This window comes from Paenibacillus litoralis (genome assembly GCF_046244365.1).
Taxonomy (GTDB): Bacteria; Bacillota; Bacilli; order Paenibacillales; family NBRC-103111; genus Paenibacillus_V.
Genome location: NZ_CP176395.1, coordinates 8,604,831 through 8,660,693 on the forward strand (window position 1 = coordinate 8,604,831; position 55,863 = coordinate 8,660,693).

The 55,863-nt window shown below is 53.7% G+C and carries 59 protein-coding genes and 1 riboswitch (1 of these 60 cut by a window edge); of the genes, 17 read left to right on the forward strand and 42 right to left on the reverse strand.

All coding sequences use genetic code 11. The features are described from left to right. Nucleotides 1–57 precede the first annotated feature (57 nt). From ACKGJP_RS36325 to ACKGJP_RS36345, 5 genes are all read right to left on the reverse strand, one after another. Entirely contained in the window at nt 58–279 is a 222-nt protein-coding gene (locus ACKGJP_RS36325) for a cold-shock protein (protein WP_409343558.1), read from the reverse strand. A 186-nt stretch (nt 280–465) separates the two neighbouring features. Beyond that, a complete protein-coding gene (locus ACKGJP_RS36330) occupies nt 466–666 on the reverse strand; it encodes a cold-shock protein (protein ID WP_040951936.1) in 201 nt (66 codons plus the stop codon). 353 nt (nt 667–1,019) lie between these two features. Next, nucleotides 1,020–1,895, reverse strand: a complete 876-nt coding sequence (gene aguB / locus ACKGJP_RS36335) for an N-carbamoylputrescine amidase (protein ID WP_409343559.1) — start codon at nt 1,893–1,895, stop codon at nt 1,020–1,022. Nucleotides 1,896–1,916: 21 nt separating this feature from the next. Next, nucleotides 1,917–2,945: an agmatine/peptidylarginine deiminase gene (locus tag ACKGJP_RS36340; protein WP_409343560.1), complete on the reverse strand. Its 1,029-nt coding sequence runs from the start codon at nt 2,943–2,945 to the stop codon at nt 1,917–1,919. 188 nt (nt 2,946–3,133) lie between these two features. Next, the gene (locus tag ACKGJP_RS36345; RefSeq protein WP_409343561.1) at nt 3,134–3,781 is read right to left on the reverse strand and encodes a TVP38/TMEM64 family protein; all 648 of its coding nucleotides are present in this window, start codon (nt 3,779–3,781) and stop codon (nt 3,134–3,136) included. A gap of 187 nt (nt 3,782–3,968) precedes the next feature. Here ACKGJP_RS36345 and ACKGJP_RS36350 point away from each other — a divergent pair, with 187 nt between their 5' ends. The 4 genes from ACKGJP_RS36350 (at nt 3,969) to ACKGJP_RS36365 (ending at nt 6,947) form a co-directional block, all read left to right on the forward strand. After that, on the forward strand, nt 3,969–4,328 hold the full coding sequence (locus ACKGJP_RS36350) for a hypothetical protein (protein WP_409343562.1): 360 nt from the start codon (nt 3,969–3,971) through the stop codon (nt 4,326–4,328). Between the two features lie 378 nt (nt 4,329–4,706). Further along, entirely contained in the window at nt 4,707–5,198 is a 492-nt protein-coding gene (locus ACKGJP_RS36355; RefSeq protein WP_409343563.1) for a cation:proton antiporter regulatory subunit, read from the forward strand. A 1-nt stretch (nt 5,199) separates the two neighbouring features. Then, nucleotides 5,200–6,435, forward strand: a complete 1,236-nt coding sequence (locus tag ACKGJP_RS36360) for a cation:proton antiporter (protein ID WP_409343564.1) — start codon at nt 5,200–5,202, stop codon at nt 6,433–6,435. Nucleotides 6,436–6,494: 59 nt separating this feature from the next. Further along, on the forward strand, nt 6,495–6,947 hold the full coding sequence (locus tag ACKGJP_RS36365; protein ID WP_409343565.1) for a hypothetical protein: 453 nt from the start codon (nt 6,495–6,497) through the stop codon (nt 6,945–6,947). Nucleotides 6,948–7,035: 88 nt separating this feature from the next. Here ACKGJP_RS36365 and ACKGJP_RS36370 read toward each other — a convergent pair whose 3' ends face one another. The 3 genes from ACKGJP_RS36370 to ACKGJP_RS36380 all read right to left on the reverse strand — a co-directional run bounded on the left by ACKGJP_RS36370 (nt 7,036) and on the right by ACKGJP_RS36380 (nt 9,644). Beyond that, complete coding sequence (locus tag ACKGJP_RS36370; RefSeq protein ID WP_409343566.1) at nt 7,036–7,818, reverse strand: YheC/YheD family protein; 783 nt, start codon at nt 7,816–7,818, stop codon at nt 7,036–7,038. Nucleotides 7,819–7,988: 170 nt separating this feature from the next. Continuing rightward, nucleotides 7,989–9,167, reverse strand: coding sequence for an NAD(P)/FAD-dependent oxidoreductase (locus ACKGJP_RS36375; protein ID WP_409343567.1), 1,179 nt, complete (start codon nt 9,165–9,167; stop codon nt 7,989–7,991). A 36-nt stretch (nt 9,168–9,203) separates the two neighbouring features. Next, a complete protein-coding gene (locus ACKGJP_RS36380) occupies nt 9,204–9,644 on the reverse strand; it encodes a DUF1641 domain-containing protein (RefSeq protein WP_409343568.1) in 441 nt (146 codons plus the stop codon). Nucleotides 9,645–10,185: 541 nt separating this feature from the next. Here ACKGJP_RS36380 and ACKGJP_RS36385 point away from each other — a divergent pair. Continuing rightward, the gene (locus ACKGJP_RS36385; protein ID WP_409343569.1) at nt 10,186–10,938 is read left to right on the forward strand and encodes an SDR family NAD(P)-dependent oxidoreductase; all 753 of its coding nucleotides are present in this window, start codon (nt 10,186–10,188) and stop codon (nt 10,936–10,938) included. Nucleotides 10,939–11,109: 171 nt separating this feature from the next. Beyond that, nucleotides 11,110–12,024 carry a LysR family transcriptional regulator gene (locus ACKGJP_RS36390; protein ID WP_409343570.1) on the forward strand — a complete coding sequence of 305 codons (915 nt, stop codon included), beginning with the start codon at nt 11,110–11,112 and terminating at the stop codon, nt 12,022–12,024. Nucleotides 12,025–12,500: 476 nt separating this feature from the next. Here the strand turns inward: ACKGJP_RS36390 and ACKGJP_RS36395 are convergent, their stop codons facing one another. From ACKGJP_RS36395 to ACKGJP_RS36440, 10 genes are all read right to left on the reverse strand, one after another. Beyond that, entirely contained in the window at nt 12,501–13,022 is a 522-nt protein-coding gene (locus ACKGJP_RS36395; RefSeq protein ID WP_409343571.1) for a hypothetical protein, read from the reverse strand. Beyond that, nucleotides 13,019–14,080 carry an ABC transporter ATP-binding protein gene (locus ACKGJP_RS36400; protein ID WP_409343572.1) on the reverse strand — a complete coding sequence of 354 codons (1,062 nt, stop codon included), beginning with the start codon at nt 14,078–14,080 and terminating at the stop codon, nt 13,019–13,021. The genes ACKGJP_RS36395 and ACKGJP_RS36400 overlap by 4 nt, the downstream gene beginning before the upstream one ends. After that, nucleotides 14,077–15,120, reverse strand: coding sequence for an ABC transporter ATP-binding protein (locus ACKGJP_RS36405; protein WP_409343573.1), 1,044 nt, complete (start codon nt 15,118–15,120; stop codon nt 14,077–14,079). Before ACKGJP_RS36405 ends, ACKGJP_RS36400 begins: the two co-directional genes overlap by 4 nt. Nucleotides 15,121–15,144: 24 nt before the next feature. Continuing rightward, entirely contained in the window at nt 15,145–15,990 is an 846-nt protein-coding gene (locus ACKGJP_RS36410) for an ABC transporter permease (protein ID WP_409343574.1), read from the reverse strand. A gap of 7 nt (nt 15,991–15,997) precedes the next feature. Continuing rightward, a complete protein-coding gene (locus tag ACKGJP_RS36415; RefSeq protein ID WP_409343575.1) occupies nt 15,998–16,948 on the reverse strand; it encodes an ABC transporter permease in 951 nt (316 codons plus the stop codon). Between the two features lie 46 nt (nt 16,949–16,994). Then, nucleotides 16,995–18,575, reverse strand: coding sequence for an ABC transporter substrate-binding protein (locus ACKGJP_RS36420; RefSeq protein ID WP_409343576.1), 1,581 nt, complete (start codon nt 18,573–18,575; stop codon nt 16,995–16,997). A gap of 145 nt (nt 18,576–18,720) precedes the next feature. Beyond that, the gene (locus ACKGJP_RS36425; protein WP_409343577.1) at nt 18,721–19,173 is read right to left on the reverse strand and encodes a MarR family winged helix-turn-helix transcriptional regulator; all 453 of its coding nucleotides are present in this window, start codon (nt 19,171–19,173) and stop codon (nt 18,721–18,723) included. 212 nt (nt 19,174–19,385) lie between these two features. After that, nucleotides 19,386–20,366, reverse strand: a complete 981-nt coding sequence (locus ACKGJP_RS36430; protein WP_409343578.1) for an ABC transporter permease subunit — start codon at nt 20,364–20,366, stop codon at nt 19,386–19,388. Beyond that, nucleotides 20,359–21,270, reverse strand: a complete 912-nt coding sequence (locus ACKGJP_RS36435; RefSeq protein ID WP_409343579.1) for an ABC transporter ATP-binding protein — start codon at nt 21,268–21,270, stop codon at nt 20,359–20,361. Before ACKGJP_RS36435 ends, ACKGJP_RS36430 begins: the two co-directional genes overlap by 8 nt. A gap of 11 nt (nt 21,271–21,281) precedes the next feature. Beyond that, nucleotides 21,282–22,085, reverse strand: a complete 804-nt coding sequence (locus tag ACKGJP_RS36440; protein WP_409343580.1) for an SGNH/GDSL hydrolase family protein — start codon at nt 22,083–22,085, stop codon at nt 21,282–21,284. Between the two features lie 345 nt (nt 22,086–22,430). On the opposite strand from ACKGJP_RS36440, the gene ACKGJP_RS36445 reads away from it, so the two are divergent. Further along, complete coding sequence (locus tag ACKGJP_RS36445) at nt 22,431–23,471, forward strand: LLM class flavin-dependent oxidoreductase (protein WP_409343581.1); 1,041 nt, start codon at nt 22,431–22,433, stop codon at nt 23,469–23,471. 97 nt (nt 23,472–23,568) lie between these two features. On the opposite strand, the gene ACKGJP_RS36450 is transcribed toward ACKGJP_RS36445, so the two are convergent. The 8 genes from ACKGJP_RS36450 to ACKGJP_RS36485 form a co-directional block, all read right to left on the reverse strand. Next, a complete protein-coding gene (locus ACKGJP_RS36450) occupies nt 23,569–23,760 on the reverse strand; it encodes a hypothetical protein (protein ID WP_409343582.1) in 192 nt (63 codons plus the stop codon). Nucleotides 23,761–23,850: 90 nt separating this feature from the next. Further along, on the reverse strand, nt 23,851–24,309 hold the full coding sequence (locus tag ACKGJP_RS36455) for a hypothetical protein (RefSeq protein ID WP_409343583.1): 459 nt from the start codon (nt 24,307–24,309) through the stop codon (nt 23,851–23,853). A gap of 22 nt (nt 24,310–24,331) precedes the next feature. Beyond that, nucleotides 24,332–24,775: a hypothetical protein gene (locus ACKGJP_RS36460; RefSeq protein ID WP_409343584.1), complete on the reverse strand. Its 444-nt coding sequence runs from the start codon at nt 24,773–24,775 to the stop codon at nt 24,332–24,334. Next, nucleotides 24,772–25,977: a hypothetical protein gene (locus tag ACKGJP_RS36465; RefSeq protein WP_409343585.1), complete on the reverse strand. Its 1,206-nt coding sequence runs from the start codon at nt 25,975–25,977 to the stop codon at nt 24,772–24,774. The genes ACKGJP_RS36460 and ACKGJP_RS36465 overlap by 4 nt, the downstream gene beginning before the upstream one ends. Nucleotides 25,978–26,255: 278 nt before the next feature. Beyond that, the gene (locus tag ACKGJP_RS36470) at nt 26,256–26,933 is read right to left on the reverse strand and encodes an MIP/aquaporin family protein (protein ID WP_409343586.1); all 678 of its coding nucleotides are present in this window, start codon (nt 26,931–26,933) and stop codon (nt 26,256–26,258) included. Between the two features lie 150 nt (nt 26,934–27,083). After that, complete coding sequence (locus ACKGJP_RS36475; protein WP_409343587.1) at nt 27,084–27,395, reverse strand: MGMT family protein; 312 nt, start codon at nt 27,393–27,395, stop codon at nt 27,084–27,086. A 304-nt stretch (nt 27,396–27,699) separates the two neighbouring features. Next, nucleotides 27,700–27,846 carry a transcriptional regulator gene (locus ACKGJP_RS36480; protein ID WP_409343588.1) on the reverse strand — a complete coding sequence of 49 codons (147 nt, stop codon included), beginning with the start codon at nt 27,844–27,846 and terminating at the stop codon, nt 27,700–27,702. Nucleotides 27,847–28,240: 394 nt separating this feature from the next. Next, nucleotides 28,241–28,993, reverse strand: coding sequence for an SDR family NAD(P)-dependent oxidoreductase (locus ACKGJP_RS36485; protein WP_409343589.1), 753 nt, complete (start codon nt 28,991–28,993; stop codon nt 28,241–28,243). A gap of 205 nt (nt 28,994–29,198) precedes the next feature. Between ACKGJP_RS36485 and ACKGJP_RS36490 the strand changes: the two genes are divergently transcribed. Next, nucleotides 29,199–29,849, forward strand: a complete 651-nt coding sequence (locus ACKGJP_RS36490) for a TetR/AcrR family transcriptional regulator (protein WP_409343590.1) — start codon at nt 29,199–29,201, stop codon at nt 29,847–29,849. 387 nt (nt 29,850–30,236) lie between these two features. Here ACKGJP_RS36490 and rlmN read toward each other — a convergent pair whose 3' ends face one another. Together rlmN and ACKGJP_RS36500 are read right to left on the reverse strand one after the other, a co-directional pair. Further along, nucleotides 30,237–31,322: a 23S rRNA (adenine(2503)-C(2))-methyltransferase RlmN gene (rlmN, locus tag ACKGJP_RS36495; protein ID WP_409343591.1), complete on the reverse strand. Its 1,086-nt coding sequence runs from the start codon at nt 31,320–31,322 to the stop codon at nt 30,237–30,239. Between the two features lie 168 nt (nt 31,323–31,490). Further along, nucleotides 31,491–31,856, reverse strand: coding sequence for a winged helix-turn-helix transcriptional regulator (locus ACKGJP_RS36500; protein ID WP_409343592.1), 366 nt, complete (start codon nt 31,854–31,856; stop codon nt 31,491–31,493). Nucleotides 31,857–32,021: 165 nt separating this feature from the next. On the opposite strand from ACKGJP_RS36500, the gene ACKGJP_RS36505 reads away from it, so the two are divergent. Both ACKGJP_RS36505 and ACKGJP_RS36510 read left to right on the forward strand, forming a co-directional pair. Beyond that, nucleotides 32,022–33,236 (forward strand): MFS transporter, encoded by a 1,215-nt coding sequence (locus ACKGJP_RS36505; protein WP_409343593.1) that lies wholly within the window; start codon nt 32,022–32,024, stop codon nt 33,234–33,236. A 52-nt stretch (nt 33,237–33,288) separates the two neighbouring features. Then, nucleotides 33,289–34,134 carry an aldo/keto reductase gene (locus tag ACKGJP_RS36510; protein ID WP_409343594.1) on the forward strand — a complete coding sequence of 282 codons (846 nt, stop codon included), beginning with the start codon at nt 33,289–33,291 and terminating at the stop codon, nt 34,132–34,134. Between the two features lie 124 nt (nt 34,135–34,258). On the opposite strand, the gene ACKGJP_RS36515 is transcribed toward ACKGJP_RS36510, so the two are convergent. The 5 genes from ACKGJP_RS36515 to ACKGJP_RS36535 all read right to left on the reverse strand — a co-directional run bounded on the left by ACKGJP_RS36515 (nt 34,259) and on the right by ACKGJP_RS36535 (nt 39,488). After that, nucleotides 34,259–35,239, reverse strand: coding sequence for an SDR family NAD(P)-dependent oxidoreductase (locus ACKGJP_RS36515; RefSeq protein ID WP_409343595.1), 981 nt, complete (start codon nt 35,237–35,239; stop codon nt 34,259–34,261). A 118-nt stretch (nt 35,240–35,357) separates the two neighbouring features. Continuing rightward, on the reverse strand, nt 35,358–35,915 hold the full coding sequence (locus ACKGJP_RS36520; protein WP_409343596.1) for a TetR/AcrR family transcriptional regulator: 558 nt from the start codon (nt 35,913–35,915) through the stop codon (nt 35,358–35,360). Nucleotides 35,916–36,088: 173 nt separating this feature from the next. Next, on the reverse strand, nt 36,089–36,646 hold the full coding sequence (locus ACKGJP_RS36525; protein WP_409343597.1) for a hypothetical protein: 558 nt from the start codon (nt 36,644–36,646) through the stop codon (nt 36,089–36,091). 148 nt (nt 36,647–36,794) lie between these two features. Continuing rightward, nucleotides 36,795–37,271 (reverse strand): hypothetical protein, encoded by a 477-nt coding sequence (locus tag ACKGJP_RS36530; RefSeq protein ID WP_409343598.1) that lies wholly within the window; start codon nt 37,269–37,271, stop codon nt 36,795–36,797. A 69-nt stretch (nt 37,272–37,340) separates the two neighbouring features. Then, entirely contained in the window at nt 37,341–39,488 is a 2,148-nt protein-coding gene (locus ACKGJP_RS36535) for an ABC transporter transmembrane domain-containing protein (RefSeq protein WP_409343599.1), read from the reverse strand. A 155-nt stretch (nt 39,489–39,643) separates the two neighbouring features. Here ACKGJP_RS36535 and ACKGJP_RS36540 point away from each other — a divergent pair, with 155 nt between their 5' ends. Then, entirely contained in the window at nt 39,644–40,837 is a 1,194-nt protein-coding gene (locus ACKGJP_RS36540; protein WP_409347352.1) for an NAD(P)/FAD-dependent oxidoreductase, read from the forward strand. Nucleotides 40,838–40,893: 56 nt separating this feature from the next. On the opposite strand, the gene ACKGJP_RS36545 is transcribed toward ACKGJP_RS36540, so the two are convergent. From ACKGJP_RS36545 to ACKGJP_RS36555, 3 genes are all read right to left on the reverse strand, one after another. Next, nucleotides 40,894–42,186, reverse strand: a complete 1,293-nt coding sequence (locus tag ACKGJP_RS36545) for a nucleobase:cation symporter-2 family protein (protein WP_409343600.1) — start codon at nt 42,184–42,186, stop codon at nt 40,894–40,896. 1 nt (nt 42,187) lies between these two features. Further along, nucleotides 42,188–42,796: a xanthine phosphoribosyltransferase gene (locus tag ACKGJP_RS36550; RefSeq protein ID WP_409343601.1), complete on the reverse strand. Its 609-nt coding sequence runs from the start codon at nt 42,794–42,796 to the stop codon at nt 42,188–42,190. 143 nt (nt 42,797–42,939) lie between these two features. After that, nucleotides 42,940–43,044: riboswitch (purine riboswitch) on the reverse strand. A gap of 116 nt (nt 43,045–43,160) precedes the next feature. Beyond that, nucleotides 43,161–43,988, reverse strand: a complete 828-nt coding sequence (locus ACKGJP_RS36555; RefSeq protein WP_409343602.1) for an AraC family transcriptional regulator — start codon at nt 43,986–43,988, stop codon at nt 43,161–43,163. A gap of 231 nt (nt 43,989–44,219) precedes the next feature. Between ACKGJP_RS36555 and ACKGJP_RS36560 the strand changes: the two genes are divergently transcribed. Then, entirely contained in the window at nt 44,220–45,413 is a 1,194-nt protein-coding gene (locus tag ACKGJP_RS36560) for an MFS transporter (protein ID WP_409343603.1), read from the forward strand. Nucleotides 45,414–45,548: 135 nt separating this feature from the next. Further along, nucleotides 45,549–46,613, forward strand: coding sequence for an LLM class flavin-dependent oxidoreductase (locus ACKGJP_RS36565; RefSeq protein ID WP_409343604.1), 1,065 nt, complete (start codon nt 45,549–45,551; stop codon nt 46,611–46,613). 70 nt (nt 46,614–46,683) lie between these two features. Here the strand turns inward: ACKGJP_RS36565 and ACKGJP_RS36570 are convergent, their stop codons facing one another. Further along, the gene (locus tag ACKGJP_RS36570; protein ID WP_409343605.1) at nt 46,684–47,232 is read right to left on the reverse strand and encodes a TetR/AcrR family transcriptional regulator; all 549 of its coding nucleotides are present in this window, start codon (nt 47,230–47,232) and stop codon (nt 46,684–46,686) included. A 202-nt stretch (nt 47,233–47,434) separates the two neighbouring features. On the opposite strand from ACKGJP_RS36570, the gene ACKGJP_RS36575 reads away from it, so the two are divergent. Beyond that, nucleotides 47,435–48,322: an ABC transporter ATP-binding protein gene (locus ACKGJP_RS36575; protein ID WP_409343606.1), complete on the forward strand. Its 888-nt coding sequence runs from the start codon at nt 47,435–47,437 to the stop codon at nt 48,320–48,322. Beyond that, complete coding sequence (locus tag ACKGJP_RS36580) at nt 48,319–49,128, forward strand: ABC transporter permease subunit (protein ID WP_409343607.1); 810 nt, start codon at nt 48,319–48,321, stop codon at nt 49,126–49,128. Before ACKGJP_RS36575 ends, ACKGJP_RS36580 begins: the two co-directional genes overlap by 4 nt. A gap of 76 nt (nt 49,129–49,204) precedes the next feature. On the opposite strand, the gene ACKGJP_RS36585 is transcribed toward ACKGJP_RS36580, so the two are convergent. Next, entirely contained in the window at nt 49,205–49,570 is a 366-nt protein-coding gene (locus ACKGJP_RS36585) for a DUF779 domain-containing protein (protein WP_409343608.1), read from the reverse strand. A gap of 12 nt (nt 49,571–49,582) precedes the next feature. Beyond that, the gene (gene adh, locus ACKGJP_RS36590; RefSeq protein WP_409343609.1) at nt 49,583–51,103 is read right to left on the reverse strand and encodes an aldehyde dehydrogenase; all 1,521 of its coding nucleotides are present in this window, start codon (nt 51,101–51,103) and stop codon (nt 49,583–49,585) included. Nucleotides 51,104–51,510: 407 nt separating this feature from the next. Here adh and ACKGJP_RS36595 point away from each other — a divergent pair, with 407 nt between their 5' ends. Then, a complete protein-coding gene (locus ACKGJP_RS36595; protein WP_409343610.1) occupies nt 51,511–53,085 on the forward strand; it encodes a sigma-54-dependent Fis family transcriptional regulator in 1,575 nt (524 codons plus the stop codon). Between the two features lie 141 nt (nt 53,086–53,226). On the opposite strand, the gene ACKGJP_RS36600 is transcribed toward ACKGJP_RS36595, so the two are convergent. The 3 genes from ACKGJP_RS36600 to ACKGJP_RS36610 are packed head-to-tail and all read right to left on the reverse strand — an operon-like array spanning nt 53,227 to nt 54,621. After that, complete coding sequence (locus ACKGJP_RS36600; protein WP_409343611.1) at nt 53,227–53,673, reverse strand: SRPBCC family protein; 447 nt, start codon at nt 53,671–53,673, stop codon at nt 53,227–53,229. A gap of 4 nt (nt 53,674–53,677) precedes the next feature. Beyond that, nucleotides 53,678–54,118 (reverse strand): SRPBCC family protein, encoded by a 441-nt coding sequence (locus ACKGJP_RS36605; protein WP_409343612.1) that lies wholly within the window; start codon nt 54,116–54,118, stop codon nt 53,678–53,680. After that, on the reverse strand, nt 54,115–54,621 hold the full coding sequence (locus ACKGJP_RS36610) for a MerR family transcriptional regulator (RefSeq protein WP_409343613.1): 507 nt from the start codon (nt 54,619–54,621) through the stop codon (nt 54,115–54,117). The genes ACKGJP_RS36605 and ACKGJP_RS36610 overlap by 4 nt, the downstream gene beginning before the upstream one ends. Nucleotides 54,622–54,812: 191 nt before the next feature. Between ACKGJP_RS36610 and ACKGJP_RS36615 the strand changes: the two genes are divergently transcribed. Beyond that, on the forward strand, nt 54,813–55,863 hold the 5' portion of the coding sequence (locus ACKGJP_RS36615) for an ATP-binding protein (RefSeq protein ID WP_409347353.1). It continues 2,087 nt past the right edge of the window; 1,051 of the gene's 3,138 nt are visible here — the first part of the coding sequence; its start codon is at nt 54,813–54,815; its stop codon lies beyond the right edge, outside the window.

Here is a 55,863-nt window from a genome sequence, read left to right on the forward strand (position 1 = left end):
CGCCGTCTTCGCCCGCAGGCCGCGGAAATAATCCCGGCGGTCTACTGCGCGCCTGAATTAAGTCCGAATCTTCGGTTGCTTCATATTGTCGTTCGAGTTGACGATATTGGGCAGCATTTTGGTACCGCTGACCATCGGCGTGTGGCATTGCGGGCAATTTGGGATTTGCTTGAAAGAAAAATTATCCCGCATCCACATGTTGCAGCCATCGTTCGAGCATAACCATACGGCTGTACTTTCCTCGGGAACGATCTCAGTTGATTTTTTGCGATAGTACACAAGTAACGCCTCCTTGGATTCCATCAAGCCTAAACGGCTTGCCTTCCGTAGCCATGAATGACCCGCAAAATGACGTTTGCCGTGAAGCCCGTTCGGAGTATGTTGCCGATTCCCGAAACGGATGCCTGCAAAAAAGAAAACTGCCCTCAACTCACGTTAAGGGCAGTTCTTTTATAAAGCTGAAGCTTACAGCTTTACAACGTTCTCGGCTTGTGGTCCACGGTTGCCTTGAACTACGTTGAATTCAACGCGTTGGCCTTCGTCCAGCGATTTGAAGCCGTCGCCTACGATTGCGCTGAAGTGAACGAATACGTCGTTTCCGCCTTCAACTTCGATAAAGCCAAATCCTTTTTCTGCGTTAAACCATTTTACTGTACCTGTTTGCATGGTATTACCTCCAAAGTTTAAATGTAACATGTTGAGCTTTTTATTCTTCAAGAAAAATAAAAATTCACATATTGGAAAAGGTTCCATCGTTCTAATGATAACCCTTTACATTATGTGAATTAGGTTACGATTATTTTTATTCGATTTAAATATAACATACGTATTTTCAAAAAGCAAGCGTTCTCCGATTAATTCTTTTGACCTATGCGGCCACACGGCCGGGTAAGAACGAATCAAAAACCTTCTGTTATTGTATCCGCAGTCGAGCCCTCCTATACCCTGCTTCTCCAAATAAATGTTTCGTTCTGCCGCGTCTGCGGCAGAACGTCGATTATTATGAATAGAGCAAGCTTCTACACCTGCAGATCGCCGTCGTAGGAAGCGATCGCCTTATACAAATCAGGGCGCCGGTCGCGGAAAATGCCCCATTCGATCCGCTGCTTCTCCAGCAGATCCAGGTCGAATTCGGCGACGAGCACCGTCTCGTCCCCGCGTCCCGCCTCGGCTACCTTATTGCCCTGAGGTCCGGCAATGAACGACGAGCCGTAGAAGGTAATGCTGGAGTCTTCGTCCTCTTCCACGCCAACGCGATTCGAGGCGATGACGGGCATCAAGTTCGATGCGGCATGACCGAGCATGCACATCTGCCAGTGATCCTTCGAATCGATCGAACCGTCCTGCGGCTCCGAGCCGATCGCCGTCGGGTAGAACAGCAGCTCGGCACCCATGAGCGCCATACAGCGCGCGGCTTCCGGGTACCATTGATCCCAGCATACGCCTACGCCGATTTTGCCATAGCGGGTGTTCCATACTTTGAAGCCGGTATCGCCCGGATTGAAATAGAACTTCTCCTCGTAGCCCGGTCCGTCGGGAATATGGCTTTTACGGTATTTCCCAAGCACTTCTCCGTTCGCATCGATAACCGCAAGCGAATTGTACCGGGCGTAATTTTTTTTCTCGTAGAAGCTGATCGGCAGTACGACCTGGAGCTCCTTGGCGACTTTACGGAAATGGTTCACCGCTTTATTATGCTCCAATTCCGTCGCATATACATAGTAATCGGATTTTTCCTTCTGACAAAAATACGGCGTTTCGAACAGCTCCTGCAGCTGGATAATTTGCGCGCCTTGCGCAGCCGCCTTGCGGACTAACGCGTCGGCTTTGCTTATATTCTCATCGATGTTGGCCGAGCAGCTCATCTGCGTCGCCGCCACTTTTACATTACGCAATGTTGTCCCCTCTTTTCCGTATTAATTGCCTGCAGCCATCTGCTGCGTCGTGCAGTGTACGTTGCCGCCCTCGCGGATGATCGCCATCCCGTCCACCGTACGGATCCGTCTGCCCGGAAACGCTTCGCTAAGCACCTTCTCGGCTAACCGGTCGGTTTCCTCCGCCGGACCCCCGAACACCGGTAAAATGATCCCGTCGTTCACGAAATAAAAATTCAAATAGCTCAGCGTCAGCCGGTTGTCCTCGTAGCTGGCATACGGCGGCTGCTGGATCGGAATGACTTCAAGTTTGCGGCCCTGCGCGTCCGTCGCCTCGTTCAAAATGCGAAGGTTCTCCTGCGTGATCGCATAGTTGTCGTCTTCCGGATCGTCGCAAACCTGCATGATGACCTTCCCGGGAGCCGCGAAGCAGGCAATGTTGTCCACATGGCCGTCCGTCTCGTCGCCGCTCAAGCCTTTGTTCAGCCAGATGACTTTGCTTATATTCAGGTAGGTCTTCAGATGCTCTTCGATCTGCTCTCTCGTCATCTCCGGATTCCGGTTCGGGTTGAGCAAGCATTCCTCGGTCGTAAGCAGCGTCCCTTCGCCGTCAACGTGCAGCGATCCGCCCTCCATGACCAAAGGCGCGTCAAAACGCTTTATGCCGTACCGCTCCAAAATCTGCGGCGCCACCTGATCGTCCAGATCCCATGGGGCATACTTGCCTCCCCACGCGTTGAAACGCCAGTTCACGCCCGCTACGTCGCCCGCTTCGTTCACCACGAACGTCGGACCGTTGTCGCGGAACCACGCATCGTTGTGAGGAATCGGGAGAAGCTCCACATTCGGGGCGTCCACCAGCGCCTTCACCCGGTCGATATCTTCGGGGTTGACGATGACCGTTACCGGCTCGAACTCGGCGATGGCGAGAGCGATTTGAGCATAGCCTTGCGAAACGGCTTCATAGTCGTCCGGATAAACCATCGACGCTTGTACCGGCCACGAAATGAACGTGCGTGTATGTTTGGCCCACTCAGGGGGCATGGAATAGTTCAACTCTTTAGGATTCATGGCATTCCTCTCGCTTTATGTTATGATTTGGCGCGGCCGTTATCCGTAAGCCGGATCGCGTTCTCCGCACTGCTCTTGCAAACGGGTATAGGCACGGCGCACAGCGGCAATCCGGCGTTCCCCTTTGAAATTCCTCTATCATCATATACCAAAACGGCACGGGCCTCAATCGCCCCGCCCCTCTTTGCCTACTGCGGCCGATCCCGCTCAGTAAGGTTTGCCGAAGGCTCGTCCGCGACATGCCCCGATCTTGTAAAACGTGCCTCGATCTGCTTGCTGATCAAAAGCGAAATGCCGATGAACAGCACCACATAGACGATCTCGACAGGATTCCGGATAAACCGCTCCAGATCGTGCCCGATATAAGAGACCGAGAAGACCATAATCGCTTTGCCGAACAAGACGGCGATCAGAAACGAACGAATCCGCATGCGCGCAACCCCGGCAGCCATGTTGATGACAACGAACGGCCCCACGGGAAAAATGCTGAGCAGAAACACGTAGCTGAACGCATTCCGGCGCACCCATGTCATGCTCTTCTTTACTTTGGGCTTCTGCGCCCAGCGCTCCAGATAAGGATGTCCGGCAATTTTCCTGACGATCAGGAACGTGGCCATGCAGCCGGCAACCATGCCGATCCAAGAATATAAGAAACCGAGCCATAAGCCGTACACGGCTGCGTTAACCCCGACGATAACGATCGTGGGCAGCGGCGGCACGAACGATTTCATAAAGGTGAGCAAAATGCCGGGGAACGGCCCCAACGACCGGTACTGTTCCAATAATTCCCTAAGCCTTTCTTCCGTTAAGGAAGACAATAAATCGGTCACGCTCATAATGCTCATTTCACCTGCTTAAGCTTAAGGTTGAGTGGATCATTCTCGTACAAGAATACCACATTCGGCGGCAAGAATCAGCAGGTTCCCTTTCCAATCGGGCTCATTTGCAAGCAGAAAGGTTTGAGAAAACAGCCGATTTATGTTATAATTACGTTATTATGAGTGGAATTGGAGGTGAAAGTCCATGATATCTCAAATTATCTCTTATTTTCGTTATTTATCTACGATTTTAATTGCCGTACTGATGGTATTCACGATGCCTACCCCAAGCTTGGAGTCGCAGGTTGGCAGCGAAACGGCCCGCACCGCGTTTGCGCAAGGAATGGAATCCAACGTCAAATGGCTTGTCCGCAAGCAAGGTTCCGCTTCCGAAGGTATCCGTCTGGCCATGCTTTTATCCGCTTCCTTGCTTCTTTTCCTTTCCTGGAAAGCCGCTTCTTTACGTATTTTGCCCGCCACCCGCATCGCCTTTTGTCCTCTGATCGCCCGCCGCTTGACCCGTTTGCGATTGTCGCCCATCAAATTTACGTCCCTCTATGTGTAGTTTCCGCGTTACCCTCCGACTAAATCTTGCTATCCGTCTGCTTATTTATGAAAACAAACAAGGTTACATGCCATCGGCATCTTGATGCCTGACGTTTGTCCAGCAATGAAACAACCAGCGAAGGATGATATCCTTTCCCGCATTTTCAAAAAAACGCCGCGTTTCTCCGGTTTCTTTGTGTTGACCGTATTTCATTACTCGTACCGTTCGTTCACCATACTCCGAAAGCTTGCCTTCAAAAAACGGCATGCCGCGGATCTGTTTGCCGCTGCCTATTTTAGAAAATCAATTGCTTATTTTCATGAAAGCAAGCTGCTAGGAGGGAATACGGGGACATGATTGCGAATCGGGGGAGCGCTCGCAAGAGGAGGCAACCAGATGAACATTCGCGAAACCGATCTGCCCGGCATTGGCCGAAAGTTTCAGATGACCACGCGTGCCGGAGATAAACTGGTCCTGATCGTCCATGATGATGGACGCCGGGAGTGCTACCATTTCGATCAGGACGACCAGGACGAGATGATTTCCATGATTACGCTCGATGACGACGAGGCTAGGCTTGTCGCCGGTATTATCGGCGGTATGGCTTATAAACCGAAGGCTCTGGAAACGATTGAGGTCGTGCTCGACGAGCTTGTCATCGAATGGTACCGGATCGAAGAAGGCACGTTCTTCGTCGGCAAGACCATCGGGGAGCTCGACGTACGAGGACGTACGGGAGCCACGATCATCGCCGTAGCGGAGAAGCGCCAGAACCAAATCAATCCCGGTCCGACTACCACGCTCGCCGCCGAAACGACGCTGATCGTCGCAGGAGACAGACGGCAGCAGAAAGCGTTCAAACACCTTCTCATGAACGGAGGCGGGTAATATGAACGACCTCGTTTTTGAGATCGGTCTGGCGATCGCTCTTCTTGCGCTCGCCGGCCTCCTGTCGGCTAAGCTCCGCTTCTCGGTTATCCCGTTCTATATTCTGATCGGCATGGCTGTAGGGCCGCATTCGATCGCGTGGGGACACTTCGACTTGCGGTTCATCGAAAGCGCCCCATTCATCGAATTTCTAGGCCGGATCGGCATCCTGTTTCTGCTGTTCTATTTGGGCTTGGAGTTTTCCGTCGGGCGGCTGGTCAAATCGGGCCGTTCGATCGCCATCGGCGGAACGATCTATATTCTGATCAACTTTACGCTCGGCTTGCTGTTCGGCTGGCTCGCAGGCCTTCCACTGCTGGAAGTGCTAATCGTAGCCGGTATTACGACGATCTCCTCAAGCGCCATCGTTGCGAAGGTGCTCGTGGATTTGAAACGGACGGCCAATCCCGAAACGGAAATGATTCTCGGCATCATCATGTTCGAGGACGTGTTCCTGGCCATCTATATCTCCATCGTTTCCGGCCTGGTGCTCAGCGGCTCGTCTTCGCTCGGAGGCGTATTGTTATCCGCGCTTGTCGCGCTAGGGTTCATGCTGCTTGTACTGGTCGTAGGCCGCAAGTGCGTGCCCCTGCTCAACCGCATGCTGAATATCCGGTCGAATGAGCTGTTCCTGCTCGTCATTTTCGCCTTGCTCTTCACGATCGCGGGCTTCTCCGAAACGATCCACGTAGCGGAAGCGATCGGAGCGCTGCTCGTCGGCCTGGTGCTGGCGGAGACGGCCCATATGAAACGAATCGAGCATCTCATTTTGCCGTTTCGCGATTTTTTCGGAGCCGTCTTCTTCTTCAGCTTCGGTCTTACGATCGATCCGCTCTCCCTCGGAGGTGCGGTATGGCTGTCCTTGGGAGCGGTCGTGCTTACGCTGATCGGCAATTTCGCCGCAGGCATGTGGGCGGGACGCAGCGCCGGCCTCTCTCCGAAAGCGTCTGTAAATATCGGCATGACGATCGTGTCTCGCGGCGAATTTTCGATCATCATGGCCAATTTGGCCAAAGCCGGCGGCCTGCTGCCGCTCATTCAGCCTTTTGCCGCGCTGTATGTACTCATACTGGCGATTCTCGGACCGCTGCTGACGAAGGAAACGAAGCTGATCTATCGACTTTTCGATCCCTTGTTCAAATTTTCCCGTTCCACCCGAGGCGAGCCGAACGCTAAAGAAGCGGCCCCGGAAAGCTAAGCCGTTACTATCAGTCGCATCATGGTGCTTCTAAACCAACCGGTGAGGAGGAAACACGAATGAGACCATTATTGGAAACGGCCTGGCCCCCGAGTGCACGGCCGTATACACAGCGCCCCGCCGTCATTAGGCGTCTTCCGGAGGCAGCCGCAAACCGGATCGAAGTGATGCGTTCGGCTATCGCCTTCGCCATTTTGCTGGTCATCATGTTCTTGGAGATCAATCTGATGCCGCACAGAACGACTTTAACCCGGGTGATGCGAATTCGCAGCTGCCTTGGCGACGAAATCGGCGAGACCCTCAGGCAGGCTACCGGAAGAGATCCGACTACGCTTGCACGAAGGGAGAACGGAGACGGGACGATCGTTCATACGATGCAAATGACCATTTACCGTCTGGAGGAACAATCGTTGAAGGATGCGGTCTACGCCGTCGACCCGGAAGCCGTCATCGACGTACTGCCGCTATATCTCGTATGGGGCGACCGACGGCCGACGGACCGGCGCCGGTAATTCGCCCCCTTGCGCAGTAAGCCCCAACCGCGATCCGCAATACCGCTCAGGAGGGGAGGCTGTCCTGCGGCAATCCGGCAGCGAGCCTTTACCGGCCATTGTCGTATCTGCCGTAGCCTCGCGCATATGCCGCCATCCGATCGTATGCTTTGCGGTCCAGCTTCTTGAGCGGGTGATATTGCGGATGGTTGGAATTAACCTCGAGTATCCATAAACGCCCTTGGCGATCATAGGCAAAATCGATGCCCATCTCATGCATGCCCGCCCGCTTCGAGCTTAACAAACGCGCAACCTTCAGCGCCCTCTCGGTCAAATATGCGGTAGAAGCACGCCGACGCGCTGCGGAAAACCCTTTTTGCTTAAGCAGACTTGGCAGCATTACGATCTTGCCGCCTTGATAATAGTTGGTCACGATCTTATTCCTGGCGCCGATCTTTGCCATTAATCCGGTACAGGTCCACGAGCCGCCGCGCTTGCGCTGCACCATCGCACGCAAGTCATAGGGACGGCCGTTCACGGAATCAAGCCGGATAGCTCGCTGGACGATCAGCCTGCCGTGACGATTGGCTTTCAAGTGCCGGTAAAGGCCGGTTAACGTACCGAAGTTTCGCCTAAGCTGATGGCGATTCCGGGTGGACAGGAGCTCGTAGCCGCTTGTCCTCCGGTTCAGCTTATGCACGCCGATCCCCAACGAGCCAACATCAGGCTTGATGTACAGCGACCGGTAGAAACCGGCCATGCGCTGGAGATTGGACTTGGTCAGCGACACGGTATGAGGAACATGCCGTTTCAGCGCCCTTTGGGCGGACAAATACCGGCAGACGCGCAGCTTCCCCCGGATGTTCGCGCTAGCGTACCTTTTTTTGTACAAAGCAACCACCTCTAGGTACGTTATATGAAGCTTGCGTGGAAAGGATTGTACGTTTGCGCAACATCCGCCAATATGGGTGATTTGCGGAGCCCGAATCCGTGGAGCTATCAAACAAAAGAGCCGCCCCCAAATCCATCCGGATCCGGAGACAGCTCTTGAATATAGATATTTTAGTGAACCAGGGAGAAAAGTCCGTTGATGTGGGACAAGTAACGCACGTTGCTTGCCTCTTTCATCAGGGACGCCGGCGTACCTTTCAGCTTCAGCTGGCTGCCGCCGATCGTGCCGATCGCATCTTTACGGCCCAAGCTTGCAAGCGTTCCGGAGAATACAGGCTTGAATTCTTTCATCGGCAAGCCCTTCTCGGCTGCGAACAGGTTGTATCCGACCGTTTCGCCCATTTGCCATGCGATTTGCGCGCTTGGCGGGTATGGACGGCCTTCCGGACTCATGACAACCGCGCTGTCGCCGGCCAGGAATACTTCCGGATGCGAAGTCGATTGCAGCGTAGGCGTAACCGTCGCGCGTCCGCGGTTTACTTCGATGCCGCAGTTTGCTACGACCGTATTGCCGGTTACACCGCCCGTCCAAACAAGTGTATTCGTTTCGATCGTCGTGCCGTCCTTCAGCATAACGTTCGTCCCTTGAACTTCCGTAACGGCAACGCCTGTCAACAGCTTCACGCCGCGTTTCTCCAGGCTTGCTTTTGCGCGTTCGATCAGATCGGGAGCAAAGCCGGTCAAAATGTTCGGGCCCGCTTCCACGCAGTAGAGCGAAATATCGTTGAAGTCCACGCCTTTGGAAAGGCAAACTTGAGGAAGCGTGTCGACCATTTCCCCGATCAGCTCGATACCGGAAAGTCCGCCGCCGCCGATAACGAACGTTGTATCCGCTTTGTTCTTCGATTGGCTGTACGCAGCAAGACGGGCTTCGACATGCGCGCGGATTTTGTTCGCGTCGTCTACCGATTTCAGCGTGAAGCTGTTTTCTTCCAAGCCCGGAATGCCGAAGAACGCCGTTTCGCTGCCCAAGGCTACGATCAGCGAGTCATAGCTCAGCATCAGCCCGCCGCTCAGCTGAACCGTTTTTTGCTCCAATTGGATGCTGTCTACCGTATCGATTTTGAGATCGATGTTTTTGCCGCGCAGCAGCTTGTCCAGAGGGAGCGCTACATTTTTCTCGTTCAAGCCGCCGACGGCCAGACGATGAAGCTCGGTGACGATTTGGTGAGATGGCGTACGGTTGACGACCGTAATCGCCGCTTCCTCATCCGTCAAATATTTACGCGCCGTAAGGGCGGTCAACAAACCGCCATATCCGCCGCCAATGATTAAAATTTGCTTAGCCATGCTGATCCTCCATTCAAGTGGACACTTCGTGCCGGATTAACCTTGCTTTTTGTTCTCTGCGAGTACGGTCAAGAATGCTTGCGAGAAACGAAGCATGCTTTGAACTTGCGGATCCTTCAGCATTTTGAGAATGCCGAACAAGCCGATAGTCGCGCTTTCGGATTGAGCGGCGCGGTCGCTTGCTTCTACCGCTGCAGCTGCAATGCCTTTGGCTTTCTCTTGGATCGGCTTCACGAATTCGTCCAAGCCGCCCTTCAAATCCTCGATCAGTACGCGATCGTTCGCTACCGTTGCCGCCACGTCGTATGCTTTGGTCAGCAGCGTTACCAGTTCAGCCAGCTTCGGCAAATTCTCGACCAGCTCGGTAAGCGATTTTTGAATCTCGGGCCTCATCAGTTGATCAAGCACGTCAAGCTCTCCGCGAGCAGCCACTGCTGTGGTTGGTGCGGGCGGTTGTTGCGTCAATGTTTCTGACATGGAAAATCCTCCTTTGCATGCCTATGTGTCTAATTTCGTTACCTTTGGAAGCGATCCCCTTGTACCGTCTTTTCTCGATCCAGTTCTAGTAATTGCCAGCGCTGAAACTTTTTTGTGAACATTTTCACACAATAAAAAGAAACGATCCAAGGCCCATCGACTTCTGACTTTATTTATTCTAATCCTTCACACCCAAAACTACAAAGTAAATTTTTTCATGTTAGCGCATACATTTATATTTTTTTCAAATCTTCGGGTCGAGTCAACTTTATGCAAGGCAAGATATAAAATTATTGTTATAAAAGCGTTGCGAAATGACATTTTTGCATGATTTCCTAATGAAAAAAAAGGAGAGGCGTTCCCGCGCGACAGTTTAGTTATACTTAACTATGATTAAGAATACTTAAATTTACTTAACCATTATCCCTTCCTATAATCAAGGTGTGGACACGGAGAAGCATGACGAACGGACATGAAAAGGGATCCGCTCCATTTTTGTCGGCAGCATATTTAGAAGAACGCACTCATAGGAGGAATGGTCATGACTACAACTACACGCGTAGCGGTCATTACAGGCGGAGCAAGCGGAATCGGCAGGGAAGCGAGCTTGCTGTTCGCGCGAAAAGGAGACCGGGTCGTCGTTGCGGATTACAATGAAGCGGGCGGCCGGGAAACGGTGGAACGGATCAAGCAAGAAGGAGGAGAAGCCCTCTTCGTCCAAGTCGACGTATCCAAGCAGGAAAGCGTGGAAGCCCTAGTGGAGCAGGCGGCCGCCGCTTACGGACGCATCGACGTCATGTTTAACAACGCCGGCATCGGCGGAGCCGGTCCCGTTCTGGACCAAAACATGGATCTCTACCACCGTACGATCAACGTCAACCAGCACGGCGTAGCCTATGGCATTATTGCGGCGGGCCGTAAAATGAAGGAGCTCGGCATAAACGGAGTTATCATCAATACGACATCCGTGTTCGGATTCCTGGCCTCGCCGGGAACATTCGCTTATCACGCGACGAAGGGCGCCGTTATCATGATGTCCAAGTCGGCCGCTCTCGAGCTGGCGCCATACGGCATCCGGGTCGTTGCGATTGCGCCGGGGGCCGTAGACACCCCGATCATTCAAGGGTATAAGGATGCCGGCATGCTGGACAGCATGCGCGCAAAAGTGATGGGCGGCGAGCTGACGAAGCCGGAGGCGGTTGCCAAAACGGTATACCTGGTTTCTCTGGAGGAAGCCGAAGCCATAACCGGAAGCGTCGTAATGGCGGATCAAGGCTACGCATCGTTTAAATAAATAGCATGCCGGAACGGAGGCTCTCTTCTGCGGAAGAGGGCCTCTTTCGGCTGCCTTTTCGGGAAGTCGATGTTCAGCTTGCCCGGGCGCCCGACAAGCGCTATAGTGAGAATCATTCAAGCCTGCCATCGCTAACGGCGGGCTACCGAACGGACCAGGGAGGAATTTCGCATGTATCTGGAGCAGCTGGAATGTATCGTCGAGGTGGCCAAAACGGGTTCTTTAACCGGCGCCGCGCAAAATTCGCATATTACGCTCTCCGCCGTCAGCCAAGCCGTTTCCAGCCTGGAGGCGGAGCTCGGCATCGTTCTGTTTACGCGCTCCCGAACGGGCTCCGTGCCGACAGCCGAGGGCCAGAGGATTATCCGGATCGCATTCGACATCGTAAGCAAGGTTCGCGAGCTCAAGAACGAAGCCGTCGATTATGCCGGCGCTCAATCGGGCCATTTGGCGATGGCTACCATTCCGGGGCCCTTATCGCTAGCCGTCGACGCCATCATGGAATTCAAGAAAGACTATCCCGGCATCGCCTTGGAAATCATTGAGGAAGGCACGGCCGAAATATTGGATCACATTCGGCATAACAGGGTGGACCTCGGGTTAACCGTGGTGAATGGAGAGTATGTCCGCGATTTAAAGGGGCTCACGTTCGGCAAGCTGATGGAAGCGAAAATGGTCGTCGCCGTCTGCCGCCACTCCCCGCTCGCCTTCCGTACGTCGATCAGCCATGCCGACCTGGCCGCACTTCCGCTTGTCCTGTATAAAGACGAAACGGTCAAAGCGTACATGGAGGATGTGCAAGCCCGGTACGGGACGATCAACGTGCTGTTCTCCACCAACAATACGGACACCATCCGCAAGGTCGTCAGCGAAGGCTCGGCTGCGACGATCGGACTCGACTTTTCGTTTATCGGCCTTCCGTCTTACCCCAAGGGCGATATGGTGACGATTCCGCTGGAGCAGCCGGCCGATCAGAAGCCGATTTATCTAGGATGGCTTCGCTCGGAGGAAAAGCACTTCTCCATCGCCTCCAGGCTGTTCATCGACCGTTTGAAGCATGCGCTGGAGAAGAGTAAGCCGCTGTAGGGCGGTTTTTTGGTGCACCCTAGCGTGCGCTGGGAGCCGTATGCCGTACATATCCTACCGGCTTGCGTCGGTCATAACGGATTTTCGCGGCGTTATTTACAGTCAATCGGGCCCATCTGGCTGAATAGCGGATTTTCGCGGTCTTATGCCATTACTTGGATCGATCCCTTGCCGGAAATGACCAGATAACGCCCTCGAAATCCGGTATCGCTCCGAACGAGACCACTAACCGAGTAATAAGCACTCGAAAATCCGCTATCCCGCTCGCTTCGTCCGACCCGATGCCGGCACTGCTGCCACTACCCAGCCAGTCCGCCGGCGGGGTATCCAAGTCCCGCTCTTGCTGTAAAGAGATATTAGAAAGACCGTAGGACCCGCTGCAGCGGGTCCCACGGTCTTTTCTCGTATATAGCTCCAGCCTTCACAAGGGGTCGGGCGACATGTAAACACCCCAGCCTTGTGGCGCAAGGATCACGTCAATGGGCCTCATACAGCGAACCAATGATCAGGGTCACCGCCCGCAGGCCGCTCCCGGATTGGATGCTTGGCGGAGCGGCGGCTTGATCGCCGTCCTTCCGCTCCGCCGCTTCGCCGCCGGCTTCCGCTTCGAGCATGACCCAGTTCACCGCCAGCGTCTCCCTTAGCAGGTCCGCCTGCGCGTTCGAAAGCAGCAAGCCCTCGACTTTGCCGGTAACGGGCGTTTGGAAATCGGCTCCCGCTTCCAAGCCAAGCCGTTCCTTCAGCCACAGCTGCACGCCGCCCGGCGTATTGAACTTCATCCGGTAGCCGCTTCGGATCGCATCCGCAAGCTGCTCCCCGTGCGTCTCCGCATACGTATAAAATTCGTCGTAGCTATAATATTGAGCGGCTGCCGCCTGCAAGGGTCCGGTGTCACCCGAGGAAACGCCGGCGAGCAGAACTTCGTCCGCAATGCCGAACCGGCGCGCGCGTTCAAGCAAAATCGCCGTATTTTGGGAAAGCTTCGCACGGATACTCATCCATTTATCCTCTTTTCATCCAAGCTATAGTTAGCGGCTGCTTCGCCGTGGAGGTGGCAGGCGACGGAATGGCCGGGCGCCACTTCCCGCAGGACCGGCTCTTCCACCCCGCAACGCACCGTGGCGAACGGGCAGCGGGTGCGAAATTTACAGCCGGACGCATTGTCGATCGGACTGGGCAGATCGCCCTGCAGCAGCCACCGGTCGGCGAACGAGACTTTCGGGTCGGGCACCGGGATGGCGGCCAAAAGCGCCTCGGTATAGGGATGCGCCGGACGCCTGTACAATTCCTCGCTGGATGCGACCTCTACGAGCTTGCCCAGGTACATCACGCCGATCCGGTCGGATATATGTCTGACCATCGACAGATCATGGGCGATAAACAAGTAGGTCAAACCGAGCTCGTCCTGAAGATCCTCCAGCATGTTGACCACCTGCGCCTGTACCGACACGTCGAGCGCGGATATCGGCTCGTCGCACAGCACGAATTCCGGATTTGCCGCAAGCGAGCGCGCGATGCTGATCCGCTGCCGCTGGCCGCCGCTAAACTCGTGAGGGTACCGGTCCGCATGCTCCCGCTTCAGGCCGACCTTCTCCAGAAGGTCAAGCACTCTGTCACGGCGCTCCGCGCGGCTGTAGCCGCTGTGGATTTCCATCGGCTCGCCGATCAGCTGCAGGACGTTCATCCCAGGGTTAAGCGACGAATACGGGTCTTGAAAGATCGCCTGAATTTTTTTCCGGTAAGGCATCAGCTGCTTCTCGTTCATCGCGGCGATGTTGCGGCCTTCGTAGTCGATCTCCCCAGCCGTAACATCGTACTGCCGGATCATGCTGCGGCCGGTTGTCGATTTGCCGCAGCCCGATTCCCCGACGAGCCCGAACGTCTCGCCGCGGTGAATCCGGAAGCTGACGCCGTCAACCGCCTTCAACACCTTCGTCGTTCTGCCGAAGAGTGACTTGGCCACCGGAAAATGCTTTTTCAGCCCGCGGACATCGATCAATACGTCCTTGCCCTGCTTTTTCTCCGCATCAGAGGCCGTACGCGGATTGACGCTCATGCCGATTCCCCCTTTCCGCCGGACTGGCCGGGCTTGGCGGATGCGTCGCGGGATGCCGCTGGCTGCCCGCCCCCCACGCCCTTCGTCAGCCAGCACAAAGAACGGTGCCCGGGCTTCGCTTCCGCATAGGGCGGCAGCTGATGGCACTGCTGCATCGCATGCGGACAGCGCTCCATAAAGGGACAGCCCTGCGGCGGATGCAGCAAATTGGGCGGCGTGCCGTCGATCGGAACGAGACGCTCCCGCCTCCCGTCCGCCGTCTTCGGAATCGAGCGCAGCAGGCCTTGCGTATACGGATGCTGAGGAGATTCGAAAATATCCGCCACCGCGCCCTCCTCCATCACAAGCCCGCCGTACATAACGATGACGCGCGTACACACCTGCGCCACGACGCCGAGGTCGTGCGTAATCAAGAGTACGGACGTGCGGGTTGTCCGGCACAAGTCCTTCATCAGCGAGAGAATTTGCGCCTGGATCGTCACGTCGAGCGCGGTCGTCGGCTCGTCGGCGATCAGCAGCTCCGGCTTGCAGGACAGCGCCATCGCGATCATGACGCGCTGCCGCATGCCCCCGCTGAATTCATGCGGATACTGGTCGATTCGCGTCTCCGGGGATGGGATGCCCACCTCCCGCAGAAGCTCCACCGCCCGTTTGCGCGCAGCCGCCTTGCCGAGCTTCTGATGGCGCCGGATGACCTCGATCAGCTGAGCGCCTACCTTAAGCACCGGGTTGAGCGAGGTCATCGGGTCCTGGAAAATCATCGCCACCCGGTTCCCCCGTATCGACCGGAGCTTCTCTTCCGGCAGGCCGAGCATATCCGCCCCGCACAGCAGAACCTCGCCGCCGACAATGCGCCCGGTCGGCGGAATCAGACGGATGAGCGATTTGGCCGTCACGCTTTTGCCGCTGCCCGACTCCCCGACGATGCCGACCATCTCGCCCTCGCCGACCGAGAAGCTGACGCCGCGGACGGCCTGCACCTCGCCCTCGCGGGTAAAGAACGAGGTACGCAAATCACGAACAGACAATAAGCTTTCCATGCGCCTCACTCCGCTCTTTCAGAATTATCGCCGGTTTACCTTCGGCTCGAATGCGGCGCGGAACACGTCGCCCAAATAATTAAAGCAAAGCACGGTCGTCAAAATAAGCAGCCCCGGGAACAAGGCGAGCGTCGGATTCTCGCCGATGTAGCCCTTGGCGTTGTTCAGCATGCTCCCCCAGGACGAATACGGCGGCCTTACGCCGAGGCCGAGGAAGCTGAGCGCCGATTCCATCATGATGACCCCAGCGATGTTGATCGTCGCCGCCACGATAATCGTCGGTACGATGCTCGGGATGATGTGGCGCGTAATGATGCGGAATGTGCTCTGGCCGGATACCCGGGCATACAGCACGTATTCCCGCTCTTTGACCGAGATCGTCTCGGCCCGTACGATTCGCGAAATGTACATCCAGCTCAGCAGCCCGATGATCAGGATGATCGTGGGTATGCTCGGCTTCAAGTAAGCGTTAAGAATCAGCATTAGGAAGAACGACGGGATCGATAGGCAAATGTCGACGCTGCGCATAAGGGCGCTGTCCGTCCTGCCTCCGAAATACCCGCTGACCGTTCCTACCGCCGTACCGATCACGACCGACACGATCATCGCCAGAATGCCGACGCTGAGCGATACTCTGCCGCCATACAGCGCGCGAGCCAAATAATCGCGCCCGTTGTCGTCCGTGCCGAACCAATGCTCCGCGCTCGGCGGCAGAAGGCGCTCCGTCAGGTTGATCGCATTCGGATCGTGCGGTACCAGAAAGGCGAATACTGCAGCCAGCGTATAGAGGCCCAGAACGATCAGGGCGGCGAGAGCCGATTTTTGTTCAAGCAGCTGCGCCTTCAGAAGACGCCATCTCATCCGGTTCATCTCGCTCTCACCTCATCGCCTTGATTCTGGGATCGGCCACGCCGTACAGCAGGTCGGCAAGCAAATTGCCGAAAATAAGCAGGAACGAGGACATCATCGTAATGCCCATGATCATCGGGTAATCGAGCCCGAATACGGCGTTAATGCCGAGCGAGCCCATTCCCGGCCACGAGAAGATGCTTTCGACGATGAACGCCCCCGTTATGATTTCGGGAAGCGACAAGCCCAATATCGTAATAACCGGCAGCAGCACGTTGCGAAGCACGTGACGGAACAGCACCGTCAGCCGCGTCGAGCCGTAGGCGTACTGGATTTGCACGTAGTCCTCCTCCAGTTGGCTGATCGTACTTGATCGGATATAGCGCATGAACACCGAGATGTGCGTGATGCTCAGCACCAGACAAGGCATAATGCCGTGCTTGACGATATCCCATACCGAATGGACGCCGATCGTGCGCATCCCCATGCTGGGCAGCCAGTGAAGCTTGACGGAGAACAAGTAAATCAGGATCATCGCGAACCAGAGACCCGGCAGCGAAATGCCGATGTACGAAAGCAGACTGAGCACCCGGTCGATCATCTTGTTTTTGTTCAAGGCCGAGATCAGCCCGAAGACGATCGCGATCGCTAGCGACAGTACGAAAGCCGAGCCCATCAGGCCGATAGTCGCCGGAAGCCGTTCCGTAATAAGCGTCAGCACCGGCCGGTGGTTGTTCAGCGAATATCCGAAATTGCCGGTCAGCACGTTTTGCAGCCAATATACGTATTGCAAGTACACGGGCTGATCCAGCCCCATGCTCACCCGGATGCGCTCGACGTCGTCGGGGCTCATGTTCGGCGTCACGAACGACAGGACCGGATCGCCGGGGGCAAGCCGGATGAGCGCGAAGGAAACGACGGAAATAAACAGCAGCAGCGGAACGAGCTGAAGCAGGCGGCGCAAAAGGTATTTTTTCAACTGGTACTCCCCCTGGACGGCGCTGTTCGCCCACCCGTTGTTATCGTTACGGCTTCAAATAAATTTTGGTGAAGTCATCGAACAGCACGACCTGCTTCGCTACCGCATCCTCCAAGCCGCCAAATCGCTTATCGACCGCGATGATCGACTTTCCGTACGCAATCGGATACGTAGTGACTTCGTCGGCCGACAGCTCCTGAATCTTCTTGTACAGCTCGGCGCGTTTCGCCGCATCGGTTTCCACGGCCGCTTGCGTCCACAGCTTGTCGAACTCGGGGTTCTTATAGTGCGAGTAGTTATAGGCTGCGTCGCTCAAATAGAGCGCTTTGTAAGCGTCCGGCTCGAAGCCCATGCTGTAGCCGCCGAAGGACATGTCGTAATCGGTGTTGTCCTTGTTCAGCGCCTTCTTGCCGAGGGCCGCTCCGTCCAAAGGAATGAGCTCGACCTGTACGCCGATTTCTTTCAGCTTCTGCTGAATGTACAGAGCCATGTTCGCCTCGGGCTTGCTTGCGTTGTAGTAAGCGAAGCGGATTTTCAGCCCCTCCGCTCCCGCCGCCTTCAGCAGCTCTTTCGCTTTTGCTTGGTTATAATCGTAAGACTTCAGATCCTTCTTCTGATACAAGGTGTCGGGGGAGAAGATAGACGCCGCAGGCTCCGCAAAATCAACCGACGAAAAGCCCGTCGTGATGAGCTCCTTCTTATCGAGCGCGTGTGCGATCGCTTGACGCACTTCCTTCTTCTTCATGACGTCGATGTTGACGTTGAACACCATGGTGGTGACGCCGCCGGAAGGAAACATGACGATGTCCGCTTTTCCGGTGTCCTTCACTTTGTTGTGATCCTGCGGCTCGATGAGCATCATGTTGATTTCGCCGTTCTGCAGGGCGAGCACCGCCGCGTTGCTGTCCTTGGCCACACGGTACGTAATGGCGTCGAGCTTGGCTTTGCCGGCAAAATAAGAATCGGAACGCTCCACCGCCACATATTCGCCCGGGCGGTATTCCTTGAACTTGAACGGCCCGGAGCCGACCGGTTTATTGTTTTTGGGGCTTTTTTCGATGTCCGCCTCTCCCTCGAAAATATGCTTCGGAATCGGGAAAATTTGCACGAGCGCCCCCTCGAAGGCCGCCGTCGCCTGCGGAAGCACGAAATCGACCGTCAGCTCGTCGATATTGTTCACTTGAATCGGCTTGCCGCCCAGAACGAACAAGCTGCGGAAATAGCTGTGCTGCTTCTCGTCAAGCAAGCTGTTGAACGTAAACACGACGTCATCTGCCGTCAGCTTCTGGCCGTCATGCCAGGTGAGGCCGCTGCGCAGCTTCAGCGTATATTTCGTGAGGTCGGCCGACGCCTTTAGGCTCTCGGCTAGCACGAACGTCTTTTTGCCGTCGTTGATGCTGAAGAACGGAGAGAACAGCGTCTTGCCAATCGTCAGCGACATGCGGTCCCCCGCGTAAAGCGGGTTGAACGTTTTGGGATCGTCCTTGATCGCCACGATCAGGTTGCCGCCCTCTTTCGAAGCCGCGGTGCCTTTCGATTCCTCCGTCGCCGGAGCCGAGCTGCAGGCGCCAACGATCACCGCGATTGCCAGCAGCCATACGGCCAGTAAAACGAATTTTCTCTTCATACCCAAGCCTCCCAATAAAATAGTTTGATGGTTAAACGCCGTACGCAATGCCACTAGCTGTCCAGTAGGCAATACACAATCATTCACATGTGTTTACTTGGTTAAATGTTGAAAGCGGCCTATGTACGCGGATAATAAAAAAAAATTACTCCGTTTTCTCCTTAAGCACATTGTCCAGAAGATGCTCAAGCTTGGTCAAACCGAGTAAAATGGCCTCCAAATCCTGCTGCGTCGCATTTTTTACGAATAGCTGCTGGAAGTCGTTGACGTTGCCCAAAATATCCTTCATTTTGTCCTGCGCCGTCGCGGTCAGCTGAATTTTTACCACCCGCTGGTCGTCCTTGAGCCGCACGCGTTCGATTAAATCCATGTTCTCTAGCCTCGAGCAGATGGAGGAAACATTACTGTCCACCATGTTCAATGCCGCGGCTATATCGCCTACCCGCATGGCGCCCTCGCGATTGAGCAGCATCAGAATGTTGATCGAAGGCCCGGTTAGATTATGGGGCGAATAATGCTGATTGACGATCTTGGCATGCTTCGTATCGATGACCCGAAGCAGCTCGCCGATCTTAACGCAGTACTCTACAAGATTCATGGGTTACCTCGCATCGTCCATTTATTTATCGCAATAAATATTATTTAAGTAAATATTATAACGATACATGTCTGTCGTCAATCTTTTTTCATGCAGGAGGATACGTATTTGTAAACGCTCTCCTTTCCGCATCCGATCAAGCAAGCGTCCGGCGGCAAAAAACGCCTCATCCCCCAAGGAGATGAAGCGTCTTTGGGCTGCTCTCCCGCAGCCTAATACACATCGCGCCTCGTAAACGAGACGAAGGAAACCGCCAGCGCCGCGGCGCCCCAAATGAGCAGCACCAGCAGCGAAAAACCAAGCGACATGCCCTCGATCGGCGGAGCCGCATCCTGAAGATAATCGATCAGCTCCAGGTTCACCATGAACAGGAACTTGGCGGACTCCCAGGAGGCGACCATCGTTTTGAGAATCGTACCCGCGATGAGGCAGGCCAGCATGATCCCCATGACCGCCGCCGTGCTGCGGACAAGGACCGAAAGCATGAACGTAATCGTCGCCACCACGAGCGATACGAACCACGCCAGGCCGAGCTCCATCACAATGAACTGCCACTGAGGCACCATATGCACGCCTGAAGCGTCCAGCTGCCCCTCGTTTACGGCAAAGCCGGTAAGCACCGGCGCCGTCCAGCCCTGAAAGCCGAACACCGCCCCGGAAATAAGCGCCGACAGCATCCCGAACAAAGTAATGATCAACGACACGGATAAGAGCAGCGCCAAATATTTGCTCAGTAAAATTCGCCAGCGCCGTACGGGCCGCGTCAGCAGCACCTTCATCGTTCCCGCGCCGTGTTCCGAGGATACCAAATCGGCCGCGATGACCATCACCATCAAAGGCAGCAGCAGGCTGATGCCGTTCTTCACGAAGCCTCTGACGAAGGTAGGCGCACCCGGCTCGGACGGATTGACATCGTAGTCCAAATAGTACTGCTGCTGCGCGATGCGGATCTCCAGCTCCTTGCGCGACTCTTCCGTTGTGCGGCTGCTGTTCAGCCGGCTCTCCCAGCCCGAAATCCGCTGTTCCAGGGCGATGCGCCAATCGACGCTTCCCATGCGCCTAAGGGTTTCTTCCGCCTGGCGATACTGCGCGTACGTGAACAAGGAGATCAGGATCCCGATAATCAGCGATACGACCAGCAGCCTTTTCTTCCCGGTCAGCTTCACCATCTCGTTATAGATCAGGTTAATCAATGCTTTGCCCTCCCGTCAGCTCGATGAACAGATCCTCGAGGGAAGGCAGCTTGCGGCTCATTTCCGTCACGGTCACGCCCGCTTCCACCAGCGCTTGATTCCATCTTCCGACCTCCCGCTCGACGTACGGGGTGATCACAAGCTCCCCCTCCATGTGCGCCGCGCCCGAAAGCTCCTGCAGCATCTGCACCCCCTTCGGGAACGGAGTCAGCCGCCAGCTCACCCTTTCCTGCTGCATCAGCAAGCTCTGCACCGTGTCCACGCGGACGACCCGCCCCTTGGAAATGATGGCCACCCGGTCGCACATCAGCTGAATTTCGCTAAGCAAGTGACTCGATACCAGCACGCTTAGCCCTTCCTGGTCCGCCAGATATCGGATGAACTCCCGCATTTCGCGTATCCCGGACGGGTCGAGTCCGTTGGTCGGCTCATCCAGAATGAGCACCTTCGGTCTTCCCAGCAGCGCTTGCGCGATACCCAGCCTCTGACGCATGCCCAGCGAGTACGTTTTCACCTTATCGTGAATTCTGGCGCTCAGCCCCACCAGCCGGACGACTTCCGTTATGCGCGCTTCGTCAACCCCGTCCATCATCCGGGCAAAATATTGCAAATTGCTCCAGCCGCTTAAATACGAGTAGAGCTCGGGGTTTTCCACGATACAGCCAAGCTGGCTCATCGCCTCCGGAAACTGCTTGCCGATATCGAAGCCGCATACGCGTATGGTGCCCGCCGTAGGTTTAATGAGGCCCACCAGCATGCGGATAGTCGTCGTTTTCCCGGCGCCGTTGGGCCCCAGAAACCCGAATACCTCGCCGCGCTTCAGTTCAAAATCAAGGCCGTGAATGATTTCGCGCTTGCCGATCACTTTTCGCAGCCCTTGCACGGATAATGTAACTTCGCTCATAAGCTCACCCCCTACCCTGTTATTAGCGCCGCTACCCTATCCCCGATGAGGCGGTATCCGGCTGCGTTCGGATGAAACAAGTCTCTCGCCAAGTAGTCCTGAATCTTCAGCTGAAACAAATCGAAGGTCGGCACCGCGACGGTCAGCGGATATTGGGCTGCGGCCTCCGACGCTTTATAGTTCCAGTCTCTCACGATTTTGGTCGTCGCGGCGGCGGTATCCTTCAAGTCGATGAACGGGTTGTATAAGCCGATCAGTAAAATTTTGGCGCTCTCGTTGCCGCTTCGGAGCTGCTTAAGGATCGCATGAAGCTTGCTCATATAGGCATCCTCGATCTCTTTAATCTTGGCCGCATCCAAATCCGCCAGCGTTTGACCGCCGCGGAACAGGTCGTTCCCTCCGATGCTGACCAGGATGACGTCCGCGGCTTTCACTTTGGCCTGGACCTCGTTCTTCTGCAGGAGCTCCGCCAATTGCGGAGAAGTTTGTCCGTTTACGCCGAAATTGTCCACGACAATTTCTTGCTTTTCCTTCTCCTTGAGCCGATCGAGCGCATAGCCGACGTAGCCTTTTCCGTCCGGATCGCCGGTTCCCCTCGTCAGCGAATCGCCGAGAGCGAGTATGCGGAAGCTTCCGTCTTCCGCTTCTGGCGCAGGCACGGGCTCAGGTGCGGGCGACGCCGCTGCGGCTGTCGCTTTCTCCATCGGGGCGGGATCGCTCCAATAATGCTGAAGCGTCCATGCCAGTCCCCCCACCCAGGCCAGACAAGATATAACGGACACGGCCATGAGCCATTGCAGCTTCTTCTCTCTCATTGCGATTTTTCTCCCCTCTCCTTGCCTGTCTTATTCGAACATAGCACACCAAACTAAAAAAAGTATAAAGAATACATTAAAAATAAGGACACCCGATCGGGTACCCCATTCATCTGCGTGACGCCGTGAACCGCCACTTGCATTGCCTTTCCATTTTAGGTATAAAAAATATACTATCTTACTAAAAGATGAGTACTTGTTTATTTTTATATAATACCTAATAATAACTACAAGGGCGTACTGGTCCGCGCCGGACGCCGCACATGTCGCTGCTGTTTTTTTGGAAATATAGAAGGCATACCGTGTAGAAAGAACCCTATACTCTGTCAGGAGGCTACCATGACGATGAGCGAAACCCAACCTGCACATACAGAAACCAAAAAAATAAGCGAGATCCCGATCTCGATCCTCGATCTGGCTCCCGTCATTGTCGGCGGCACGCCTGCGGATTCCTTCCGCCGCTCCCTCGATTTGGCACGCCACGCCGAGGAGTGGGGTTATAAGCGATACTGGCTCGCCGAGCATCACAATATGCCGGGAATCGCGAGCTCGGCCACGTCTTTGGTCATCAGCCATATAGCGGCCGGAACCAAAAGCATCCGCGTCGGCTCCGGGGGGATCATGCTGCCCAACCACGCCCCGCTCGTTATAGCCGAGCAATTCGGGACGCTGGAGTCTTTGTATCCGGGCCGCATCGATCTCGGGCTGGGCAGAGCGCCCGGCTCCGATCAGGCTGCCGCCCGCGCCCTGCGCCGCGGCCTGGGAAGCGACGGCAGCGATTTTCCCGAGCAGCTCGCCGAGCTTCGCGGTTACCTGAATCCGTCGCAGTATGCCGGGGTACCCGGCGTTCGCGCCATTCCCGGCGAAGGGCTGAACATCCCGATCTGGCTGCTCGGCTCAAGCGGGTTCAGCGCTCAGCTGGCCGGCCAGCTCGGTCTTCCGTTCGCCTTCGCCAGCCATTTCGCGCCGGATTATTTGCTTCCCGCGCTCGATTTGTACCGCAAGAGCTTCCGCCCGTCGGAGGTGCTGGAGAAGCCGCATGCCATGGTCGGCATTAACATCATTGCGGCTGAGACCGACGAGGAAGCTCGTAAGCTGGCGACTTCCCAGCAGCAGCAGTTTCTGAACATCGTTCGCGGCCGCACAGGCATGTTAAATCCTCCGGTCGACAGTATGGAGACGCTGTGGACGCCGCAGGAAAAGGCCTATGTCCAAAATACGCTGCGATTCTCCATTGCCGGGAGCAAAGCGACGATTCGCGAACGGCTGCAGACGCTGCTTCAGCAAACCGAAGCGGATGAATGGATCGTAGCCGGTCAAATTTATGACCACCAAGCCCGCTTACAGTCCTACCGAATGATCGCCGAAGTCATAAAAGAGGGCTAGCCTGTTAGAGCCCGCCCGGCTGTACGCAAAAACCCCTTTCGCCTCTTCATTATTGAGACGAAAGGGGTTTTTCCATATGCCATTCGGTAAACCTGCACTAGTCTCCCCCGCCGCCTCCACCGTCTCCGCTGTCTCCGCCGCTCTCGCCGTTCGAGCCCGAATCGGAATCGTTGTAGTTGTTATCGTGAGAGGAGGCCCGGTTTTGCCTTCTTCGTTTCTTTCTCAGATCGAAATATACCGCTATGAAGGCGACCGCTGCAAAAACAAGTATGGCTAAACCATTGCCCACCGGTAACCCCCCTTTGCCATAGGCATATGCGGAAAACCAACCGTGAAGCACGGTGGAGCCCCGACATCCGCCATTGCCAAATGGGGCCTCTTAATTCGCTAGTTTACTCCATTCGGGGTAGTCTTCCAAGTACCCGAATTGGCTCAGCTCCTTAAGCGCCTTCCGTATGCTGTGCTCATCCTCGCCCGATTCGCTCGACAGCTCCAGCAGCTGTTGGATATTCGTATCCGGGTGCTCCTTGCAGAACGTAAGCAAGCCTTTTGCAGCCCAGGACAGCCGATCGTCTTGGAAATCGCCGATCATCTGGCGGAACACCTTGACCGGGAGCAGCTTGATCTCCACCAGAGTCTGCAATCCCTTCATCGTCTGTTTGTCGTTCATCCGGCCGAGCCTTGAAATATCGGCTACTTGCGGTAAATGCGACTCCGAGGAATAGCATTTCAGGACGATGTATGTCATTTGCGCGTAAATATCCAATCCGGGTTGATGAAAGATTTCGTTCGAAATCGTAAAATTGCGTGTACTTTCACTAGCTTGTCCGCCAGCCATCCAAAGTCCCCCTTCATCCGATTTATGGGAGTTCGCTCTGTACATTGCTTGCTTTCTCCGATGTATGGTACAGCTTTCCCGAGTTTTGCTTCGCCTGCCGGAAAATTTGGGTCAGGCTGAAGCTCTTCGGCTCCTCGCTAAGAACCGGCTTTGCCGCCTGCCGCGAGTCGGCAGGCTCTTCTTGCTCCGCTGCATAGGCAGCATCGTCACGCTCGTCCGGCACATACGGGCCGAAGCTCTCGTCCGAAGGCGAGAGCTCTTCTTCCATAAAGAACTCCGCTGCAGCCGCAGCCGTCTGCTTGGAGAGCACATATCCGGAAACGATTTCCATGATTCCATGGCTGAACATACCGTCCCTTTTCAGACGGTTCAAATATTCGATGACCTCGGGCGGCGTGTCCGACGGAATATAGAGGGTCACATCCTTGCCAGGCCTTACGTAAACGGTCGATCTTCGCTTTTTCAAGCAGACCCGCTCCCGCCATCGGCTATGGTTCCCTCATCCGCTTCGGCCGCAGCGCCGGCTGCCGACTCGTCCGCATGCTTCAAGGCGTGATCGAGCAGCAGGAAGGTGCCCCGCACATTGCGGAATTGGCTGTACTCGGCGTTATCGAAGCGTATCGGCAGCCCTAGCTCGGCATTCAGCTTCTCGATCCACGGCTGCAGAACGATCGCCCCTCCGCCGATAAACCAGAATTCGCCTGCGTAGCGGACGTGCTTCCAAGAATTGCGGGCGTATTTCAGCACCTTCTCCGCTAAAATGCGCATGTGCCGGTTCACTAAGGCGGTCATGTCGAACACGACCTTGCCTTCCGAATAAATTTCATATTCCTTGTTGACCAGCATCAGCGTCAGCTCGGCCGTGCTGGAGATGAGTTCCTCGCCCTGGCCGTTAATCTCGTTGCGAATGCTTTCCAGCGCATTGTTGAGATAAATTTTAGCCCCGGTGGAGTGGCGCTGATCCAGGTCCAGTCCCGGTTTAAAAAAAGCGATGTCCATATCGACGCCGCCTATATCGGCAATCCCAAATCCTTTGTGGGACAGGTGAGACTTTGAAGTCGCTTCTATATCGTAAACGCCGGACACATCGTCAATGCCGATGTCCGTGGGCAGCGCAAACTCCATATCCACCGTTACGCCTTTAAATACGGGGGTGGTCACGAATGTGACGGCGTGAACGCCGTGCGTTATTTTATGCGCGAATTCGCTGCGGAATTTGGCGACCTCGCTGATGGGCAGTCCCGTCCCCAGGTTTACCTGAGCCTTGATCCGCGTTTTCCCTTGTTTGATCACGTCTTCATGCTTCTTAGCGATGGCATAGGCGGCTGCCGTAAGGAGCGTGACCATAGTCTCGGGGCGCTGGGCCTTTTTTTGCACGGCTTTATCGCCAACGATTTCATGAACGATCCCTTCGTTGCCGATCGCCAAATTGCCGACGTAAACGTGCCGGTACTGGTCGCTTTCGATTGCGGAAGACGTGATCTGCACATCAAGGAAATCCAAAGGCTCGCCCTGCTCCGTCAAGAAAAACAGCTCTCCGAACGGCTGAGCCACCACATTCGGAAAAATAAAGCTGCAGTCCAGCCGGTCATAGATCGCCTTAATATGACTGCTGCCGCTATCGATGGATAGAGTGATGGCAGTGGTAACGACGTCGTTTTTAGCCAAGTCCAGTCCCCTCTCCTCAACCTGAAAATCTTTATTATACTAGTTCGGACCTATTCGCCGGTCTGAGAGGGTCTGCGGCCATTGCTCATATTTTTCCAGTTCGATCAGCCGCAAATAAAGTTTGAAGTTTAAACGTTGAAGCTTATTGCGGAACTTTAACGTTCAAAGTTCAAAGTTTAACGTTTAAACTTTAGATTTTAAACGTTAAACTTCGATGAAACGCCAAAAAACCGCCGCAGCCATTTGCTGCGGCAGCCGCTTGACGCCGTTACTTGCGCTTACTGGCGTTTCAGCCCCTTGTGCGCGACCGAGGCCAGCGCCGCCCCAAGCAGCGGGGCCGCCAGGAATACCCATACCTGCGTAAAAGCTTTGCCCCCGAGCCAAACGGCAGGCCCCAAGCTTCTAGCCGGGTTAACGGACGTTCCCGTCAAGGCGATGCCGAGAATGTGAACGAAAGCAAGCGTAAGCCCGATGACCAGACCGGCTACCCTGCCGTTCGCTTCGCTCGAAGTTACGCCAAGAATCGTAAACACAAATACGAAGGTCAGTACGATTTCGACGATCAGCGCCGCCAAAAGAGGGATGCCGATGCCGTATCCTTCGCCGAACCCGTTCTGGCCCAGATTTTTTACCGCATGACCGGTCGAATCGATGATCGCATACAATAAGGCTGCGCCGGCAAGCGCTCCTGCGACCTGCGACACGACATAGTACGCAAAATCTTTGGCCGACAGCTTCCCGTTTAGGAGCATGGCAAAGGAGACGGCGGGGTTAATGTGACACCCGGAAATCGGACCGATCACATAGGCCATCGCCACAATCGACAAGCCGAACGCAAAAGCGATGCCCAGATTGCCGAGATCCCCTCCGGCCGTAGCCGCGCTGCCGCAGCCGAATAGCACCAGTACGAACGTTCCGATAAACTCGGCTAAGTACTTTTTGTGAGAGTTGTTCATTCAAGTCCCTCCTCCGATTGGACGCTCTGACGAGCTACACAAATCCTATTCCATCGGCGGCCGACTTATTCCGTTTTCTTGCTATTGCGTCTATCGGGCCATGCCAGACGCGGGTAGGAGGGAAGAAGATGCGGGTATTTGCCAAACCGGTCAATCGGGATGCGGCGCGAACCGGAAGCTTTCCAGCTCGACACGGCCGTTTACAACGGTAACGCCCTCCTGTTCCAAATACATCATTTGCAAAAACCGGGATTCCTCGTTCTGGATCGCAATCTCGCCCTTGGCATTGACTACTCTGTGCCACGGCAGTTTGTGTATGCCGCTTAAGGCGTGCAGAATGCGAACCACCTGCCTCGCTGCCCGCGGGCTCCCTGCCTGCCTTGCGATCTGTCCGTAGGTCATGACGTATCCTTCCGGTATGCTCTTGATGACTTCGATGACCCGCAGCGTAAAGGGCTCCATTTGTCAGCCTCCTCCTTTGTCCACTTATAACATTTGTGTTTTTTTCATTTCGCTATTATAACGTTTTTGTTATTTCATACATTATTTTTTATAACGTTTCTGTGTTATATTTCGATATCCAGACATCTATAACGTTAGTGTTATATTATCGATTTCATCTTATCTCTCCTGTTGCGATCCTGCTACCGCCATTATACTGCTTCTGTTTCCAACCGACGCACGAATCCAAAAAAGCAGCTAACCCGGAAAACGCTCCCCGTGAAAACTGCTTCGGCTGCAAAACCCACCCCATACACGAACCGGGCTATTCCTTGCTTTTTTTCGATCCGCCGGCCTGCGCCATCCGAATGATCTTCTCGAGCCCTTCGATATACTGGCGGAACATATCGTGCCCATGCTCGGTTGACGTGCAGATCGTTTTCGGACGCCGTCCGAAGAACGTTTTGGTCACTTGATTCGGTTCTGAAACACGCACTATTCGTGCGTATTCGCATGATCTTTTAACTGGAAAACATGCTGTTACTTCTTGTTCCTACGGGCTTCGTAACGTCATCTAACTGGAAAACTTACCGTTCATTCTGAGAATTCACCCATTTGTGGAGGTAACATGCGGAATAAGATGGAGAAAATCCAGTTGGCTCCAAGCTGCAGATCAAACTGGCCAAAATAAATGGAGTTTTCCCAGTTACTTCATCCAAGAAGATCATATTTTTGCAGCAAAGATGATACACGAATCGTAAAGAAGGCCAACCAGAAAATCTCCCGGATGGCCTAAATAGTATGAAGAGGCAATCCCTCCGCCATTTTCATGGTTTTCGAGATAGCCTCTTTAGAGGAGAACTCCTTTATTTCGCGGTGACGCCGCCGTCTACCGGCAACTCCACGCCCGTTATATATGCCGATTCGTCGGATGCGAGGAACAGAACCGCTTCCGCCACCTCGGATGCCCGTCCGACTCTCGGCAGAGCGGTCTGGGACAGGAACCACCCCAGCATCTGTTCGTTATTGACAAATTCGGCGCTCATCGGCGTTTCGATAAAGCCCGGATGTACCGAATTGACCCGGATATGGTCCTTGCCGAAATCGACGGCCGCCGCTTTGGAGAGCATACGCACGCCGCCTTTGGAGGCCGTATAGGCCCCGGCGCCGCTGCTGCCGGTCAATCCGGCGATCGACGAAATATTGATGATCGAGCCGCCGCCGTTAGCCTGCATATGCGGAATGACGTGCTTCATTCCGAGGAAGGTGCTCGTCAGGTTAATGTTCATCACTTTATTCCACTGCTCGATCGTCGTTTCCAGCAAGCCGGCAGCCAGCGAAACGCCCGCGTTGTTAACCAATATGTCCACCTTGCCGTACGTACGGATCGTATCGCTCACAACCGTTACCCAACCATCTTCGGAGGCGACATTGTGCGCGAACGCAGAAGCTTGTCCCCCGCTTGCCTCTATTTCCCTTACAACCGCTTGTACCGCGGCTAGATTAATATCGGTCGCCGCTACGGCGGCCCCTTCTTTCGCTAACAGGATCGCTTCTTCGCGTCCCATGCCGCTTCCCGCACCCGTAACGATTGCGACTTTCCCATTTAAGCGTGCCATAATCAGGTCCCCTTTGCTATCGTCTGATTGGTTGACTCGTCGGAAACACCTTGCTATCGGCGTCATGATAGTATCACTATCACCACAAGATTTATTATATCATTACAGTCTGTGAAACTCAATTTCCTCCTTGCGGAAGGAATAGGCGGGCGCTATAATACTCATAATTCTAATGCCGACTTAGCGGACGAAAGGATCAACGCTCATGGATCCGAAAGCCAGATACGAAAAAGAACGCGCCGACGGCAAGCAGCAGCGGCTGTCGCTGATTCTCGCATCCGCGGAGCGCGTGTTTGTCCAAAAGGGAATCGAAAAAACGACGATGCAGGATATCGCCAAGGATGCCAATATCGGCGTGGCTACCGTATTCCGGTATTTTCCCAAAAAAGAAAAACTGATCGTAGCCGTCGCGACCGGCATGCTTGAACCGATGCTCGACGGCTTTCAAACGATTGCCGACATGCCCTTATCCTGTTTGGACAAACTGGATAGACTGTTCGACTTCTTTATTTCGCGGCTTGAAGACCATCACGGCGGAAACACGAAATTTATGGAGGATTTCGACAGCTATGCGGCGCATTCCCTTGAACCGCTTGAGGATATGGCGGATTTCAATGCCCTGAACCGCAAAATTTCGCGCGAGTACGCCAGAATCATTCAAGACGGCATGCAGGACGGCTCGCTCCGCTCCGATCTTCCCGTCAATGAGATTTTAACGACGCTGGTCAATACGTTCGGCCTCTTTGCCAGAAAGCTCTCTCTGCAAAAAAACATCCTTTTGCTCGAATCGGATCTGGAGCCGGAGCGTCAGCTGGCCATCTTGAAGAAAATTTTGCTCGACTACGTCAAAGCTTAAAGAAGAACGGCCGGTATCCCCTTATTGGAGGAAACCGGCCGTTTGTTCGTCCCCGTTACCGGACCCTGCGAGATTTGCGTAGTCTTGCCGAGGATCCATCCTTGCCGCTGCCGAGTAGGCAAAAAGCTGGCCGTTCCATTTTTTGTTTCGCGTGGAACAATTCGACGAACTGTACCCTACTCCTGAAGCAGCATGAAGCGGAGTGACATTTTTGTCACTTACAGGCCGACGCGCGTTACGCGAGACGGATACAAGGATAAACGACTGCCGGCGTCTTATGACGCTGGAGTTTACCGTAGGTGGAGAGCCTCCTCGAGGAATATACTTTCTGAAACACTGCAAAAAGCGTACCCACCTGAATGGATACGCCCCATCAATCCTATGTCCTCACCCTGCCGCAATACGACCCTGGTCTTCCGCTTCCTTGATTTGCTTGCTTCTTAACTGTCCGCAGGCGGCATCGATGTCCGTCCCGTGCTCTAACCGTACGCTGCAGCTAACTCCTTGCTTCTTAAGCGTGTCATAGAAGGCACGCACCGATTCTTTCTCGCTTCTTTGATATTGGCTGTGCTCATCCACCGGATTGTAAGGAATGAGATTCACATTCGCGAGCTGCCTTCGATCGCCGACGAGCTCCGCCAGCTCAAGCGCATGCTCCCGGCGGTCGTTGACATCCTTGAGCAAAATATATTCCAGCGTAATCCGCTGATTCGTTTTGGCCAAATAGTAATCGATCGCCTGCATCAGCTTTTCGATCGGGATGGCACGGTTGATTTTCATGATCCGCGTCCGAAGCTCGTCGTTAGGCGCATGCAGCGAGATCGCCAAGTTTACCCGCAGGTTCGTATCGGCGAATGCCCTGATTTTATCGGCGAGGCCGCTCGTCGAAACGGTGATATGTCTCGGCCCGATGGCCAGCCCTTTGTGGTCGACAACGATCTGCAGAAAGTCGATCAGGTTCTTGAAATTGTCGAACGGCTCGCCGATTCCCATCACCACAATGTGGCTCACCTTAAGGTCCTGCTGCGCTTGATCCAAGTGCTGCTGAACCTTCATAATCTGCTCGACGATCTCGCCGCTGGACAGATCCCGGCTTTTGGCCAAAAGCCCGCTCGCGCAAAAGCTGCACCCGATGTTGCAGCCAACCTGCGTCGTGACGCAAACCGAAAGCCCGTATTTATGCTTCATCAACACCGTCTCAATCAGGTTGCCGTCCTTCAGCGTAAACAAGAACTTCATCGTGCCGTCCGCCGACTCCTGCCTGACATGCTCGCTTAGCGTTTGAACGACAAAATGCTCGGCGAGCAGCTCCATGCATGCTTTGTTGACATCGGTGATCTCCGAGAAATCGGTTACCCGCTTCCTGTACAGCCAATCCCAAACTTGCAAAGCCCGGGATTTTTTATGCCCGCGTTCCGCAAGCCATGCGGTCAGTTGCTCTAATGTTAATCCATAAATGGATGCCTTATTCATTCGTTACCCTCTTTTCAAAAACGATAAATGAAAGCCGATTTCGCCGACTAGCCGAACTCACAATCTGATTAGTATTGTCCCAGAATTGTTTTGTTAAAACAAGGGGAGAAGTTAGCCAGTTCTTAGGGATTCCTTCCTTGGCTTCGGATTCTCGTCACCAGCCTGCCCTCAGTTATTCAATCCGTTATCCTCTAAGACGGAAAATTTATCGCCGTATTCCTTAATGATATGGGACTCGCCCCAGACGCATAAGGAATCCAGGATCGGCTTCAAGCTCCATCCGTACTCGCTCAGCTCATACTCCACTTTCGGCGGCACCTGATTATAAATGATCCGGTTCACGATTCCGTCCTGCTCCAGTTCCCTAAGCTGCTGCGTTAACATTTTCTGTGTAATGCCGGTAAGCACCCGTTTCAAATCGCTGGTCCGCTTCTTCCCGTGGGTCAAATGACAGAGAATGACGCATTTCCACTTGCCCCCGATCACCTCCAGCGTCGCCTCCACCGAAATGTTGTATTTCTTCTTGGTTATCATCGATCCGTTCCCTCCCTAACCGCTTGCTTCTTTGTAGGAACTTCAAAGTGCTTACGGTACTTAAAGGTTCCTATAGCACTTATAAGTACGTACTATTCATGAATGCTCGAATACCTCATAATAGCATCTACCGGCCGGTAAAACCAATCTGTAGGAGTGGAACGAATGGCAGCAGCTACGAAAAAAAGAAGTACGCTGGCGCTTCTGGCATTAGCGATAAGCGCCTTTGCGATCGGAACAACCGAGTTTATCAGTGTAGGGCTTCTTCCACTTATCGCTGAAGACCTTCATATATCCGTTACGGCAGCCGGATTGACCGTTACTCTGTATGCGTTAGGGGTAACGTTCGGCGCTCCTGTCTTAACGTCTTTGACCTCCGCCATGTCCCGTAAAGCGCTGCTCATAGGGATCATGCTTGTCTTTATTGCGGGTAACAGCCTCGCCGCCGCTGCGGACGGAGTTGTTCTGCTGCTGATTGCCCGCGTCATCTCGGCGCTTGCGCACGGCGTATTTATGTCCATCGGTTCCACCATCGCCGCCGATTTGGTACCCGAGAACCGCAGGGCGAGCGCCATCGCCATCATGTTCTCCGGGCTTACGGTAGCCACCGTCACGGGAGTGCCGCTCGGTACCTTCATCGGCCAACAATTGGGGTGGCGCGCCGCCTTTGTCGCCATCGTCGCGGTCGGTATCCTGGCTCTCATCGCCAACCTGCTCATGATTCCGGCGGGACTGCGCAAAGGGGCGGCTACCCGACTCAGCGATCAGCTGAAGCTTGTCGCGAACGGCCGATTGCTGCTTGCTTTTGCCATTACGGCATTGGGGTATGGCGGGACTTTTGTCGTCTTCACTTATTTATCCCCGCTGCTTCACGACATAACCGGATTCAGCGAAAGCGCGGTAGCCGTCATTCTGCTCTTATACGGCATCGCCATCGCGATCGGCAACGTCATCGGAGGCAAAGCGGCCAACCGCAAACCGGTTCAAGCTCTATTCTATATGTTTGCGTTTCAAGCGGTCGTGCTTCTCCTTCTGGCCTTTACCGCGCCGTATAAAGCCGCCGCTTTGGTCACCATCTTCTTGATGGGCTTGCTCGCCTTCATGAACGTCCCGGGCTTGCAGGTGTATGTCGTCATGCTTGCGGAACGGTTTGCGCCCAAAGCGAAGGACACCGCCTCCGCCGCCAATATTGCCGCATTCAATGCGGGTATTGCCATAGGCGCGTATTTGGGCGGCGTAGTGGCGGACACGATCGGACTGATTCATACCACCTGGGTAGGCGCATTGATGGTTGTCGGGGCCGTCCTATTGACTGCCAAAGGCCGCTCCCTAGAGAAAGAAAACCGGGCTCCCGTCAAAGCCGAGCCCGTCTATGATTGAACACCCGTTACCGAGCATTGTTCAAATAAACATACAGGAGGCACTACCTCACATGACACCACAACATTTACAAGACACTACAACGTTGCGCAACGGCATATCCATGCCTTGGCTGGGAATGGGCGTATTTCAAGTAGAGGAAGGCTCCGATCTGGTGCATGCGGTCAAAACGGCCGTAAGGCACGGCTATCGCAGCATCGACACAGCCGCCATTTACGCGAATGAAAGAAGCGTGGGACAAGCTATCCGGGAGAGCTTGCAGGAGTTCCCGGTTGCCAGAGACGACCTTTTCGTTACCTCGAAAGTATGGAATGCGGATCTGGGTTACGAGTCGACGCTCGCCGCCTACGAAACCAGCCTAACGAAGCTGGGCTTGGACGCGCTTGATCTGTATCTCATTCATTGGCCCGTAAGCGGGAAATATAAAGAGGCGTGGAGAGCGTTAGAGTCCTTGTACAAAAACGGGCGTGTCAAAGCCATCGGGGTTAGCAATTTTCAGATCCATCATCTGGAGGACCTGATGAAGGACGCCGAAATCATGCCTATGGTGAATCAAGTGGAATTCCATCCTTATTTATCGCAAAGCAAGCTGCGGCAATTCTGCAAAGAGCAAGGAATTCAGCTGGAAGCCTGGTCGCCGCTTATGCAGGGGCAACTGCTGGATAACCCCGTCTTAAAGGAAATCGCGGCAAAATACGGCAAGTCGGTCGCTCAAATCATTATCCGCTGGGACCTTCAGCATGGCGTCGTCACGATCCCCAAGTCCACGAAGGAACACCGGATCGTCGAGAACGCCTCGGTCTTTGATTTCGAGCTCGCCCCGGAGGATATGGAACGAATCGACGGTTTGAACCGGAATCACCGGGTCGGCCCGGATCCGGACAATTTCGATTTTTAATACGAAGACGCCATTTCTCCCCTTGCGAAGGAATGGCGTCTTTCTCCTGCATCGGCGGCGAAAGCCGGTTCCCTGAGCGGAATGCATGTCATCCGCCTGATGATGGAACAATACCGGAAGAACGTCACTGTTGGCCTGAATGAGCTTGCCGGTTTCGGATCGACCGAATCGTCGCTGTAATGCCTTCTTCGAATGAAGTAGCCGGTATGGGACCGACTAAACGCTCATATTTCTTGCCGCTTAAGACCACGGGCTCTTCGGTTAAATACAGCATTTCGACGATCTCTTTCATGACCGGGACAACTGCGCCCAGAAGCGACAATCCTATTTTACCGACAGGCACAACCGGTTTGGTCTTGCCGCTCGCTTGCTGCGCGATTCGGACAATATCCCGCCCGGCAATGACGCCCCGCCCCGGGATATTCCAGTTTTGCCCGTAAGCCTCCTCCCGGCCCGCCAGCTCGACGATCATGACTGCCGCATCGGGCAGGTACACGTATTCGCGGGGAACGCGCATATTGCCGATGAACATCGCAGGCCGCCCGGCTGCGATCGCCTCCAAGGTCGAGCCCAAATACGAAGCTTTCGTTGCGGAAGGCCCGTAATAGTCCGGCAAGCGCACGATGAGCCCTTTTGACCGGTTCCAGCGCGGACTTAAAAACATACGCTCGAACGCAAGTTTCACTTTCCCTTTACGGGTATGCGGGTTCTTCGGATGCTCCTCGTCAACCGGGGTATCCGACACCCTTCTGCCATAAGGGTAGATGCCGTCTACGGCTACTATTCTTGTTTCCAGTCGATGGGCCGCTTGCATCACCGCTTCTCCCATCGGGAGGAGCTTGGCGCTCATTTCGTTGTAAGGAACCGATGCACAGTGAAAAATAACATCCGCGCCTTGAGCCGCCGAGTAGACATCGTTCTCGTTGAACACGTCTCCTGCTCTTAGCGTGAGGTTGGCTGGGTTTCCCAGATCATCCGCAAGCTGTTCAAGCTTTCGAAGGGACCGCCCGAAGGCGATCGTATCCAACCCTCTCTTCAGCAGCTCCGTAATAATGGCCGTTCCCGTTCCTCCGGTGGCACCTAATACAATCGCTTTTTTTAACATGGTCTACCCCTCCGATTAGTAAGTTATTGATCAATCACTAACTAGCTGATAAATAAAAAAAGAAAATCTTCTTTTCGTATCTAAGGGCGGACTTCGCCCCTAGATTTCGCTTACCGATCTACTCTTCTTCCGGATGCTTAGGCTTCAATTCCGGCATACCAAGTACGGTGGCAATGTTGCACAGCATTCCATTGGCCATAAACGTACTTACAAGAACTTCGGTATGGGCCATTCCGGCTTCCGTAAATTTCCGTTCCACGAGGCTCGTTACGTTTCGCATGCCGGTTTGCATTGCCGTCCGGATCGCTTCATCCCGAATGCCGAATGCCTGCACCTGTAAAATGATCTCATTGGGGTGCGTTTCCATCAGCCGTTCATACGCTTGGATCATCTCCTTGAGCAGTTCTTCCGCAGGCGCTTGTATCCCCGTAAAAGAGCGGATTATCCGGTCGAAGGCCCGCTCCAGAGAGGCTACGAACAATTCCTCTTTGTTCATGAATACCTTAAAAATATAAGGCTGGGAAATCCCTACCCTCTCGGCAACCTGCGCCGTTGTCGCCCTGTAGTATCCATGTTCCGCAAAAACGACAACCGCCGCCTCTACGATCTGCTCCTTACGGTTTACCGCTGTTTGTTCGTCCGGCTTAATGCCGGCCTTGCCGTTTTTTTTCTCCATGACATCCTCACTTTATGCAGCTTCTTCGAGGTTATTGATCAATCACTTCCTAATGTGTAGTATAACCTCCGTTCCTTCAAAAGACAACAGGCAATATATAATTTTTCGTAAGGCGAGGATACACCGATAAATTGAAAAAGACCGCCGAACCCTCTCGGCAGTCTAATAAGTGTCTAGTAGAAACGGACCTCGTTTCTTCTATCGCTTGATATCGTTTTAAACCGATGACAATAGGATTCCAGTTCATGAAAAGAAATCGTGTAAAACGACAACCTGTTCACAATCGATTTGGTTGAACCGGGTAATGCGCTAATCTTAGAGAGAAGCGTCCCCAGTTCCTCCTTATCGGCAGATGCTGAAGTCCAGAACTGGATCTTCTCGACATCCGGGTTCCCCGCCTTCATCTCATCGAGGAGTGCCCGCAAGCCGCGTATAAACAAGGATGTTCTCCGGTATTCCTTCCGAATGAACGCTACTTCTACTTGACATATATGCGTATCCTCGTAGTCGTTAGCGCCTGTCCCGTATACGAAGCCTGCCGCGCCGACAATCTCGTATGGCTCTTCGCTGATTGCGAGCACAGCCTTACCTAATAGTAACGGGCTGCCGAGAAAGCTTAGTTTCATGGCGAACTTATACGGTAAATTCAGTTCGTCGTGATGCCGGAGCAGAAACTTGATATACGCATCATAGTCCATTTCTAGCGTGCAAGGCCGAAACTCAAAAAACATTCGTTACGCCTGTGCTCTAAGGGACTCGTTGTCTTTCACGATAAGTCCGAAGCCGCTGCCCTTTTTAGGTTTGTTGCCAAATCCGAGTGGTGGGATCATTTTTTACGCCTCCTATTCCAAATAGAAAAATATGTATCCTTTGTCCTAATTATACCTTGATGAAGTTTTTTAGGGTAGTCTTTATTGTGTGAATTTTGACACAAAACACCGTTTCTTTTCCAATTCCCCCGTCCCGATCATAGCTCTCCTGAGTAAATTTGGCGTACAATTTACATAGATAGGTATTTTCCGACAATGCGGCCAATCTCAATTCCTGCACTTCCGGATGCTCCTTTTCGACCTGGCTTACCCAGAACTGAAGCCCTTTAAGAAAGAGCCGCGTCCCTCTATACGACCGGTCAGAAATAGCCATATCCGCAAAAGCGATCTCTTTATCCTTGAATTCCTGGTCCGGAGTCCCCTGGTAATAAGCCAGCACGCCAACAACCCGGTTATCGGCATCCGTGATTTGCAGCAAATGGCCTTGCGTCATATACGAATACAGCAGACTAATCGTGTCTATGGTTGTAAAGGAAAGATGGAGGTCGTGTTTGTTTTCAAGAACAAATAAGCTGACCTTGGCCAAATCCTCATCACTCGTACAGCGTGTACATAGCGTCGTCATTCGTTCTCCCCTGCCTCTCTCCCAGAGACGTCAAATTCGCTTCTGAAGCGTTTGTTCCAACGTGACAAGGATTTGCGGAAACTCGGATGTGAGTTGACGGAATTGCTCTCGCCTCATGGACAATAGGACCGAAGGACCCGTCGCCCTCACCGTAGCGGTCCGAGGGATGTCCTTGAGCAGAGCGATCTCACCGAAGTGATCGCCGTCCTGCAGAACGGCAACCCGCTTCTCCTCGCCCTCCGGCAGTCGCTTCAGCACTTCAAACTTGCCGCGGACAATGATATAAAACTTGTTTCCTTCCTCTCCCTCGCGAACAACCGCTTCGCCGGCATGGCAAGTTTCCGTTGCAAACAGGGTGGCAATATCCTGAAGCAGCGGAAGCTCGATGCCGCCGAAAAAGGGCAGCTTCGCAAGCCGGTCGACCTCCACGGTGGCATGAAGCCCGTCCTGGGACAGATGGAACCCGTGCTGCTTCTCCCACAGACTGCCGTACAGCCCATTTTGTCGAAGAAGCTCTTGGTGAGTGCCGGATTCCACGATTCGGCCTTCCTTGAACACAAGGATTTTATCGGCATTCACGACCGAGGCTAACCGATGGGTCACGGAAATAATCGTTTGATGCTGACGAAGCTGCTGAATCAATTGGTTGATTTCAGCCTCCGTGACGGGATCCAGTGCAGAAGTCACTTCGTCGAGCAGCAGCAGCTTAGGTTTTCTCAGCAGCGCTCTTGCAATCGCCAGCCGCTGGCGTTCGCCGCCCGAGAGCGATCCTCCTTCATGGTGCACCCAGGTATCGTATCCCGCCGGCCAGCTAGCGATGACATCATGAACGTTCGCCCGCTTCGCCGCCTCCACCATATCCGCGTCCGCAGCCTCATCGCTGTCCAGCAGCAAATTGTCGCGGATCGTTGCGTTAAAAAGAAACGTATCCTGCGTCACCATCGTAGACAGCTTTCGTAAAGAAGCCTCGCTTACGTTGCGCAGATCGTACCCGTCTATGGATACCGCCCCTTGCTTGGGGTCGTAGAAACGGGACAGCAGATGCAGCGCCGTGCTTTTGCCGGAGCCGCTTGGTCCTACGAAAGCCACATAGCTGCCGGCCTTCATGTGCAGGGTAACATCGCGCAGTTGATCGGCTTGCTCGGTATATCCGAAGGTGACCCGCTCCATGCTGATCGAATGAATGGAGGACGGAAGCTCGATGGCGTCAGCCGCTTGCGGAACGTCGGGCCGCTGCTCGAATATTTCTCCAACGCGCCTGAAGCTGACGCCGGATTCTATGAGGCCGGGAATCAGGAACGATAGATTGGAGCCTGCCTGACCGACGCTCATGAACAAAGTAAAGAAAGCCATAAAGCCGCCGACCGTCATTTCGTCTTGGAAAATCAAATAGCCCCCGAAGCCGATCATGACGCCGTTCAGGATCAGCAATGCCGTTAATGGCAGTCTCTCCATCAAGGAGTTCGTCATGTGCAGCTTCATCCCGAAAGTAAACAGTTCGTGAATCTGCTTGCGGGCCCGCTCTCTGAACCTCGTCTGCTGATTCAAGCCTTTTATGGTTTTGTGCCCCTTGACCATCTCGTCGATCGTATTGGAGAAGCGCTCCTGGGCTTCTTTAAAATTCACATTGGCGGTTTCCGCGCGGCCTTGAAGCAGCCTGGGTCCTACAAGCATCAACGCGGAGCCTGCCAGGACGGCAAGCGTGAGCTTCCACTCGATGGCAAACAGCATAGATAGGCCAAGCAAAACGCCCAGCGTCTCCTTCAGAAAAGAGGGAAACGACATGCGAATCACTCTCTCCATGGAAGCCATGTCGCCCGCGAAACGCGTAACCAGATCGCCGACTCTGTAGCGCTGGTAGAAGGGAAACGACTGCAGCTGCAGATGGGCAAACAGCTCCGTCCTCAGCTTCCGGATGACTTCTCCGCTTAGCTTGCTTAGCGTATAATCGCCAAGCGCGCTTGCAAAAATATTGAATAATCCGCCGCCGAGCAAAATACTCAAAATGATGATAAACACTTGAAAGTCTTTGGGCGTGAAAGCCTCGTCCACCAAGTATTTCAAGCTCAAAGGAGCTGCCACCGCATAAGCGACCTCGACGAATATACTAAACAGAAATAGGCCGCTCAGAAGTTTATAGGAAAAAAATTGGCGCAGCATGGTCCGTACGAAGCTCAATGATATCGCCGCCTTCCAGTACCAATAGATTACCTCAGTTTCTATATGATGTAAACGGCACTGGAAGCGAACAGATGTGTAGAAAAGGCAGTCTCCGTCTTATGTCACAGAATCTCTTCTCTCCCCGTCTTGTATGTACAGATCGCAACAAGGAGATGGTTACTGTGAACGCATTAACATGTATTGTCGTCGGAGGCGGCTATGCCGGAATCAACGCCGTCAAGGCCATTCGGACTTCTTTGGGGGAAACCGCGAACGGAAAATCCCTTCGCTTGATTTTGATCGATAAAGAGCCCCATCATCTTCGCAAGGTGTTGATGTTTAAGCCGGCGGCGCAAGAAACGGATATCGCCCTTCCGTTGGCGAGCCTCTTTCCCGAAGGCGTTCAACTTGTCCGTGGTACGGTAACGGCAATAGAAGGAACCGAACGGAATCTGCTGTACCGGAACGAGGAAGGCGAGCAGTCGGCCTTGCGCTATGACATTCTTGTCTTGGCGGTAGGCAGTATTATTCGCCATACGGATCCTAAACAGGGCGGAATCGCTCTGACCGGCCTGGAGGCGGCGGCGGCTATCCGCCGGACTTGGCGCGACAACCTGCGGCAAGCGGTTCAAGAAAAGCGTCCGGAAAAGCGGCAGCAATTGCTCACTCTAGCTGTCGCCGGCGCGGGGATCAGCGGGATGGAGACCTCCGCGGAGCTAGCCTATGCCATGCGCAAAGAAGCCAAAAGTCTCGGCCTTGATCCGAAAGCCGTGAAAATATATCTTCTGAACTCGCAGCATGCGCTGTTCCCGGAAGGCCCGTCCAAGATGGGACGCAAGCTGGAACGCGCATTGACGGACTGCGGCGTGACCGTCCTGCATGGGCAAAAGGCTCTGCACGAGCAGGAAGGCAGGCTGACCTTGTCCGGCGGCCGCATTCTTCCGGTCGGTCTATGCGTTTGGACGCTCGGCCTGCTGCCGAATCCCATGCTGCCAAGCCTCGGTCTACCGGTAACGTCGGAAGGGCAGCTTGTCGTGGATGCCTCCTATCGCGTAGCAGGCACTTCCGGCATATACAGTATCGGGGACTGCGCTCGCATCGTAGATCCGGTCAGCGGTCAAGCCGACCGGATGACGTGCAAAGAAGCAACCGCCCAAGCCGCCAGACTGGGCAAGGTCATAGCCGCGGATTTGCAGGGAGTCGCCGCGCCTTCTCATAAAAGCTATATGGATTTCTTTTGTATCGGACTGGGGCCGCAGAGAGGAATGGTATGGACGCGGCAATGGGGGCTGAATATCATTTTGACGGGCAAGATCGGTTGGAAAATCCGGCAGCTGACATGGAACATGGCGAGCTTGATCAAATAAGAGAAAACCCGCATTAGCCTTATGAAGGGCTAAGCGGGTCTTCTTTTTCACGAGAGCTAGCCGCCCTCGCGGGCAGTATGCCGCACGTCATCGTTTTGTTTGGATAGCAATAGGTTCATCAGGATGGCGGTCAACGAGCCGGATACGATGCCGTTTTGCAGAAGCATTTTGGCGAAATCCGGCAGCTGGTCGAACATTTGCGGCAGCGTGGCCGAACCCAGGCCCACAGCGATGCTGCACGCGGCGATCAACAGATTGTCATCCTTGCGCAGATCGACTTCGGATAGAATCGAGATGCCGGAGGCCGCAACCGAACCGAACATGACGATCATAGCGCCGCCAAGCACGGCGTTAGGGATGACGGTAGTCAAGGCTGCCAGCTTCGGCAGCAAGCCCAGTATGACCATAATGCCGCCGGCGGCAAAAATGACATCCCGCGATTTCACGCGAGTCAGCGAGATCAATCCGACATTTTGGGAGAACGCCGTATAGGGAAATGCGTTGAAAATGCCGCCCAGCATGATCGCGACGCCTTCCGAACGCAGACCGTTCACGATCTGCTTCTGTTCGACCTTCTGATCCGTCGCCTTCCCGACCGCAAAGTAAACGCCGGTGGATTCCACCATACTGACCAAATTGACGATAATCATCGTAATGACGGCCGTTACGCTGATTGCGGGAGTGCCGAAATAGAAAGGCTGCGCAACGCTAACCCATGAAGCGTCGGCAACGGAAGAGAAATGAACGATGTCCATGAAATACCCGGCCAGCGTTCCGGCGGCCAGTCCGACGAGGACGGAGATGGCGCGCAAAAATCCTTTGGCCAGCCGGTTAACGGCCAATATCACGATAAGCGTGCCGAATGCGAGCAGCAAATTGCGCGGCTCGCCGAAATCCGCGCTGCCTTGACCGCCTGCCGCATTGTTCATTGCGACGGGAATCAGGGACAGCCCGATGATCGTTACGACGGAGCCAGTTACGATGGTCGGGAAAAACTTCAATATTTTACCGTACAAAGGCGCTGCCAGAACGACGAATAACCCGGACAAAATGATGGCTCCGTAAGCCGTCGCCAAATTCGATGCGGTGGCAATCGCGATAATCGGACCGACCGCCGTGAACGTACATCCCAGAATGACAGGCAGCCTGCTGCCGAAATATTTGCCGCCCCACACTTGCAGGATCGTGGCGAGTCCGCACGTAAACAAATCGGCCGCAATCAGGTACGCCATCTGCGCTTCGCTCAGCTTGAGCGCTCCCCCGACGATCAGCGGTACGATGACCGCACCCGCATACATCGCCAGCACGTGCTGGAAGCCTAACGTAAAAACCCGTTGTTTGCTTAGCATCCTATACGTTCTCCTTGAGCTGAGGAACGGCGCTCGCGTCTTCTACGAAGTGAATTTCGCCGGGCGACATCGAGGCGATCCGGGCCAAGGAATGGACGCGAACCCCCATTTCCTCCAGTAAGCCGCGGCCTTCCTGAAAGCTTTTCTCGATGACGCAGCCTACGCCCACAAGCTCCGCTCCCGCTTCCTTCACGATATTGACCAGCCCTACGAGCGCTGCGCCGGTAGCGAGGAAATCGTCCACGATCAGCACTTTATCGTTCGGCCCCAAATATTTTTGAGAAATGCTGACTTGGTAAGTCTCTTGGCGGGTAAAGGAATGTACGGGAGCCGAATACACCTGCTCGGAGAGCGTGACGGCTTTCTTTTTCTTGGCATAGACGAAAGGGATATCCAGCGCAATCCCCGTGGCCATCGCGAACTGAATGCCGCTCGCCTCGATCGTCAACACTTTGGTAACGGGCTTGCCCTCGAAAATGCGGCCGAATTCCCGCCCGATTTCCATCGCCAGCCGCGTATCCACCTGATGGTTCAAAAACGAATCCACCTTCAGCACCTTATCCGACAAAATCAATCCCTCTTGCCGTATGCGTTCCTCGAGTACTTTCATGTTCTGCCGCTCCTTCTCTGCATAAGCAAAAAGGACAAACTCCTTGAGCGGTTTCTCTCAAGTGAAGCTTGTCCCCGGGACTTTATCCCTTATGGTGTACGCGATACGACCCTTCTCCCCCGGTGCGGGGAAACGGATTCCGAGACACGCGCGCTCTCACTCATAGTCGGACAATTTACGATGGTCATCCGGTAGAAACTTATGGGCCGTATCCCCAAAATTATATGAGTCATATGAATTTACTTCTTGTAATGGTACACATTCGGCGCCGTCGTTTCAAGAGGGAAATATTATAATTCGACAAAATTCGCCACCGGCTGTGAACGGCGGTTTCGTTTAGAATGTTTTTCCCGTATCCTTACGCTTACGATTCAAACAAGTCCACTCGTTCTCTTTTCTCGTTCCTTTTAAATTGCGTGGGCGATTCCCCCATCGTTCTTGTGAAAAGAATGGTAAAATAATTCGCGTTCTCATAGCCCAAAAAGGTAGCAACTTCCCCCACTTTCATATCCGTGTTAACCAAAAGGCGTTTGGCCTCACCCATACGTCTATATAACATATAGTTAATGGGCGAATCATTGTACTTTTTCTTAAATACATGCGAGAGATAATAAGCATTCCTGTGAAAGTTATCGGCCATGTCCTTTAAGGTAACATGTCTTAAATAATTCTGGTCCAAATACTCCTTGATCTGAACAGCCAACGCGTTCGGGTCTTTTCTGCTTACCCCTAGATCCGGCTGAACCATTCGTTGGATCAACGTAATCAATGCAATAAGCAAGCTCTCGCAAATGAGCGTATGGCCTTTGCCTTGCACGACGGATTCTTCATACATGAAAGAGAAAATCCCGCTGATTTTATCCGCATATTGCTTAGTTTTTATATACGGCGTCGCACCTTCCGGAATGATACGGCGACCGCTTATCCCCGCTATTTTAACGTTAGCTACCCCGCAATAGTACATGTCCAACGGACATATGGCCGACGAGCACTCTTCATGCAGAATCCCTTGGTTATATATTAGCAAATCTCCTTGTTGGACGGCATACGGCCGCCCATCGATCTTAATCATGCCCTCTCCATTCGAAATATAAATCATTTCGCTCAAATCTTCATGCGCGTGACTCGGAAAGCTCCATTTGGGATTTCCGCTAATCTTGCCTATATAAACTAATGTAGGGGATGTTTCCATTCTTATTGTCCCCATCAGCATCACCTTTTCCCGCTGTTTACTGGATAAAACGACGAATAGGAACCCGTTCCATTATACCGCTATCCGGAGAAGCCGCTCAAACCTAGAGCAAGATATATAACATTTTGAAAGAGAAAAACCAAGATGCTTCATTGTGTTGTCGAGGTTCGTCTTTTATTATTAACCTACATTTCGAATCTTAGCGTGTGAGGAAAGGTTGACATCTGCAGCATGAGTGTAACTCAAAGCATCAAGAGGAACCAAGCAACCAAAGAAGCGTTTCCCATCTCCATCCTGTCTCTTACGGTAGGCGCTTTTGCAATCGGCATGACTGAATTTGTCATCATGGGCCTTCTGCCCAATGTGGCCGATGATTTGCATGTCAGCATTTCAACCGCAGGGCAGCTTATTACGATGTACGCTCTTGGGGTAGCCGTCGGCGCTCCCATACTGACGATTCTCACCCAGCGCATCCCGCAGAAGAGACTGCTATGTCTGCTTATGGTTCTATTTATTCTAGGCAATGGAATCTCCGTGTTCGCTCCGAATTACGCCGTCTTGATGGGGGCCCGCATCATTACGGCATTGACTCACGGGACATTTTTTGGCGTTGGGGCGGTCATCGCCGCCACTCTCGTACGCCCAAATAAACGTGCCGGGGCCGTGTCCATTATGATGGCCGGTTTAACCATTGCGAATATCGTCGGTGTTCCTCTGGGGACGTTTATAGGACAACATATGGGGTGGCGTGCTTCATTCGCCGCGATTGCCGTCATGGGGGTCGTGGCGCTGATCGGCATACTTATCTTCATTCCGCATATCCGGCAAGACAAACCGGCCGGCATAGCCCAGCAGATTAGCGCTCTGATCCGGCCTAAGCTGCTCCTATACTTGCTAATCGGAGCTCTGGGCAACGCCGGATTGTTTGCCGTATTTACTTATATTGCTCCGCTTCTCGTGCAAGTGACCGGGTTCGCCGAACATAGTGTAACTTGGATCCTGGTCTTGTTCGGCTGCGGCGTAACAATCGGCAATATCGTTGGCGGGAAGCTTGCAGACTGGAAGCTGATGCCTTCCATTCTGGGACTATATTTGGCGATATGCGTTATCCTTACCCTCTTTACCTTTACTGTGCACAATCCAGTAACTGCCGTATTGACCATTTTCCTATGGGGCGCCGCTTCCTTTGCGGTGATGCCGGGTCTGCAGGTACGAATTATGAGCCTGGCTAAGAGCGCGCCGGCACTTGCCTCTACATCCAGCCATTCAGCCGGTAATCTAGGAAATGCAGCCGGAGCCTTCATAGGCGGATGGGTCATTACGCATTTAGCCATAACCGCGCTCCCATGGGTCGGCGCTCTGCTTGTAGGGATCGGATTGATTCTAGGAGCCGCATGCTATATGGCGGAACGCAACAAAATATAGCGTTAGCATTGAACATCCAGCCCCGGCTTCGGTTAAGAAGTCGGGGCTGGATGTTGTTGTTATCAATAGCTTACTATATTTGAGAAACCATATAAAAATGAGTAAACTAGAAGTAACGAAGGAGGGGGATCAGCAATGGCCGAACAAACAACAAACATGGAAATAGGAATCAGTACGTTTTTGGAGGCGACGCCCGACCCGGTAACGGGGAAGGTCATCAGCCATGCCGAGCGGCTGCGCCATGCGGTCGAGGAGATTGTGCTGGCCGACCAGGTCGGTCTCGACGTGTATGGAATCGGCGAGCATCACCGAGCCGACTATGCAGGCACCTCGCCCGCCGTCGTACTAGCGGCTGCGGCTTCCATGACGAAGCGCATTAGGCTTACCAGCGCCGTTACCGTGCTGTCCTCGGACGACCCGGTTCGCGTGTATCAAGCGTTCTCCACCCTGGACGGCATTTCGAACGGCCGGGCCGAAATTATGGCGGGCCGCGGTTCGTTCATTGAATCGTTTCCGCTATTCGGCTACAGCCTGGACGATTATGACGAATTGTTCGAAGAGAAGCTGGAGCTGCTCCTTGCGATCCGGTCTTCCGAGAAAGTAAGCTGGCGCGGCGGCCATCGTCCCGCCATCGATAACCTTGGGGTTTATCCCCGCTCCGTTCAGACCCCGCTGCCGGTGTGGATTGCAAGCGGCGGGAATCCGGAGTCGGCTGTCCGGGCCGGCATGCTGGGCCTGCCGATCGCATTCGCCATTATCGGCGGCATGCCCGAGCGGTTCGCTCCGCTTGTCGCTCTCTATAAGCAGGCCGCCGCGCAGGCCGGACACGATCCCGACAAGCTGCAGATTGCGACGCATTCGCACGGTTTCGTCGGTGAAACCACCGAGCAGGCCGCCGATTTATTTTTCCCTTCGACGCAGGCCCAAATGAACGTCATAGGGCGCGAGCGGGGCTGGCCGGCTTACAGCCGCGATGCTTTCGATGCCGCGCGCAGCCTTCGGGGCGCTCTCTATGTCGGCGATCCCGAATTCGTCGCGGAGAAGATTTTGCTGCTGCGCAAAAATTTGGGAGTCACCCGCTTCTTCTTGCACGTGAACGTCGGCACCATGCCGCATCTTGAAGTGATGCGCGCGATCGAGCTGCTCGGCACGAGAGTCGCGCCGATCGTACGCAAGGAGATTGCCCGGCTCGAAGCCTAGGAATAGAGATGACAAATAGAAGCGTGCGATCCGGCTGCGGTCCGCACGCTTCTTTTTTGTTTACACCGGATTACGCTTTACCGCAAACGCCGTAAAAGAACATATGGACCATGCCTTCGAGAAATTTGTCCATATCCCGGCTTTGTTCGGCCATTTCCAATAGCGTTTCATACTGATTCATATACAGTTGAATAAACGCCAAAACGGTCTCGATGGAGACGTCTTCCGATATCTCGCCGCTGATTTTCCCTTCCTCTATGATCCGAACGGTCAAAGGGATCGCTTTCTCCTTATACTGCCCTTCGATATAACGGGTAAGTTCATGGTCATCGATCAATAACTCTTTGATTAAACCGGGTGGGAACTCCCTATACTGTTCTTTCTCCCGAAAGAGGATATACTCGATTTTTTCCTTAAGCGTATGGTCTCCGTTCATATATTCCTCGAAATCGCGGATGGCATTGTCCGTGTAGTTGATAAACACTTCGCGGAGCAGAACCTCTTTGCTTCCGAAATAATTATAGATCGTCACTTGCGAAACGTTAGCCGCCTTGGAAATATCGGCGATCCGAATCCTTTTGGGCCCCGATGTTCGCAGGATGTCCAAGGTGGTTTTCATAATTTTCTCTTTAATCAGCTGGGCCCTTTTCTCAAAACCGTTCATCACCTTCACCCTAACTTCATAGATATGATATAACTTATGAAATTTAATTATAAAAATATTTCATAAAATTATTGACGAGACGACTAATCAAGCATAGTATAACATATGAAATATATTAATAAAAATATTTCATTTCTTCATTTCTGGAGGTGCCTTGATGTTAACCGTTCAACATTTGACGAAGACATTTTCGAACGGGAAAGGAATTTTCGACGTATCCTTTTCGGTTCAGAAAGGCGAGGTTTTCGGTTTTTTGGGACCGAACGGGGCGGGCAAGTCTACGACGATCCGGCATATTATGGGCTTCATGAAGCCGGACAAAGGTTCCGTAACCGTGAACGGGCTGGATACCTGGAAGGATCAAGGAAGCATGCAAGCCTGCATCGGGTACCTGCCGGGAGAAATATCGTTTATCGAAGGGATGACGGGCAAGACGTTCCTCGATTTCATGGCCGACATGCAGGGAATGAAAGACCTGTCCAAGCGGGCCCGCTTGATCGATCGGCTGCAATTCGACGTTCATACGCCTATCCGCAAAATGTCCAAAGGCATGAAGCAAAAAGTAGGGATCGTGGCGGCGTTCATGCATGATCCCGATGTGCTGATTTTGGATGAACCGACATCAGGGCTCGACCCGCTTATGCAGAAGGTGTTTATTGAGATCGTACTGGAGGAAAAGGCCCGGGGGAAGACGTTCCTCATGTCGTCGCACAGCTTTCCCGAAATCGAGCGAACCTGCGACCGGGCGGCGATTATCAAGGACGGCGTCATCATTGCCGTTAAGGACATTCACGAGCTGCAGTCCATGCAGCGGAAGCTGTTTGAAGTCACTTTCGAGGATCGGGCCGCGGCGCAAGCCTTCCTGCATGCCGGTTTGCTGGTCGAATCGCAGGACGGGAATCGGGTGAGGGTCGCCGTTCAGGGCAATTACGATAAGTTCGTAGAAGAGACGGCCAAATACAAGGTGCGCAATATCGATATTTTTACCCAGAACCTGGAAGATATCTTCATGAACTATTATGACCGGAAGGGGACGATGAAATGAATGTCACCTTATACAAACAGATGATGAAAGTGAATATGAAAGGCTTCATGAACTACGCCTTCGGGTCTGCGTTCTATATCCTTCTCATGTTCTGGCTATACCCCGGTATCGCCAAAAACGCTAAAGCCATCGACGAGCTGGTCCAATCCATGCCGGCAGGAGTCGGGAGAGCTTTCAGCCTTAACGGCTTCGATAGTGCCGAAGCATTCATTTCGGGGGAATACTACGGATTGATTCTCGTTCTGATCCTCGCGATCGTCTGCGTCCAGTTGGCGACTCAGCTAATGGCCAAATTGGTGGACCAAGGCTCGATGGCCTACTTGTTGTCCACCCCGACGACAAGAGGGAAAGTCGCTTTCACGCAGGCCGCCGTTCTGGCGTCCGGCCTCTTCCTGATCCTAGCGGTCACGACCGCAGCCGGGTTCGCCGGAAGCGCATGGTTTCTGGGCGATGACTATGCATTCGATCCCTCGGCGTTTCTTCAGATGAATGCAGCGGCGTTCTTGCTCTTCTTTGCCGTCGGCGGCATCGCCTTCCTGGTGTCCGCTCTGTCCAATGACGAGAAGAAGGCGATCGGCATTTCCGGATTGATTACGTTCGCGTTCTTCAGCTTGGATCTGATCGGCAAGTTCAGCGAAAAGATCGAGTGGGTTCGAAACCTCACCATCTTTTCCTTATATAAGCCCGGCGACATTGTAAACGGCAGTGCGGATCTGGCTGCACCTTTCATCATTTTGACCGCCATCGGATTCGTTTCGTTCGGCCTGGCCATCGTACTGTTCCGGAGACGCGATTTGCCTTTGTAGCGCTCATTGGAACAAAATAAACCCTGCTCTCTTCGTCAAAGAAGAAAGCAGGGTTTTTGCACATTGTAAATAAAACTTAAAGACCCAGCACACGCCTCTCCTCATCCGTAAACATTCTCGAGCGAGTCAGAAAACGCCGGCCCTCCGGTCCCTCAAGCGAGAACATCCCGCCTCTGCCGGGCACCACGTCGATGATAAGCTGCGTATATTTCCAATAATCGTATTGAGCCTTGCTCATATAAAAGGGTGCGCCGCCTATGTCCCCCAGCCATACGTCGCTGTCGCCGATCAGAAACTCCCCTTGCGCGTAACACATCGGAGAGCTGCCGTCACAGCAGCCGCCGGATTGATGGAACATGACAGGGCCAAACTTGGCCTTTACGGTCTCGATCAACTCAAGAGCGGCATCGGTAGCGACAACCTTGCGCACTTCCGTCGTCATCGTTCGTCTCGTTTAGAAGAAGCCCAGGGCATCTGGACTGTAGCTGACGAGCAAATTTTTCGTTTGCTGGTAGTGCGCGAGCATCATTTTGTGATTTTCGCGGCCGATGCCCGAAGTCTTATAGCCGCCGAAGGCCGCATGAGCGGGATAAGCATGGTAGCAGTTCGTCCATACCCGCCCTGCTTGTATGCCGCGCCCCATCCGGTAAGCCGTGTTCATATCGCGCGTCCATAAGCCGGAGCCAAGCCCATAGAGCGTGTCATTGGCGATTGCCAGCGCTTCCTCCTGATCCTTGAACGTCGTAACGGCGACGACCGGTCCGAAAATCTCCTCCTGGAAAATTCTCATCTTGTTATGTCCCTTTAGAACCGTAGGCTGGATATAATAGCCGTCCGAAATATCCCCTTCCAGCGCCGCTCTATTTCCGCCAATCAGACACTCTGCGCCTTCCTGTGCACCGATGCTGATGTAGCTCATAATTTTCTCGACCTGTTCGGTAGAAGCCTGGGCTCCGATCATCGTTTCCGTATCGAGAGGGTTGCCCTGCTTGATCGCGGAGACCCGCTTCAAGGCCCGTTCCATAAATTGATCATAAATCGATTCCTGAATTAACGCGCGGGACGGGCATGTACAGACTTCCCCCTGGTTGAGGGCGAACATCGCAAAGCCTTCGAGCGCTTTATTGAAGAAGGCGTCATCGCGCGCGATCACATCCTCGAAGAAAAGGTTCGGCGACTTGCCGCCCAGCTCCAAGGTGACCGGTATCAGATTTTGCGACGCATATTGCATAATCAAGCGGCCCGTCGTCGTCTCGCCGGTAAAGGCGATTTTGGAAATCCGGCTGCTCGAGGCAAGCGGCTTGCCGGCTTCCAGTCCGAAGCCGTTGACGATATTGATGACGCCCGGCGGCAGCAAATCTTGAATGAGCTCCATCAGCACCAATATGGATGCCGGCGTTTGCTCGGCGGGCTTCAGGACGACCGCATTTCCGGCGGCAAGCGCGGGAGCCAGCTTCCAGGTGGCCATTAGCAGCGGAAAATTCCACGGTATAATTTGCCCGACGACGCCCAGCGGCTCATTAAAATGATAAGCCACCATATTGTCGTCCAGCTGGCTGAGAGAGCCCTCTTGGGCACGAATGCATCCTGCAAAGTAGCGGAAATGATCGATCGCCAGCGGCAGGTCGGCTGCGAGCGTTTCCCGAACCGGCTTGCCGTTATCCCAGGTTTCCGCAACCGCCAGCATTTCCAAGTTCGCTTCCATTCGGTCGGCGATTTTATTCAAAATGACGGCACGCTCTGCAACCGGCGTGCGGCCCCACGCGTCCTTCGCAGCATGCGCCGCATCCAAAGCCAGCTCGATATCCTCTGAGGTGGAACGCGGAACCTCGCAAAATACGCGGTTATTTACAGGCGACGGATTGTCGAAGTATTGGCCCTTAACAGGCGCAACCCACTGTCCTCCGATAAAGTTTTCGTACCGTTTTGCAAACGTAACCTTTGATCCGTTTTGTCCAGGTTGTGCATAAATCATTTCGCTCAGCCTCCTTAAAATGGATTACGGTATATAGATAAGCAAGAACCGTGCCAACGGATGGAATACCGTCAAATCAGCCTTTTACATAAGTACGATATCTATGCTGTTTCACTCTGATACAAGCGAAGTGTTCCATTTCGGAACATTCTTTCTTGCAGCTCTCCATTAGTAAAACAACTATGGTATGATCGGATTAGGATACCGATTGGGAGGTGTATATTTTGCTATCAGTGGAACATAACTTTCTATCAGAAGCGGCGGCATCTTCTTGGAAGCGCTGTCACGATTTTGGTTTAAAGCCGACTGACCCCATTGACGATGACATCTTAAGCGGAAGCCGTATTCAACCTCTACTAAAGCAGAATGAGCAAACTATACATTACGCGGAGCAAATTTTTGAACACATGCATGCCGGCATCAAACAATCCGGCCAGATGGCGCTGTTGATCGATTCGGAGGGCACCATCATTCACACGTCCGGCGATCCGGATTTCTCCCGGCGGGCGGTAGCGGTTCAGCTGCAAGTAGGCGCCAATTGGGCCGAGAGAAGAAAGGGCACGAATGCAATCGGGGTCACTCTCACGGAGAAGAAGCCCGTACGCGTGCATGCCGAAGAGCATTATTTTAGCTCCAACCACTTCTTGACCTGCGCCTCCGCCCCCGTCTTCAATTCGACAGGAGAGCTGATCGGCGTCATCAATATTAGCGGCAAGCAGGAGCATTACCACGCCTATACGTTCACGCTCGCTTGTATGGCCGCCCTATCCCTGCAGAACAAAATGCTGCTGGAGGAGTCCAAAAAGGAGCATCTCGTTACCCTAAGGGAGCTCGACCACCGCTCGCAAAATCATCCGTTGCCGCTAATCTCCCTTAGTCGGGATAACCGCATCCTTCGCGCCAACCATGCGGCGATCCGTATGGTCGGAAGCGACGCAATCGGCAAGGAGCTTACGAAGCTCGAGGGATTTTCGGTCGAAACGATTCATAATGAACATCAGAAGCTGTGGCAATCCGTCTCCATTCGGAAGCAGGCGGCAAACGCGCCTCGCTTGTATTCGTTCAAGGATATCGTCGGTACCTGTCCGGTGATCCTGCAGAAGAAGGAGCTGGCCCAGAAGGCGGCAGCGACCGACTTTCCCGTCTTACTACTGGGTGAAAGCGGCGTGGGGAAGGAATTGTTCGCACAATCGATTCATACCGCAAGCGCCCGGTCCGCCGAGCCGTTCATCGCACTGAATTGCAGCGCCATTCCGGACAGCCTGATCGAGAGCGAATTGTTCGGGTACGCTCGCGGGGCCTTCACCGGGGCGAACAAGGACGGAAATGCCGGAAAATTCGAAGCCGCGCACAAAGGCACTATTTTTCTGGACGAGATAGGCGATATGCCTCTTCGCGCGCAGGCTGCTTTATTAAGGGTGCTTCAGGAAAGCATTATTACCCCGGTGGGCAGCACGAAAAGCAAAACGATTGATATAAGAGTCATCGCGGCAACGAATAAGAACCTCGCTGCGGAGGTGCAGGCCGGCCGATTCCGCGCCGATCTGTATTACCGGCTGAAGGGCATACACATTACGCTGCCGGCTTTGCGGGAGAGAAGCGATATTTTGACGGTAGCCGTTCATCTGCTACGGAAGCATACTTCGCCGTGCCCGCCGCTGACGGAAGCCGCGCAGAATAAGCTGTTGGCCTACAGTTGGCCGGGCAACATCAGAGAGCTTAACGGCATTCTTATGCAAGCGGTATTCCTGGCCGGCGAACAGCCGATTGACGCGGAGCATTTGTCGTTCGAAGAAAGTGAGGTTATGAAGGCGGAATCCGGCGAAGATCGTCAACTGACTTTGATTGACGCGGAAATTATGGCGATCAAGAAAGCGCTGAAGGCGTCGGGATGGAACCTTAGCAAAGCTGCAGGACAACTGAGGATCGGAAGAACGACTTTATACCGGAAAATCGAGGAGTATGGCATAACGTTATTTTAGAGTAGCAGGAAGCGGACGCAGGTGATTCCCGGAGGACTACGCATGCTTTCGCAGTCCTTTATGGTTGTGAAAAAACGGTTGTGCAGGAGCTATATCTGCACAACCGTTTTGGCTTTGGGGTCGGTTTTTCGAGGTGCCAACCTAGGAGACCAATCCCGCCAGCACCTCGCCCATCCGGTCGAAGTTCTGCTCATTCGCTTCAACGCAGTACGTCTTGGCTTGTTCGAAGTCCGCCGCATTCTTGAATTGCTGACGAAAGATGACCCTGGTACGGCCGTCCAGGTTCTCGAAGGTAGCCGTTACCCGAAACTCGTGGTCGAATAGATGATCAAGCACGATCCGCTCCTGCGGCACGATTTCGGCAAAAACGATATGGTTGGGGTAATCCACGCCATTCGGTCCGTGCATGGTGAACCGCCACGTGCCTCCCGGCCTTATATCAAACTCGTGAAACGTATTCGTGAAGCCTTGCGGCCCCCACCACCGGGCTAACAAATCGGGGGTTGTCCAGGCTTGAAACACGAGCTCCCGCGGGATATCGAACTCGCGTGAAGTGATAATTTCATTTTCACCCGTTGCGGCTGTCATGCTCCTACCTCCCCTCTACCGCCTTGCCCAGCGCATCCAGCAGTTCATTCGTGCCATGTTCCCGTATTTCCGGCGTGTCGTGTCCGTCAAAGAACGCGCCCTGCTCCGTGAAGATCAGCTTCGTGCCGCCCTCCACCGCGATAAGTTCGACCGTTGTGATCGAGACGGAGATGCGCGTGCCGTCCGAATCCAGGGTATACGTATAGACAATGCGCTGCTCTGGAACGAGCTCCTGGTAGCTGGCATCGAAGGTAAAGACCGGCCCTTCCGGCGGCCCGCCGCTGCTGTACTCGCGCCCGCCGACCCGGAATTCGAAGATGTCGGCCTTCGAGAACCACTTGGCTTTGGCAATCGGGTCGGCCCAGGCGTGATAAACCCGCTCCGGCGCAGCGGCATAGGTCCGCTCGACGACGAAGGTGGCATGCTTGACGAATCGTTCGTTCATTGATTTTCCTCCTTAGGTTTCGGTGTTCCGCTCTCATCGGCCAGAAAGTCTCCCAACAAGTCCAAATGTCGCACCCAACTCATTTGCCGCTCAATGACGGGCTTCTCGAACCCCATTTTCATCGCTTGCAGGAGTTCGGTAAAATCTTCAACCGTCACTTGCGCCTTCCCCTGCATAAGCTTGGACACGTGTCCGAGCTGCTCCAATAACTTCTGCTGCATCCTGATCTGCTCCTTGACTCGGCCTATCTGCAGGTTGACGATCTCAAGCGGACTGATTTGCCCGCCGGCCAAGACCGACTTAATCTCCTCCAGAGATAAGCCCAGCTCCTTAAGCGATAAAATCTGGTGCAAGCGCGACAAATCCCATTCGCTGTACAACCTGTGGCCGGACTCCGTCTGGCCGGACGGAGAGAACAAGCCGATTTGATCGTAAAAGCGCAAGGTTCGTACGGTAAGCCCCGTCAGTTTGGCGAGCTCCCCGACCTTCCAAAGTCTCTTCATAACCATCTCCGCTCTTTGACGCTAGCTAAGTACCGGTAGCTTTATTATAAAACCTTACGTTACGTAAGGTGCAAGTAAAATCGTAACATTTTGCCGCGAAATTTTTAGGCGTAGTTCGGGTTATTTTTTGTAAACTTAGAGGAGCAACGAATAAAGGAATAACGCGATTTAAGTCGAATCTACTTTGCATGATGATGCCAATAAAAAATAAAACCGCCCTAATAAATTTAGTCATAATTATATTATTTCTCGGCTTGCTCCTCTGCCTGCGGCTGGCGTGGTCCGAAACGTTTTCTACATCGGGATCCCCTCGAGCGGTCAGCGGCGTATTCGACATGCGCGGTTTGGACTTGGATAAGTCTCCCTCATTCTTTCTGGACGGTCAATGGCAATTCTACCCTGATGAATTCCTTTCCCGTCGGGATATGCAGCCGAAGGAAAACCAATACCGCCATATTCAGGTTCCGGGGGATTGGGGAAGCGTACTGATGAAGGATTCGGGGTCCTCGTACGGGTATGGGACGTACCGGCTGCGCATTCTAATCGATCCGCTGAAGCACCCGGTCACATTCTGGCTTCAAGGCATTCAGGCTTCATCGGAAGTGGAAATAAACGGGGTTGTCACTGGCGGTATCGGCAAGCCTGCCACGAACGCTAATGAATATACACCCCATAACGTGTCTTATACAGCTTCCTACTCTGCAGAAGGGACAACGGAGATTGAACTGCTTATTCGGGCAGCCAACTTCGACGATCCTTACAACGGCGGTCTCCTACGCTCCATTCGCTTTGGCTCTCAGGCGGCAATCGACTACGCGCGCTGGTACTCTATCGGTTTTCAACTGGTAACGTTTATTATTTTGCTGCTTCATGGGTTGTATGCCTTTATCCTATACTTATTCAATCGTCAAGAACGGGCTTTGCTGGTTATGGGGCTGTTAACGATGACGGTCGGCATAGCGGTTTTGATCGGTCATGACAACGTCCTCTTGTTATGGCTGCCGATCAATTATACATGGGCGATAAAGATCAGATTGATTCTCCTCCTGTGGCAGAACCTTTTTATTCTTCTGTTATACAGAAGGTTCGCATCGTCGCCTCCACGAAATGTATGGCTACGGGTGTACACGGCGGTACTTGTTTCCCTATCGGGGCTCTTGCTGGCCGCACCCGCTTCATTCGCAAACGGCGTGATCGATTTAAAAATATTTCTTACCCTCTATTTGATTCCGTTCGCTTGGT

What these genes read in the sequence shown, in the direction of transcription:
- ACKGJP_RS36435 (WP_409343579.1), bottom strand. Translation starts at nt 21,270, where the DNA reads ATGAGCGAAGTTACATTATCCGTGCAAGGGCTGCGAAAAGTGATCGGC.
- ACKGJP_RS36525 (WP_409343597.1), bottom strand. Translation starts at nt 36,646, where the DNA reads ATGTTTTTTGAGTTTCGGCCTTGCACGCTAGAAATGGACTATGATGCG.
- ACKGJP_RS36365 (WP_409343565.1), top strand. Translation starts at nt 6,495, where the DNA reads ATGAGACCATTATTGGAAACGGCCTGGCCCCCGAGTGCACGGCCGTAT.
- ACKGJP_RS36380 (WP_409343568.1), bottom strand. Translation starts at nt 9,644, where the DNA reads ATGTCAGAAACATTGACGCAACAACCGCCCGCACCAACCACAGCAGTG.
- ACKGJP_RS36425 (WP_409343577.1), bottom strand. Translation starts at nt 19,173, where the DNA reads ATGAATCTTGTAGAGTACTGCGTTAAGATCGGCGAGCTGCTTCGGGTC.
- ACKGJP_RS36570 (WP_409343605.1), bottom strand. Translation starts at nt 47,232, where the DNA reads ATGAAAACCACCTTGGACATCCTGCGAACATCGGGGCCCAAAAGGATT.
- ACKGJP_RS36410 (WP_409343574.1), bottom strand. Translation starts at nt 15,990, where the DNA reads ATGAACCGGATGAGATGGCGTCTTCTGAAGGCGCAGCTGCTTGAACAA.
- ACKGJP_RS36355 (WP_409343563.1), top strand. Translation starts at nt 4,707, where the DNA reads ATGAACATTCGCGAAACCGATCTGCCCGGCATTGGCCGAAAGTTTCAG.
- ACKGJP_RS36500 (WP_409343592.1), bottom strand. Translation starts at nt 31,856, where the DNA reads ATGATAACCAAGAAGAAATACAACATTTCGGTGGAGGCGACGCTGGAG.
- ACKGJP_RS36610 (WP_409343613.1), bottom strand. Translation starts at nt 54,621, where the DNA reads ATGAAGAGACTTTGGAAGGTCGGGGAGCTCGCCAAACTGACGGGGCTT.
- ACKGJP_RS36360 (WP_409343564.1), top strand. Translation starts at nt 5,200, where the DNA reads ATGAACGACCTCGTTTTTGAGATCGGTCTGGCGATCGCTCTTCTTGCG.
- ACKGJP_RS36520 (WP_409343596.1), bottom strand. Translation starts at nt 35,915, where the DNA reads ATGGAGAAAAAAAACGGCAAGGCCGGCATTAAGCCGGACGAACAAACA.
- ACKGJP_RS36560 (WP_409343603.1), top strand. Translation starts at nt 44,220, where the DNA reads ATGAGTGTAACTCAAAGCATCAAGAGGAACCAAGCAACCAAAGAAGCG.
- ACKGJP_RS36350 (WP_409343562.1), top strand. Translation starts at nt 3,969, where the DNA reads ATGATATCTCAAATTATCTCTTATTTTCGTTATTTATCTACGATTTTA.
- ACKGJP_RS36405 (WP_409343573.1), bottom strand. Translation starts at nt 15,120, where the DNA reads ATGGAAAGCTTATTGTCTGTTCGTGATTTGCGTACCTCGTTCTTTACC.
- ACKGJP_RS36540 (WP_409347352.1), top strand. Translation starts at nt 39,644, where the DNA reads ATGGTTACTGTGAACGCATTAACATGTATTGTCGTCGGAGGCGGCTAT.
- ACKGJP_RS36440 (WP_409343580.1), bottom strand. Translation starts at nt 22,085, where the DNA reads ATGAGAGAGAAGAAGCTGCAATGGCTCATGGCCGTGTCCGTTATATCT.
- ACKGJP_RS36595 (WP_409343610.1), top strand. Translation starts at nt 51,511, where the DNA reads ATGCATGCCGGCATCAAACAATCCGGCCAGATGGCGCTGTTGATCGAT.
- ACKGJP_RS36510 (WP_409343594.1), top strand. Translation starts at nt 33,289, where the DNA reads ATGACACCACAACATTTACAAGACACTACAACGTTGCGCAACGGCATA.
- ACKGJP_RS36580 (WP_409343607.1), top strand. Translation starts at nt 48,319, where the DNA reads ATGAATGTCACCTTATACAAACAGATGATGAAAGTGAATATGAAAGGC.
- ACKGJP_RS36455 (WP_409343583.1), bottom strand. Translation starts at nt 24,309, where the DNA reads ATGGCTGGCGGACAAGCTAGTGAAAGTACACGCAATTTTACGATTTCG.
- ACKGJP_RS36485 (WP_409343589.1), bottom strand. Translation starts at nt 28,993, where the DNA reads ATGGCACGCTTAAATGGGAAAGTCGCAATCGTTACGGGTGCGGGAAGC.
- ACKGJP_RS36420 (WP_409343576.1), bottom strand. Translation starts at nt 18,575, where the DNA reads ATGAAGAGAAAATTCGTTTTACTGGCCGTATGGCTGCTGGCAATCGCG.
- ACKGJP_RS36555 (WP_409343602.1), bottom strand. Translation starts at nt 43,988, where the DNA reads ATGGAAACATCCCCTACATTAGTTTATATAGGCAAGATTAGCGGAAAT.
- ACKGJP_RS36445 (WP_409343581.1), top strand. Translation starts at nt 22,431, where the DNA reads ATGAGCGAAACCCAACCTGCACATACAGAAACCAAAAAAATAAGCGAG.
- ACKGJP_RS36505 (WP_409343593.1), top strand. Translation starts at nt 32,022, where the DNA reads ATGGCAGCAGCTACGAAAAAAAGAAGTACGCTGGCGCTTCTGGCATTA.
- ACKGJP_RS36490 (WP_409343590.1), top strand. Translation starts at nt 29,199, where the DNA reads ATGGATCCGAAAGCCAGATACGAAAAAGAACGCGCCGACGGCAAGCAG.
- ACKGJP_RS36400 (WP_409343572.1), bottom strand. Translation starts at nt 14,080, where the DNA reads ATGAGCGTCAATCCGCGTACGGCCTCTGATGCGGAGAAAAAGCAGGGC.
- ACKGJP_RS36345 (WP_409343561.1), bottom strand. Translation starts at nt 3,781, where the DNA reads ATGAGCGTGACCGATTTATTGTCTTCCTTAACGGAAGAAAGGCTTAGG.
- rlmN (WP_409343591.1), bottom strand. Translation starts at nt 31,322, where the DNA reads ATGAATAAGGCATCCATTTATGGATTAACATTAGAGCAACTGACCGCA.
- ACKGJP_RS36390 (WP_409343570.1), top strand. Translation starts at nt 11,110, where the DNA reads ATGTATCTGGAGCAGCTGGAATGTATCGTCGAGGTGGCCAAAACGGGT.
- adh (WP_409343609.1), bottom strand. Translation starts at nt 51,103, where the DNA reads ATGATTTATGCACAACCTGGACAAAACGGATCAAAGGTTACGTTTGCA.
- ACKGJP_RS36375 (WP_409343567.1), bottom strand. Translation starts at nt 9,167, where the DNA reads ATGGCTAAGCAAATTTTAATCATTGGCGGCGGATATGGCGGTTTGTTG.
- ACKGJP_RS36330 (WP_040951936.1), bottom strand. Translation starts at nt 666, where the DNA reads ATGCAAACAGGTACAGTAAAATGGTTTAACGCAGAAAAAGGATTTGGC.
- ACKGJP_RS36585 (WP_409343608.1), bottom strand. Translation starts at nt 49,570, where the DNA reads ATGACGACGGAAGTGCGCAAGGTTGTCGCTACCGATGCCGCTCTTGAG.
- ACKGJP_RS36605 (WP_409343612.1), bottom strand. Translation starts at nt 54,118, where the DNA reads ATGAACGAACGATTCGTCAAGCATGCCACCTTCGTCGTCGAGCGGACC.
- ACKGJP_RS36340 (WP_409343560.1), bottom strand. Translation starts at nt 2,945, where the DNA reads ATGAATCCTAAAGAGTTGAACTATTCCATGCCCCCTGAGTGGGCCAAA.
- ACKGJP_RS36550 (WP_409343601.1), bottom strand. Translation starts at nt 42,796, where the DNA reads ATGAAAGTACTCGAGGAACGCATACGGCAAGAGGGATTGATTTTGTCG.
- ACKGJP_RS36545 (WP_409343600.1), bottom strand. Translation starts at nt 42,186, where the DNA reads ATGCTAAGCAAACAACGGGTTTTTACGTTAGGCTTCCAGCACGTGCTG.
- ACKGJP_RS36385 (WP_409343569.1), top strand. Translation starts at nt 10,186, where the DNA reads ATGACTACAACTACACGCGTAGCGGTCATTACAGGCGGAGCAAGCGGA.
- ACKGJP_RS36565 (WP_409343604.1), top strand. Translation starts at nt 45,549, where the DNA reads ATGGCCGAACAAACAACAAACATGGAAATAGGAATCAGTACGTTTTTG.
- ACKGJP_RS36475 (WP_409343587.1), bottom strand. Translation starts at nt 27,395, where the DNA reads ATGGAGCCCTTTACGCTGCGGGTCATCGAAGTCATCAAGAGCATACCG.
- ACKGJP_RS36515 (WP_409343595.1), bottom strand. Translation starts at nt 35,239, where the DNA reads ATGTTAAAAAAAGCGATTGTATTAGGTGCCACCGGAGGAACGGGAACG.
- ACKGJP_RS36575 (WP_409343606.1), top strand. Translation starts at nt 47,435, where the DNA reads ATGTTAACCGTTCAACATTTGACGAAGACATTTTCGAACGGGAAAGGA.
- ACKGJP_RS36395 (WP_409343571.1), bottom strand. Translation starts at nt 13,022, where the DNA reads ATGAGTATCCGTGCGAAGCTTTCCCAAAATACGGCGATTTTGCTTGAA.
- ACKGJP_RS36600 (WP_409343611.1), bottom strand. Translation starts at nt 53,673, where the DNA reads ATGACAGCCGCAACGGGTGAAAATGAAATTATCACTTCACGCGAGTTC.
- ACKGJP_RS36470 (WP_409343586.1), bottom strand. Translation starts at nt 26,933, where the DNA reads ATGAACAACTCTCACAAAAAGTACTTAGCCGAGTTTATCGGAACGTTC.